Origin of the sequence: Comamonas sp. wu1-DMT (assembly GCF_040187805.1) — a bacterium.
Taxonomy (GTDB): Bacteria; Pseudomonadota; Gammaproteobacteria; order Burkholderiales; family Burkholderiaceae_C; genus Comamonas; species Comamonas thiooxydans.
Genome location: NZ_JBANEM010000005.1, coordinates 1 through 57,102, shown reverse-complemented (window position 1 = coordinate 57,102; position 57,102 = coordinate 1). Strand labels below are relative to the sequence as shown.

The 57,102-nt window shown below is 62.5% G+C and carries 47 protein-coding genes and 3 pseudogenes (1 of these 50 only partly in view); 28 read left to right on the top strand and 22 right to left on the bottom strand.

Annotated elements, in window-relative coordinates; all coding sequences use genetic code 11:
• The 3 genes from V8Z78_RS09450 to V8Z78_RS09440 all read left to right on the top strand — a co-directional run.
• Positions 1-1,661, top strand: partial view of a DUF3300 domain-containing protein gene (locus V8Z78_RS09450; RefSeq protein ID WP_349731277.1) — the 3' portion only. 463 nt of this gene lie to the left of the window's left edge; 1,661 of the gene's 2,124 nt are visible here — the last part of the coding sequence; its start codon lies off the left edge, out of view; it ends in the stop codon at positions 1,659-1,661.
• Positions 1,662-1,787: 126 nt separating this feature from the next.
• A complete protein-coding gene (locus V8Z78_RS09445; protein WP_003063873.1) occupies positions 1,788-2,414 on the top strand; it encodes an FMN-binding negative transcriptional regulator in 627 nt (208 codons plus the stop codon).
• 113 nt (positions 2,415-2,527) lie between these two features.
• Positions 2,528-3,409, top strand: coding sequence for a peptidoglycan DD-metalloendopeptidase family protein (locus tag V8Z78_RS09440; protein WP_349731276.1), 882 nt, complete (start codon positions 2,528-2,530; stop codon positions 3,407-3,409).
• 112 nt (positions 3,410-3,521) lie between these two features.
• Here the strand turns inward: V8Z78_RS09440 and V8Z78_RS09435 are convergent, their stop codons facing one another.
• Positions 3,522-3,980 (bottom strand): DUF2242 domain-containing protein, encoded by a 459-nt coding sequence (locus V8Z78_RS09435; protein WP_003063876.1) that lies wholly within the window; start codon positions 3,978-3,980, stop codon positions 3,522-3,524.
• Between the two features lie 437 nt (positions 3,981-4,417).
• Here V8Z78_RS09435 and V8Z78_RS09430 point away from each other — a divergent pair, with 437 nt between their 5' ends.
• The gene (locus V8Z78_RS09430) at positions 4,418-5,239 is read left to right on the top strand and encodes an META and DUF4377 domain-containing protein (protein ID WP_003063879.1); all 822 of its coding nucleotides are present in this window, start codon (positions 4,418-4,420) and stop codon (positions 5,237-5,239) included.
• A 437-nt stretch (positions 5,240-5,676) separates the two neighbouring features.
• Here the strand turns inward: V8Z78_RS09430 and V8Z78_RS09425 are convergent, their stop codons facing one another.
• Positions 5,677-6,024 carry a MoaF-related domain-containing protein gene (locus tag V8Z78_RS09425; protein ID WP_003053278.1) on the bottom strand — a complete coding sequence of 116 codons (348 nt, stop codon included), beginning with the start codon at positions 6,022-6,024 and terminating at the stop codon, positions 5,677-5,679.
• 434 nt (positions 6,025-6,458) lie between these two features.
• Between V8Z78_RS09425 and V8Z78_RS09420 the strand changes: the two genes are divergently transcribed.
• On the top strand, positions 6,459-7,664 hold the full coding sequence (locus tag V8Z78_RS09420) for an MFS transporter (RefSeq protein WP_370456503.1): 1,206 nt from the start codon (positions 6,459-6,461) through the stop codon (positions 7,662-7,664).
• Between the two features lie 104 nt (positions 7,665-7,768).
• Here V8Z78_RS09420 and V8Z78_RS09415 read toward each other — a convergent pair whose 3' ends face one another.
• Both V8Z78_RS09415 and rarD read right to left on the bottom strand, forming a co-directional pair.
• Positions 7,769-8,764: a diaminopimelate dehydrogenase gene (locus V8Z78_RS09415; protein ID WP_046461987.1), complete on the bottom strand. Its 996-nt coding sequence runs from the start codon at positions 8,762-8,764 to the stop codon at positions 7,769-7,771.
• Positions 8,765-8,845: 81 nt separating this feature from the next.
• Positions 8,846-9,736, bottom strand: a complete 891-nt coding sequence (gene rarD, locus V8Z78_RS09410) for an EamA family transporter RarD (RefSeq protein ID WP_003063886.1) — start codon at positions 9,734-9,736, stop codon at positions 8,846-8,848.
• A gap of 201 nt (positions 9,737-9,937) precedes the next feature.
• On the opposite strand from rarD, the gene V8Z78_RS09405 reads away from it, so the two are divergent.
• Entirely contained in the window at positions 9,938-10,705 is a 768-nt protein-coding gene (locus V8Z78_RS09405) for a pseudouridine synthase (protein ID WP_349731275.1), read from the top strand.
• A gap of 54 nt (positions 10,706-10,759) precedes the next feature.
• On the opposite strand, the gene V8Z78_RS09400 is transcribed toward V8Z78_RS09405, so the two are convergent.
• Entirely contained in the window at positions 10,760-11,779 is a 1,020-nt protein-coding gene (locus V8Z78_RS09400) for a DHH family phosphoesterase (RefSeq protein WP_003063891.1), read from the bottom strand.
• A gap of 335 nt (positions 11,780-12,114) precedes the next feature.
• Here V8Z78_RS09400 and V8Z78_RS09395 point away from each other — a divergent pair, with 335 nt between their 5' ends.
• Entirely contained in the window at positions 12,115-13,311 is a 1,197-nt protein-coding gene (locus tag V8Z78_RS09395) for a M20 aminoacylase family protein (RefSeq protein ID WP_003063893.1), read from the top strand.
• A 64-nt stretch (positions 13,312-13,375) separates the two neighbouring features.
• On the opposite strand, the gene V8Z78_RS09390 is transcribed toward V8Z78_RS09395, so the two are convergent.
• On the bottom strand, positions 13,376-15,661 hold the full coding sequence (locus V8Z78_RS09390; protein ID WP_349731274.1) for a putative bifunctional diguanylate cyclase/phosphodiesterase: 2,286 nt from the start codon (positions 15,659-15,661) through the stop codon (positions 13,376-13,378).
• Positions 15,662-15,816: 155 nt separating this feature from the next.
• On the bottom strand, positions 15,817-16,770 hold the full coding sequence (gene ylqF / locus V8Z78_RS09385; protein WP_034359425.1) for a ribosome biogenesis GTPase YlqF: 954 nt from the start codon (positions 16,768-16,770) through the stop codon (positions 15,817-15,819).
• A 123-nt stretch (positions 16,771-16,893) separates the two neighbouring features.
• Between ylqF and V8Z78_RS09380 the strand changes: the two genes are divergently transcribed.
• On the top strand, positions 16,894-17,118 hold the full coding sequence (locus V8Z78_RS09380; protein ID WP_003063898.1) for a hypothetical protein: 225 nt from the start codon (positions 16,894-16,896) through the stop codon (positions 17,116-17,118).
• Positions 17,115-17,333: an oxidoreductase-like domain-containing protein gene (locus tag V8Z78_RS09375; RefSeq protein WP_003063900.1), complete on the top strand. Its 219-nt coding sequence runs from the start codon at positions 17,115-17,117 to the stop codon at positions 17,331-17,333. The genes V8Z78_RS09380 and V8Z78_RS09375 overlap by 4 nt, the downstream gene beginning before the upstream one ends.
• Before the next feature lie 28 nt (positions 17,334-17,361).
• Here V8Z78_RS09375 and V8Z78_RS09370 read toward each other — a convergent pair whose 3' ends face one another.
• The 3 genes from V8Z78_RS09370 to V8Z78_RS09360 all read right to left on the bottom strand — a co-directional run bounded on the left by V8Z78_RS09370 (position 17,362) and on the right by V8Z78_RS09360 (position 21,929).
• A complete protein-coding gene (locus tag V8Z78_RS09370) occupies positions 17,362-19,017 on the bottom strand; it encodes a methyl-accepting chemotaxis protein (RefSeq protein ID WP_034361768.1) in 1,656 nt (551 codons plus the stop codon).
• 155 nt (positions 19,018-19,172) lie between these two features.
• Positions 19,173-20,699 carry a glutamate--cysteine ligase gene (gene gshA / locus V8Z78_RS09365; protein WP_349731273.1) on the bottom strand — a complete coding sequence of 509 codons (1,527 nt, stop codon included), beginning with the start codon at positions 20,697-20,699 and terminating at the stop codon, positions 19,173-19,175.
• A 318-nt stretch (positions 20,700-21,017) separates the two neighbouring features.
• Positions 21,018-21,929, bottom strand: a complete 912-nt coding sequence (locus V8Z78_RS09360; protein WP_349731272.1) for an SDR family NAD(P)-dependent oxidoreductase — start codon at positions 21,927-21,929, stop codon at positions 21,018-21,020.
• A 553-nt stretch (positions 21,930-22,482) separates the two neighbouring features.
• On the opposite strand from V8Z78_RS09360, the gene V8Z78_RS09355 reads away from it, so the two are divergent.
• The 11 genes and pseudogenes from V8Z78_RS09355 to prfH all read left to right on the top strand — a co-directional run bounded on the left by V8Z78_RS09355 (position 22,483) and on the right by prfH (position 31,757).
• Positions 22,483-22,788, top strand: a complete 306-nt coding sequence (locus tag V8Z78_RS09355; protein WP_012839207.1) for a 2Fe-2S iron-sulfur cluster-binding protein — start codon at positions 22,483-22,485, stop codon at positions 22,786-22,788.
• 306 nt (positions 22,789-23,094) lie between these two features.
• Positions 23,095-24,216: a bifunctional 3,4-dihydroxy-2-butanone-4-phosphate synthase/GTP cyclohydrolase II gene (gene ribBA, locus V8Z78_RS09350; protein ID WP_003063911.1), complete on the top strand. Its 1,122-nt coding sequence runs from the start codon at positions 23,095-23,097 to the stop codon at positions 24,214-24,216.
• A gap of 15 nt (positions 24,217-24,231) precedes the next feature.
• Positions 24,232-24,705 carry a 6,7-dimethyl-8-ribityllumazine synthase gene (gene ribH, locus V8Z78_RS09345; RefSeq protein WP_003063913.1) on the top strand — a complete coding sequence of 158 codons (474 nt, stop codon included), beginning with the start codon at positions 24,232-24,234 and terminating at the stop codon, positions 24,703-24,705.
• Positions 24,698-25,234 (top strand): transcription antitermination factor NusB, encoded by a 537-nt coding sequence (gene nusB, locus V8Z78_RS09340; protein ID WP_003063915.1) that lies wholly within the window; start codon positions 24,698-24,700, stop codon positions 25,232-25,234. The genes ribH and nusB overlap by 8 nt, the downstream gene beginning before the upstream one ends.
• A gap of 207 nt (positions 25,235-25,441) precedes the next feature.
• Positions 25,442-26,635, top strand: a complete 1,194-nt coding sequence (locus tag V8Z78_RS09335; protein ID WP_349731271.1) for a pyridoxal phosphate-dependent aminotransferase — start codon at positions 25,442-25,444, stop codon at positions 26,633-26,635.
• A 52-nt stretch (positions 26,636-26,687) separates the two neighbouring features.
• Positions 26,688-27,122: a tol-pal system-associated acyl-CoA thioesterase gene (ybgC, locus tag V8Z78_RS09330; RefSeq protein WP_034391941.1), complete on the top strand. Its 435-nt coding sequence runs from the start codon at positions 26,688-26,690 to the stop codon at positions 27,120-27,122.
• Positions 27,119-27,823: a protein TolQ gene (gene tolQ / locus V8Z78_RS09325; protein WP_003063920.1), complete on the top strand. Its 705-nt coding sequence runs from the start codon at positions 27,119-27,121 to the stop codon at positions 27,821-27,823. Before ybgC ends, tolQ begins: the two co-directional genes overlap by 4 nt.
• A 144-nt stretch (positions 27,824-27,967) precedes the next feature.
• Complete coding sequence (locus tag V8Z78_RS09320) at positions 27,968-28,399, top strand: biopolymer transporter ExbD (protein WP_012839211.1); 432 nt, start codon at positions 27,968-27,970, stop codon at positions 28,397-28,399.
• Between the two features lie 77 nt (positions 28,400-28,476).
• Positions 28,477-29,632, top strand: a pseudogene (gene tolA, locus V8Z78_RS09315) (cell envelope integrity protein TolA).
• A 392-nt stretch (positions 29,633-30,024) separates the two neighbouring features.
• Entirely contained in the window at positions 30,025-31,179 is a 1,155-nt protein-coding gene (locus V8Z78_RS09310; RefSeq protein WP_349731270.1) for an RNA ligase RtcB family protein, read from the top strand.
• Positions 31,170-31,757 carry a peptide chain release factor H gene (gene prfH / locus V8Z78_RS09305; protein ID WP_314352450.1) on the top strand — a complete coding sequence of 196 codons (588 nt, stop codon included), beginning with the start codon at positions 31,170-31,172 and terminating at the stop codon, positions 31,755-31,757. The genes V8Z78_RS09310 and prfH overlap by 10 nt, the downstream gene beginning before the upstream one ends.
• Positions 31,758-31,830: 73 nt before the next feature.
• Here the strand turns inward: prfH and V8Z78_RS09300 are convergent, their stop codons facing one another.
• Positions 31,831-32,589 carry a sulfite exporter TauE/SafE family protein gene (locus V8Z78_RS09300; protein ID WP_349731323.1) on the bottom strand — a complete coding sequence of 253 codons (759 nt, stop codon included), beginning with the start codon at positions 32,587-32,589 and terminating at the stop codon, positions 31,831-31,833.
• A gap of 146 nt (positions 32,590-32,735) precedes the next feature.
• On the opposite strand from V8Z78_RS09300, the gene V8Z78_RS09295 reads away from it, so the two are divergent.
• The 6 genes from V8Z78_RS09295 (at position 32,736) to V8Z78_RS09270 (ending at position 40,252) form a co-directional block, all read left to right on the top strand.
• Entirely contained in the window at positions 32,736-33,641 is a 906-nt protein-coding gene (locus V8Z78_RS09295; protein WP_279091272.1) for a LysR substrate-binding domain-containing protein, read from the top strand.
• Between the two features lie 27 nt (positions 33,642-33,668).
• Positions 33,669-35,057 carry a prephenate-dependent tRNA uridine(34) hydroxylase TrhP gene (trhP, locus tag V8Z78_RS09290; RefSeq protein ID WP_034407466.1) on the top strand — a complete coding sequence of 463 codons (1,389 nt, stop codon included), beginning with the start codon at positions 33,669-33,671 and terminating at the stop codon, positions 35,055-35,057.
• A 155-nt stretch (positions 35,058-35,212) separates the two neighbouring features.
• Entirely contained in the window at positions 35,213-36,073 is an 861-nt protein-coding gene (locus tag V8Z78_RS09285) for a ParB N-terminal domain-containing protein (protein WP_003063939.1), read from the top strand.
• A gap of 256 nt (positions 36,074-36,329) precedes the next feature.
• Entirely contained in the window at positions 36,330-38,546 is a 2,217-nt protein-coding gene (locus V8Z78_RS09280; protein ID WP_349731269.1) for a TonB-dependent receptor family protein, read from the top strand.
• 60 nt (positions 38,547-38,606) lie between these two features.
• Complete coding sequence (locus V8Z78_RS09275) at positions 38,607-39,713, top strand: PepSY-associated TM helix domain-containing protein (protein WP_349731268.1); 1,107 nt, start codon at positions 38,607-38,609, stop codon at positions 39,711-39,713.
• A 149-nt stretch (positions 39,714-39,862) separates the two neighbouring features.
• Positions 39,863-40,252, top strand: coding sequence for a VOC family protein (locus tag V8Z78_RS09270; protein WP_349731267.1), 390 nt, complete (start codon positions 39,863-39,865; stop codon positions 40,250-40,252).
• 72 nt (positions 40,253-40,324) lie between these two features.
• Here the strand turns inward: V8Z78_RS09270 and V8Z78_RS09265 are convergent, their stop codons facing one another.
• From V8Z78_RS09265 to V8Z78_RS09235, 7 genes and pseudogenes are all read right to left on the bottom strand, one after another.
• Positions 40,325-43,246: an aconitate hydratase gene (locus V8Z78_RS09265; protein WP_349731266.1), complete on the bottom strand. Its 2,922-nt coding sequence runs from the start codon at positions 43,244-43,246 to the stop codon at positions 40,325-40,327.
• A gap of 167 nt (positions 43,247-43,413) precedes the next feature.
• Entirely contained in the window at positions 43,414-44,553 is a 1,140-nt protein-coding gene (locus tag V8Z78_RS09260; protein ID WP_003063951.1) for a CaiB/BaiF CoA transferase family protein, read from the bottom strand.
• Positions 44,554-44,645: 92 nt separating this feature from the next.
• Positions 44,646-45,652, bottom strand: a pseudogene (locus V8Z78_RS09255) (tripartite tricarboxylate transporter substrate binding protein).
• A 29-nt stretch (positions 45,653-45,681) separates the two neighbouring features.
• A complete protein-coding gene (locus tag V8Z78_RS09250) occupies positions 45,682-46,860 on the bottom strand; it encodes a M20 aminoacylase family protein (protein WP_349731265.1) in 1,179 nt (392 codons plus the stop codon).
• 179 nt (positions 46,861-47,039) lie between these two features.
• Positions 47,040-48,023 (bottom strand): Bug family tripartite tricarboxylate transporter substrate binding protein, encoded by a 984-nt coding sequence (locus V8Z78_RS09245; protein ID WP_349731264.1) that lies wholly within the window; start codon positions 48,021-48,023, stop codon positions 47,040-47,042.
• A gap of 41 nt (positions 48,024-48,064) precedes the next feature.
• A complete protein-coding gene (locus V8Z78_RS09240) occupies positions 48,065-49,060 on the bottom strand; it encodes a tripartite tricarboxylate transporter substrate binding protein (protein WP_003063965.1) in 996 nt (331 codons plus the stop codon).
• Between the two features lie 94 nt (positions 49,061-49,154).
• Positions 49,155-50,864 carry an acyl-CoA dehydrogenase family protein gene (locus V8Z78_RS09235; RefSeq protein WP_046462004.1) on the bottom strand — a complete coding sequence of 570 codons (1,710 nt, stop codon included), beginning with the start codon at positions 50,862-50,864 and terminating at the stop codon, positions 49,155-49,157.
• Positions 50,865-51,114: 250 nt separating this feature from the next.
• Here V8Z78_RS09235 and V8Z78_RS09230 point away from each other — a divergent pair, with 250 nt between their 5' ends.
• Positions 51,115-52,002: a LysR family transcriptional regulator gene (locus V8Z78_RS09230; RefSeq protein WP_046462005.1), complete on the top strand. Its 888-nt coding sequence runs from the start codon at positions 51,115-51,117 to the stop codon at positions 52,000-52,002.
• Between the two features lie 157 nt (positions 52,003-52,159).
• Here V8Z78_RS09230 and V8Z78_RS09225 read toward each other — a convergent pair.
• The 4 genes and pseudogenes from V8Z78_RS09225 to V8Z78_RS09210 all read right to left on the bottom strand — a co-directional run bounded on the left by V8Z78_RS09225 (position 52,160) and on the right by V8Z78_RS09210 (position 56,283).
• Positions 52,160-52,895: pseudogene (locus V8Z78_RS09225) on the bottom strand (aspartate/glutamate racemase family protein).
• 18 nt (positions 52,896-52,913) lie between these two features.
• Positions 52,914-54,449 carry an NCS1 family nucleobase:cation symporter-1 gene (locus V8Z78_RS09220; protein WP_349731263.1) on the bottom strand — a complete coding sequence of 512 codons (1,536 nt, stop codon included), beginning with the start codon at positions 54,447-54,449 and terminating at the stop codon, positions 52,914-52,916.
• A gap of 540 nt (positions 54,450-54,989) precedes the next feature.
• Complete coding sequence (locus tag V8Z78_RS09215; protein ID WP_349731262.1) at positions 54,990-55,310, bottom strand: hypothetical protein; 321 nt, start codon at positions 55,308-55,310, stop codon at positions 54,990-54,992.
• Between the two features lie 271 nt (positions 55,311-55,581).
• Complete coding sequence (locus V8Z78_RS09210; protein WP_349731322.1) at positions 55,582-56,283, bottom strand: GntR family transcriptional regulator; 702 nt, start codon at positions 56,281-56,283, stop codon at positions 55,582-55,584.
• Between the two features lie 282 nt (positions 56,284-56,565).
• Between V8Z78_RS09210 and V8Z78_RS09205 the strand changes: the two genes are divergently transcribed.
• Positions 56,566-57,102: GntR family transcriptional regulator (locus tag V8Z78_RS09205; RefSeq protein ID WP_349731261.1), on the top strand; the 537-nt coding region annotated here is incomplete at its 3' end.

Here is a 57,102-nt window from a genome sequence, read left to right as displayed (position 1 = left end):
TGCCCTGGACCACGGCGCTCGGCAAAGCCTATTACAACGATCCCTCGGATGTGATGAACGCCATACAGGTCATGCGCAACCGGGCCTACAAGGCCGGCACGCTCAAGACCTCCAGCCAGCTCAAGGTCAACCTGGCGTCCGCGCCTGCCGCCGTGGCCTATACGCCTGGAGCCGTGGTCACACCGCTGCCCGACCCAGTCATAGAGCCACCGGAGCAGTTCATTGAAATCAGCCCTTCCCAGCTGGATACGGTCTACGTTCCCCAGTACAACCCCGCTGCGGTCTATGGTCAGCCGCTGCCCGTATATGGCGGCTACCGCTATGTGGAAGTGCCGCCTCCGACTCCCGTGGCCGGCGTGCCAGTGATGGCCGGCCTGCTGGGCTTTGGCACCGCCATCGTGCTGGCCGGGTCCATGGACAGGCATCCGTCCTGGGGCTGGAATGCTTGGAATATGCACTGGGGCGATCCCGAAAGGCCCTGGCGCCACGGCGAGCGCCCCCCGCCCCCGCAGGCCCGTCCGGCCGTGGTTTATAACAACACCACCTATATATCGCAGTCGCGAACCGTGGTGCAGAACATCCATCGCACGGACAACACCTACATCAACAACATCCATGCAAATGCCGCAGGCGAGCGCCAGGTACAAGCCGGACAGCCTCAGACTGCAGGCGTCTTCGCTGCACAGCATGGACTGCAGTCGGACGCGATTGCTGGCGGCGCAACAGCAGCGGCCGTCGGTGCCGCGGCACTGGCAGCCGGTGGCCATGCCCTGAGCCAGCGCCAGCCAGCACAGAGTCCTCTGGCTACACAGCTACAGGGCAGGCCGGGCTTTGCCCAGGGACCCAACCAGGTTCCAGGCGGGCCACGCGCGTCCAATGGCAATACTTTGATGCCGCCGCAAGACCCGCATGATCGCCATCCACCGCAGGCGCCGCAGATGCAGGCTGCCACGGCGGAGAAAGCCATGCAGCAACGCCCACAGGAGCCAACCCAGCGCCAGCAAGCAATGCAGCAGCAGACTCCTGTGCAGGTGCAACAGCAGCACGCCCAGGAGCAGGCCCAGCGTCAGCAGCCAATGCAGCAAGTCCGCGAGCAGCAGGAGCTCCAGCGGCAAGCCCAGATGCAGCAGCAACAGCAGCGTGCCCAGGAGAAGGCTCAACGCCAACAGCAAATGCAGCAAGCCCGTGATCAGCAAGAGCATCGGCAACAGGCACAGCTGCAGCAGATGCAACAGCAGCGCGCCCAGGAGCAGGCTCAGCGCCAGCAACAAATGCAGCAACAAGCCCTTGAACAGCAAGAGCGTCGGCAACAGGCACAGATGCAGCAGATGCAACAGCAGCGCGCCCAGGAACAGGCTCAGCGCCAGCAACAAATGCAGCAGCAACAAGCCCGTGAACAACAGCAGCGCCAGCAGCAGGCCCAGATGCAGCAGATGCAACAGCAGCACGCCCAGGAGCAAGCTCAGCGCCAGCAGCAAATGCAGCAACAACAGGCTCGTGAACAACAGCAGCGCCAGCAGCAGGCCCAGATGCAGCAACAACGGGCACAGGAACAGGCCCAACGCCAGCAGCAGGCTCAGCAGCACCAGGCCGAGCAACAGGCTCGCATGCAAGCGACGCGCTCAGAGGGCCGCTCGCGCGGGGATCGCGAGCACCGTTGAAACGCCACTCGCCTTCGTACCAAGCCGCCTGCCATGCAGGCGGCTTGTCAGCGCGCAACCTGCATGACGGTATAAACAAGCTCATAAAAGCTCATTCGTTTTGCTCCACTCATTGCCGCAGCCTTCATGTACAACCCCAGCCATTTCAAGATCGATGATCCGGCCTCCCTGCATGCCCTGATCCAGGCTCACCCGCTGGGTTGTCTGGTCACCCAGTCCGACGCGGGACTGGACGCCAATCACCTGCCGTTCGAGTTGCTGCAGGACGAGGATGGCATGCTGCGACTGATCGCCCATGTGGCGCGCGCCAATCCTGTGTGGCAGCAGATCCGGGACGACAGCCCCGTGCTGGTGATCTTCCGTGCCGAGCAGGCCTATATCTCTCCCAGCTGGTATCCCAGCAAGCACGAGACCCACGAGCAGGTGCCGACCTGGAACTACCGTGTGGTCCACGCGCACGGCCGCATCAGCGTGCGCGACGATGAAAAGTTCGTGCGCGGCGTGGTGGGCCGACTCACCCGCCGCCACGAGGCCAGCAACAATGCCGAGGCCCCATGGAAGATGAGCGACGCTCCGCCCGACTACCTGCAGCGCATGCTCGGCGCCATTGTGGGCCTGGAAATTACTGTCGACCGCCTGGAAGCCAAGTTCAAGCTGAGCCAGAACAAGCAGCAGCGCGACCGGCTTGGTGCAGTCCAGGCCCTGGAGCAGCGGGGACAGCTGGACCTGGCCCGGAGCATGCGCCAGCCCTGATCCCGCAGCCGGTCTTCAAGGCATGACCAGCGTAAAGCTCACATGTCTGTATCGCCTTTAGCTCCGCTATCGATAGCAATGCAGCACAATGCCTGCACAATCCGATAAGCACCATGCCGACCGAAAAACTTACCAGCCCCTCTTTCCCGCCCGCACGCCGTTACCTGCTGCAATGGATGGCGCAAACAGCGCTGTTTGCCGCAGCACCGGCCTGGGCGGCACGCAGCGCCAACTCGGACAGCGCGCTCTGGCCGCAGGACAGCAGGGTTCCCGGCGGCGTCGCACGCCTGTCGCTGGGCCCGGCTTCCGCACGCCCCCTGGTCACGGCAGCGAAGGCCGAGGTTCTGGTGGTGGGCGACATGATCGAATGGACCGCACTCGTGGGCATACCGCTTGCCAGCACACCGGGTGAGCAAAGCGTTGAAGTGAAGACCGACGGCCGTTTGCGCACCATGAGCTATACGGTGCACGACAAACAGTATGTGGAGCAGCGCCTCAAGGTCTCGCCCAAGACGGTGGACCTGTCTGCCGAAGACAATGCCCGCTACGAACGCGAGGCCGCCCACCTGAAGACCGTGATGGCCACCTTCACCGAGCCGCTGCCTTCCGGCAGCCTGCACATGCGCGTGCCGGTGCCGGGCCGTCGCTCCAGCAGCTTCGGCCTGCGCCGTGTCTTCAACGGCCAGTCGCGCAATCCGCACAGCGGCATGGACATTGCCGCCCCCACCGGAACGCCTGTGCGTGCACCGCTGCCCGGCAAGGTGATCGATGTGGGTGACTATTTCTTCAACGGCGGCACGGTCTGGCTGGACCATGGCGGCGGCCTGCTCACCATGTACTGCCACCTGAGCCAGGTGGACTGCAAGCCCGGCGACCAGTTGCAGACGGGCGATGCCTTTTGCAAGGTCGGAGCCACAGGCCGCGTGACCGGTCCCCACCTGCACTGGAGCGTGATGCTGAACCGCGCCATGGTGGACCCGGCGCTGTTCATCTGAACGGATCTCGCAGACTAAAAAGCGGCTCCGCGAGCCGCTTTTTAGTTCTTGCTACCAGATCAGAATCACAAGCTCCCGACCTACCAAGCGCTGCAGACCGGTTTGCTCGAAACTATGGCGCATCCTGATCCTGCTTCAGATAGTTCTCCACCAGTTCGAAAAAACTGTCGTAGAAGCTGCGTTTGGAAATGGTCTCGCTGCCCACCTTGACCAGCGAATCGTTGCTGGAAGAAAACGGCAGAGACAGCGAACCCAGAGCGCTCACGCCCACGCTGGCCGAGGTTGCACTTTTCTTGAGCGAATAGCGATCCTGCAACGCTGTCGCAAAACCCAGACTGACCAGGCCGTCGCTGGTCTGCGGCACGCAGACCACACGGAAATTGATTTCCAGATTGGTCTCCGTATTGGGCTGGAAGTTCTTGCGCCCTTCTATCAGCTCCTGCGTCCTGGCCGTGGCGATATAACCCTGGCTCAACAAGGCACGGCGCGCGGCCTCGCAAGTTTGTGCCGGTGTCGCATCAAAGCCGCGGGAAAACGTGGAACTGGAGTCGAAAGTCTCCTGTACCGGCATATGCTGAGGTGCGGTTGCCGAGCATGCCCCCAGCAAACCTGCCAATATGCCCACAGAACCCAGCCGCCCCCAATTCAGCCCAAACAAAGCAACACCACCTAAGCGCACAGAAACTCCTTGATGCCTGGGCCGTAGTTTCTTCATAGCCCGAACCTTTGAAGCGTAGCAGCTTGGCAAAGACTAATTTGACGAAGCGCTGTCTAGACGTACGGATTTTTTCGCTCTTTACAGGGGCTTCACGCCCGAGCGGCACATCTGATTTCTCCGCCCGTCAGCGTGCAGCATTTGTTGACACTCTGAGGTTGTCGAAGCGCAAAACAACAGCAACGTTGGGTTAAGGTCAGATAAAACCCGCAGGGAACTGATATGGTCAACAGAGACTCTGTTACTGCTGACACGGTTTGCCGTATTCCTCTATTCGACCTTAAGGAAACCCTATGAAATTTCGCTGGACCTGGTGCCTTCCCCTTGTTGCTTCCATGACGCTTGCCGCCTGCGGTACGACAGGCGGCGGCGGTGCAAGCAAGCCCGGCCCTACAGGCCCCGCAGGCGATGCCACGTCGCTGACTGCCTACCACTGGAAATTGCAAGAGGCCTTCACGCCGGCGGGCAATGAGGACCAGAGCTGGTTCCTGGGCTCCAGCCAGGCACCTATCGAGCTGGACTTCGTGGACCAGCGCGTCGTCGTCAAGAATCTGTGCAACGTCATCTCGTCGGCTTACACCGTTGAAGGCCAGCGCATCAATCTGCAGCGAGGCATGAGCACCCTGCGTGCCTGCAATGACAACCAACTGATGATGCTGGAGCAGAAGGTTGCGCGCATTCTGCCTACGGCCAAGCAGTGGAACGTGCAGCTCGGCGGCGCCACTACTGAACAGCCTCGCCTGACGCTGCAGTTCATTGATGGCACGCGCTGGCAGCTCAACGGCAAGCCCACCGCCCAGACCCAATACGGCAGCGCGCCCGAGCGCATATTTCTCGAGGTCGGTCCCGAGCGTAAGGCCTGCAGTGCAGGCGCAGGCCGCCATCAGTGTCTGCAGGTGCGCGAGATCCGCTACGGCGACAACGGCGTCAAGACCTATACCGGCCAGTGGGAAAACTTCTACAGCGAGATTGAAGGCTACAAGCACGAAGCCGGTGTGAGCAACGTGCTGCGCATCAACCGCTTCAAGCGCCAAAATGTTCCCGCCGATGCTTCAAGCTATGTCTATGTGCTGGACATGGTGGTGTCCTCGGCCATCGCCGACAAGCGCAAGTAAGCCACGTTCAGGCATTGAAAAAGCCGGCCCAGGTGCCGGCTTTTCTATTTTCATGCGTACATTCAACGCCGATGTTTCACGCACCACACTCCATCAATCGAAGCCGGTGTCAGAGGACGATTTTCTTTTGGCAATAACTACTTAGGGAATGTTTTCTGAACGTAGCAGTTCGGAAAACAGGATTGCAGGTTATGCCCAGCGTCTGTGGAGCCGCCTGTGGACAAGCCTCGGAAAAACAGGGCGAGGCCGCACAGGCATTGACTTCGGGCACTGCGATCAAAAAATACGCAGGGATGGTTGGGCCTGCGATGTTTCACGGAGAAAAAAGCCGACACCTTTCGGATGTCGGCAAGAGAGGAAAGTCACTGACCTCACACACACAAATCATTGAACTGGCTTCTGCCTCGGCTCCATGCCCCGGACAAGAGCCGACAGATTCAACGCAGACGGAAACGGCCTTCCACAAACATGGAGGAACGATGGCCGCTTTCGCACTGGTTGTCAGCGTAGGACCAGAAAGCCTGCACCGTGCCCTTGGCTGAGTCTATGACCTGGCTGACCGTGAAGCCGGTCTTCTCGATCCAGTTCAAAAAATGCAGGTGGTCGCTCAGTTGCAGATAGCTGAGGTTCTCGCAGCCCTCGGAAATATGCCCTTGCGAGTCCACCACGCGCCAGCGCATCTGACCGCTGGCGGTGTAGCGGACTTGGGCCTGGCTGTCCGGGAATTCAATGACTGCTTCGCGGCCCAGAAGAGTTCCTGCGTATTGCATCGAAAGCATGGACATGATGTGACTCCTTGAGAGAAAGCTTCGCTATTCATAACGCCAAACCATTTGTGTGAAGCTATGATGAATCGCCGCCGTTTCCTTGCGTGTGGGAAAGTGACTCATGCCTTCGTCGGTAAACATTTTTTGACAAACAAGGCTTCTCTCCTGCATGGCATGAAGGTCAATCCGCAGCCTGCTTGCCGGATATGAACCGCAGCAGAAGTGAATGCTCATAACGGCCACAGGCACTGCAGAGAACAAGGCGATCGCGCATACTCGGCCCTCTGACATTTCAGGTCGCCAAGGCAGGAAGTCGGCCCAGGCCCACTCCCGCCTCCCCAGCCGCACTCACGGATCTCACCTTGTCCACCCCCGTCACCTCTACAGCGCCTCAGGCCCCCTCCATCCCGCCATTGCGCGATCCCGCTTTTGTCAATTTCGTGCTGGCACGCATGCTTGCCATGTTTGCCCAGCAGATGCAGGCCGTGGTGGTGGCCTGGCAGGTATACGACATCACGCGCGAGCCTCTGTCTCTGGCCTATGTCGGGCTGGCGCAGTTCCTGCCCATGGCGGGTCTGCTGATTCCCGCTGGCGATCTCAGCGACCGCATGAGCCGCAAGCGCCTGCTTGGCATCAGCTGGCTGGTGGCCGCGGTCTGCTCGGGCCTGCTCTGGCTGCTGGCCGAGAGCGGTGCTCACAATGTGCACTGGATTTATGCAGTGCTGGTGCTGTTTGGCTGCAGTCGCGCCTTCAGCGGTCCGGCGCTGCAAAGCCTGTTGCCGCAGATCGTTGCCCGCGAGCAGCTGGCCCAGGCACTGGCCACCAACAGCATGCTGATGCGTATCTCGGCGATTGCCGCTCCCGTGCTGGGCGGCCTGCTGTACGCGCTCGGCGGCGGCGTGCTGACCTATGCAGTCTGTGGCGTCGCTCTGCTTCTGGGCGCAGGCCTGCTGAGCCAGGTCCCCGTGCACTTTGCCAGCCCCAGGATCGTCACTGACGTTCAAACCACCATGTGGCAACGCTTTGCCGAAGGCCTGCATTTCATGCGCACCCGCCCCATCATCCTTGGCACCATCTCGCTCGATCTGTTTGCTGTGCTGCTGGGCGGCGTTGTGGCCCTGCTGCCCGTCTATGCGCATGAGGTGCTGCAGGTCGGTCCGCAAGGCCTGGGCCTGCTGCGCTCCTCCATGGCCGCAGGCGAGGTCTGCATGGGCCTGTGGCTGGCCTCGCGCCCCATCAACCGCCGCGTGGGCAAGGTGATGTTTGCCGCCGTAGCAGTGTTCGGACTGGCCAATCTGGTGTTTGCGCTCTCGCACTGGTTTGTACTGTCCATGCTGGCACTGGCCGTGGCCGGTGCGGCCGATATGGTTAGCGTCTATATTCGCGGCGCATTGGTGCAGTTTTCAACGCCCGACCATATGCGCGGCCGCGTGAATGCGGTGAACATGCTGTTCATCGGCTCCTCCAACGAGCTGGGCGAGTTCCGCGCAGGCAGCAGCGCGTCCTGGTTTGGCGCAGTTCCCGCCGCCATTCTGGGCAGCCTGTGCACGCTGGGCGTGGTGGGTGGCTGGATGACACTGTTCAAGCCGCTGCGCGATGTGGACAGGCTCGAAGATGCGGCGCGCGTAAGCGGCCTCGAGCCCCCCGCAAGCACTTGAAAATCAATAGCTGCCAACCATCGAGCAATTGGCGCTGCAACCCGTTTCGACACAAAAAAGCCTCGCAGACCCTGCGAGGCTTTTTGCTGATCGCGGCGGCTGATTTACAGCAGCTCGGCACGCAGTTGTGCGGCGCTCTTGGGCGACAGCAGGCCAGGGGCCACGTCAAATACGGTCTTGCAGCCATGTTGGCCAGCCTGGGCCAGGCGATGCACGGCGCGGGCATAGGCCACAAGCACACTGGAGGTGAACTCGGGGTTGCTATCCAGTTGCAGGCGGTATTCGATGACCTGCTTGTTTTCGGCACTGGTGTTGCCGCTGCGGATCACAAAGCCGCCATGGGGCATGGAAGAGTGATCGCGAGCCAGCTCTTCGGCACTGATGAAGTGGACCGTGGTGTCGTACTGGTCGAAGTAGTGAGGCATTTCCACAATGGTCTTGCGCACGGCTTCGGCGTCGGCGCCATCCTTGAGCACCACATGGCATTCACGCTGGTGCTTCTCGCGGGTGGACAGCTCGGGGCGCACGCCGGAACGCACCTTGTTGACGGCCTCTTCCACAGGAATGGTGTACTGCACGCCGCCGGCCACGCCTTCCACGCGGCGGATGGCGTCGGAATGGCCCTGGCTCAGGCCCTTGCCCCAGAAGGTGTAGGTAGCGCCGTCAGGCAGCAGGGCTTCACCCAGCACGCGGTTGATGGAGAACATGCCGGGGTCCCAGCCGGCCGAGATCAGGGCCGTGCACTGCCCCCCCTGAGCGGCCTTGTCCACATTGGCAAAGTGTTCGGGGATGCGGGCATGGGTGTCAAAGCTGTCGACCAGATTGAAATGGGCCGCCAGCTCGGGCGCCTGCCTGGGCAAATCGTCCTTGGAGCCACCGCAGAGAATCAGCACATCGACCTGACCTTTGTGCGACAGCAAAACATCCATGGAATGCACAGGCGTACCTGCATTCAGGGGCTGGAGTTGGGAAGGGTCGCGACGGGTGTAAATCCCCTTGAGCTGCATATCGGGGTTCTTGGCGACAGCAGCTTCCACGCCGCGGCCCAGATTGCCGTAACCGACGATAGCAACGCGGATAGGGGATGGGGTCGATGCCATGACGAGCTATTCCTTCAAACAAAACAAAACTTCAATTATTGCCCTGTGATGCACCAACTTGGGGCTGGAACTGCTGCAATCTCAGTCCGATGTGTGTGAACGCCCACGCCATGAATGCCGCAAGCCATCGCCGATCAGCAGGCCCACGGCGGCGAAGATCAGCGCATAGCTCAGTTGCTGCTGCGGCTCCATGCTCTCGCCCAGCAGCCAGGCCACCACGACCAGCAGGGCCGGCTCCACGTAGGACAGCAGACCGAACAGACCCAGCGGCAGCCAGCGACTGGCAATCATGTACAGCGCCAGCGCCACTGCGCTGACGATGCCCAGCAAGGGCAGCAGGCCCCATAACGTCGGATGACCCGCGACCAGCGGCCAACTGTCGGGCGTGCGCAGCGTGAAGGCAATGGCCACCGGAACCAGCAGCGCCATGTCTATCCAGTGACCGGCCAGGGTATCGGTCTGCAGCCAGCGGCGCAGCGAGAAATACACCGTGTAGCCCAGCGCCACCACCCAGGTCTCCCAGGACATGCCGCCGGCCTGCCAGAACTCATGTGCCACGCCCGCAGCCGCCAGGAGCGTAGCCAGGCTCTGGCCCAGAGTCAGACGCTCGGCAAACAGTACACGCCCAGCCACGACCATCACCAGCGGCAGCAGAAAATAGCCCAGCGACACTGGCAACGCACGCCCGTTCATGGGTGCCCACATGAAAATCCATAGCTGCACGCCCAGCAGTGCCGCGCTCAGCACCAGCAGCATTCCAAACCGGGGCTGGGCCAGAGCTCGCGCCAGCAAGTCGCGTACCGCCGCCACCTCCTTGAGAGCGAACAGCAGGGCAGTGGTAAAGGGCAACGTCACCAGCACGCGCCAGCCAAAGATCTGCTCGCCATCGAGCGGGGCAAGAAAAGGCGAGAGGTAATACAGCGAGGCGAACAGCACGGACGCCAGGACCGAAACCACCACCCCCTTGAACATCACAGACACAAGATCAAGCCTCCAAATGGCGGCCAGCATTGATCCGTCAAGCGCTGGCAGCTACTTCAAAAAATGAGCCGACGTCGAGCAGCCCGCATCGATTCTCGGCCACGAAGCGGCCTGTCGGCAGGCAGACCCTGGTCAGCAAAGCTTTGCACTGTGCGCTAGAGTGCGGCTCGCCCTCTTCTGTCTGCCTTCCACATGCCCGATACCGCCCTGCCCGACGGCTCTGCCAATCCGCCTTTGCACATACTCTGGCAGGACGAGCATATGGTCGTGGTCTACAAACCCGCCGGCTGGCTGGTGCATCGCACGGGCCTGGATGCTCACGAGACCCGCTTTGTCATGCAGACGCTGCGCGACCAGCTGGGCCACCATGTCTGGCCCGTGCACCGGCTGGACAAGGGCACTTGCGGCGTGCTGCTCATGGCACTGCACAAGCAAGCGGCCCAGGCTCTGGCTGCCAGCTTTGCAGCCCATGAAACCCGCAAGGAATATCGGGCCCTGGTGCGCGGCTGGCTACCCGAAACGTTGGAAGTCGATCATCCCCTCAAGCCCGACGATGCACCCGAGGATGCCCCGGTGCAGGACGCGCACACGCACTTGCGCTGTCTGGCGCGCCTGTCCTGGCCCGAAAGCTATGACGGCCGACACCCCGAAACCCGCATCAGCCTGGTCGAAGCCCTGCCGACCACGGGCCGCAGACACCAGATACGCCGCCATCTCAAGCATGTGGCCCACCCCATCATCGGCGACGCCACCCATGGCAAGGGGCCGCTGAATCGCTGGTGGGCCGAGCGCCTGGGTCAACAGCGGCTATGGCTGCATGCCAGGGCACTGGAGATTGCCCACCCCGTGAACGGGCAGCTCATGCGCTTCGAGGCCGACTGGTCCAGCCTGACTCAGCTGCAGGAAGCGCGGGACTGGCAAAAGCTGCTGGCACTGCCGGGCTGGCAATCCATAGCATAAGAAACAGCTGTCAGCGCTTGTATCTCAAGCGTTGGCAGCTATGATTTTCTGCAACTACGCAGACTTGGGCGTTGCGCGAATCCACTTGCCCTCTTCGTCGAACTGCAGGCCTGGTGCGGCCGCAAACTCGTATTGTGCTTCGGGTTCGGCCTTGAGCTCACCCTGCAGCAACTCCACCAGACGCTCGTTGCCCATCTTGAAGCCACAGGCCTGGGCATGGCCGCCGCCGCCAAAGCTCTCCGCCAGAGGAATGCAGTTGAACTCCGAGCGCGAGCGCAGGCCCACCTTGGTGCCCTTGTGATTGGCATGCCACATCAGGGCAAAGCTGCCGCTCTGGCGCGCCAGCAAATCGCCCACCTGGCTGTGGAACATGCCCGGGCAGTTGACCATCAGGCCCTGCCTGCCGTTGAAGACCAGCACCTGGGCGCCGTCGGCAATATCGGCACAAAGCTTCTGGAATTTCTCGTCCATGGCGCCGCCACGCGCCATGTAGACGGTTTCCTGCTCGGGCGTGAAGGCCGCAATCTCGGCCCAGCGCTCAAAGCTGCGCACGGGCTCCATGTCCAGAGCCGCGAGAAACGCCGCACTTTCGGGGAATTCCCATTTCCAGATATCGCGGTCCTCGATGTAGCGAATCAGACCAGGCACTGGCTTGTCGGCCTGGAAAAACTCCCAGGCCAGACGCGCGCCGGACTTGCTCATATCGAAATGCACCACGCCGCATTGGCATTGGTAGCCGCTGAGTTTCTCGGCCGCACTCTTGTGATGGTCCAGCACCACGAGCTTGGCCACGCGCGACTCGATCTCGGCCATCAACGTGGGCTCGAAGGCAAAGTCCAGCACATAGACGGCGCGACCGGCCAGATCGCCCAGGTCGTCGGCCGTCTGAATCTCGCCGTGATCCAGACCGCGAAACTCGGCCTGGCCTTCATAGAACAGCCAGGCCGCCAGCGCCGCGCCAAAGCCGTCGGGGCAGCGACGGCCATGATAGAGGATGAGGGGCTTGGGATCGTTGCGATCGGGGCGTACCAGCAACTGCTGGAACAGGGAAATTTTGGCGTTCTGTGCGGTCATAACCGGGCATTTTCGCCGTTTGCGCCGGAACGAGGCGACGCACGGGCATTGCGGGTTCACAGCTGACTGCTTCGTCGGGTGCTTCGCCCTGCCAGACACGACCGGCAGGGCTCATCCGGCTACCCACAAGAGGCTTCACGCCTGGTAAGTCACCGCTTGCTTTTTCCTCGGTTAGCACAAGCGCTGAAATCCCTGATTTCGGTATCTACCTAAGCCCCCACTCTTCGCATACGCCTATGATGGGGGTCTTGCTATTGAAATGCTGCGGTCACCGGCAGGCCCGCAACGCTTGCCTGCCACGACAGTTACAGCGCTGGGTGCTCCGCGGCCCCTGTATGCGATCTACACCCGATATCACTCCTCACCTCGGTACGCTGCTCAGTTTTCGCCGCGACCTGCACGCCAATCCTGAGCTCAAATACGAAGAGCACCGCACCGGCGACAAGGTCGCCGCATACCTCACGGCCCTGGGCCTGACCGTGCATCGCGGCCTGGGCCAGACTGGCATCGTCGCCAGCATCTACGGCAAGGGCCGCAGCAAGGACAACCCCGGCCGCAGCATCGGCATCCGCGCCGACATGGATGCCCTGCCCGTCACGGAAATCAACACCTTCGGGCACATCAGCCAGAACAAGGGCCGCATGCATGCCTGCGGCCACGACGGCCACACCACCATGCTGCTGGGCGCTGCCACCACCCTGGCTCAGCAACCCGACTTTGACGGCACGGTGCACCTGATCTTCCAGCCAGCCGAAGAAGGAGGCGCTGGCGCCAAGGCCATGATGGATGACGGCCTGTTCGAGAAATTCCCCTGCGAAGCCGTGTTTGCGCTGCACAACTGGCCATCGCTGCCGGCCGGCCAGATGGCCGTGCGCGTTGGCCCCATCATGGCCTCCACCCTGCGCTTTCAGATCAGGGTCCACGGCAAGGGTGGCCATGCGGCCATGCCCCACACCACGCTGGACCCTATTCCCGTGGCCTGCGCCATCGTCAGCCAGTTGCAGACCCTGGTCTCGCGCAGCACCGATCCGCTGGACTCGGCCGTGCTCACCGTGGGCAAGATCACCAGCGGCACCGTGGAGAACATCATTCCCGATGACGCCATCATCGCCGGCACCGTGCGCACCCTGAAGAAGGAAACGCGCGAGATGTTTGTCGAAGGCCTCAAACGCATCAGCAGCCACGTGGCAGCCGCCCATCTGTGCACGGCCGAGTTCACGCTGCGCCCCGGCGCCTACCCCAACACCACCAACCACGCCCGCGAAGCCAAGTTCATGGCCGCCGTGATGCGTGAAGTGGTCGGTGACGACAACGCCTTTGACGATGTGCTGCCCGCCATGACCTCCGAAGACTTCGGCTTCATGCTGGAGGCCGTCCCCGGCGCCTATGGCTGGATTGGCAATGCCAAGGGCGACCAGCCCGGCGTGAGCCTGCACAATCCGGCCTACGACTTCAACGATGACAACATCGGTCGCGGCTCCAGATTCTGGGATCTGCTGGCACGTCGCTATTTTGAGCAGCCAGCCGCCTGACGACAGCCAAGAACTACGCTATTCATAGCTGATAGCCCTCAACCAACAACGGTTGTGGGCTTTTTTACATCTTGGCAGCGGCATCGGGCTCGCCCAACACCTCGACCAGCCAACGCTGCTGCGGCATGGGCATGCCGAGCAGCATGCCCTGAAGCACGATGTCCGGGTTCCACTGCGTCAACTGCAGCGCCTGCTCGGACAGTTCCACGCCTTCGGCCACCACGCGCAGTTGCAAGCGGCGCGCCACCAGCAACATCGCCTCCACCAGAGCTGCATCTTTTTCGGAGCGATGGCTGCCGCTGACAAAGCTTCTGTCGATCTTGAGCTCCTGAATCGGCAGGTGCTGCAGGCTGTACATACTGGAATAGCCGGTCCCGAAGTCATCGAGAGAAATCTCTATGCCCAGGCCACGCAGTGCCAGCATGCGCCGACGTGCCTGATCCAGATCCCGCAGCAAGGTGCCTTCGGTGATCTCCAGTGTCAGCTGGCGAGCATTGGCACCGGTTTCCCTCAAGACCTTGTCCAGCGTCGCCATGAAGTCGTCATGCGCAAATTGCTGAGCGCTGACGTTGACCGACAGACGCAGTCCACGCTCTGCCATGACCGGCCTGGCCAGCAGCATGCAAGCCTGACGCAGCACCCAGTCGCCCAGACGCACGATGAGCTCGGACTCCTCGGCCACCGGAATGAACTCTCCCGGGCTTACCAGCCCCCATTCGGGATGCTGCCAGCGTACCAGCGCCTCGGCACCCACGCAGCGACCGCGCGCATCGGTCTGGCTCTGCAGATACAGACGCAACTCCCCGTCGGAGATGCCGTGGTACAAATCCCGGGCAATGCGCACGCGCCGATATACATCCTGGGCCATGCGCGGCTCGAACAGCACCACGCTGCCCGGGCCGCCCAGCTTGGCCTCATGCAAGGCCACGCTGGCAAAGCGCAGCACGTCATGGCTGTTGCCGCCTTTGATGGCCGGCTCCAGCACGGCACCGCCAATGCAGCAGCTGACAAACTCGGTTTCCACCCAGCTGTTGAGAGAAAACGGCTTTTGCAAGGCCTTCTTCAAGGTCTGCGCATACAGCAGCAGTTGCTCCTCCACACCTTCGGCATGCTTGTGCAGGCCATCAAAAACAATAGCAAACTCCGCAGCCGCAACACGCGCAATCCAGGCATCGTCAGGCAGCACCTCGACCAGCCTGGCCCCCATGGCCTGCACCAGCTCGTCGCTGTGCTGCATGCCATGCACATCGTTGAAGACGGAAAAGCGATCTACGTCCAGCAGCAGCAAGCCATGGCTGGCATCCTGCCGAACCAGGGCCAGCTCGCGCAGATGCAAGGTCAGCGAATGGCGGTTGGGCAGCCCTGTGAGCGAGTCCAGGTAGACCAGGTCGTGGATACGGCGCTCGGCCAGAACGCGCTCGGAGAGATCGCGCTTGAGCTCCACATAATTGACGACCTCTCCCTGAGGCGTGCGAATCGGCGTCACCAGCACCGACTCCCGCAAGGCCTCACCCTTGCTCGTGCGATTGGTCATCTCGCCACGCCATAGCGTGCCCTTGGCCAGTTGCTTGAGCGCGCGCTGACGGTGACTGCGATCCATGCCCATGGTAGATACCAGCTCGGTAGACTGGCCGATCACCTGCTCGCGCGCATAGCCCGAGCGCAGCAGAAAGGCCTCGTTGACATAGATGACCTTCAGCTCGGGATCGGTGATGACGATACTCTCGGGGTTCTGCTCGACCGCCCGATAGAACTTGCGCAGCTCGTTCTGGCTGACCTCCAGTGCGGCCAGCATCTCCTGGCTTTTCTGCACGCGCCGCCCCAGGCTGGCTCTTGCCTGCAAGCAAATGATGAGCACCAGCATCATCATCCCCAGCAAATGAACCATCGCCAGCAGATGCTCGGCTGCCGATAGAGCTGCAAATGGCGTGCCGATATGTGGCGCCAGCCACCATAGAGCGGCAACGACGATGGAGGACAGCCCCAGCATCGTCAGGGCAGCACGCGTGCCCTGCACCCAGAGCGCAACAGCCAGCCAGGCAGGAAATGCCATCACGGCCGGCCCATAAAGCCCTCCCATGTGCCAAACCCAGAGCAAGCTCAACAGCCAGTTGCCCCAGACAAAGCAGGACACGGCCCAGACCCACTGCCTGGCCTTGGCCAGGCCCATGCACAACAGCGACAGCAGCATGACGCCGCCGGACAGCGCCAGATCCATGTCGTCCATCGCCGGCATCAGCAACCAGACCAGACTCATTGCAGCGCCCAGGACCCACATCCAGAGACAGCCCAGCCACACCATGCGGCGCATGGGCAACCGGTATCTGGCCTCAACGAAGTGACGCTGCATGCAAGCCCTTTGGCATTCAGACTGAATGATGAATGCTAGGGGCAGTTGCCAATTAGTTCAATCGTCCGGCGAGCCAGGTCTTGAAGCCCAGACGCGCGGCCTGCCCGGCTTGAGTGCATGCAAGCCCTGGCCGCATCGGGCTTGTCGCCTGCAGCCTAACGCTGCTGCTGCTGCCGCCGCGCGCTTCGGCGTGCCTTGGTCTGCGCATCTTTCCTGGCCTGGCGCTCCGCATCTTTTTGCTGGCCCTCGGCAAGCCAGACCTCGAATTCGGCCGGAGTCTCCAGCGTGATGCGGCCAATGCTCACATCACGGAAGTCGGTCAGCACCAGCTCGGCCGCCTTTTGCAAGTTCACGCGGCCGCCGCTCATCACGGCGCCACGCTTTTTGCCGATCATTGTCAGCAACTCGTCGTCGTGCAACGCCGCAATTTCATCGGCCGAAATGCCCAGCTTGTAGCGCGCCTCCAGCATGGAGGCATAGTGCTTTTGCAGATACAAAAGCAACTCCAGCGCCACCAGGTCTTCGTCGTAGGCATTGCGTCCCACGGCGCCGCTGGCCGCCAGGTTGTAGCCGCTTTTCTCCACGATGATGCGCGGCCACAGCATGCCGGGCGTGTCCCAGAGGTAGAAGTCATCGGCCAGCACGATGCGCTGCTCCAGCTTGGTCACACCGGCCTCATTACCGGTCTTGGCCTGGGTCTTGCCGCTCATGGAGTTGATCAGCGTGGACTTGCCCACATTGGGCACGCCGCAGATCAGCACGCGCATGGGCTTGGCCAGACCGCCGCGCGAGGGCGCCAGCAGCTTGCACTGCTCGATCAGACGCTTGGTGGGAGCAGGTTCCGAGGCGTCCAGCGCAATGGCGCGCGTCTCGCTCTGGGCGTTGTACCAGTCCATCCATGCCTTGGTCTGGACCGGATCGGCCATATCCTGCTTGTTGAGTATCTTCAGGCGCGGCTTGTGGCCCGTCATCTCCTGCAGCAAGGGGTTGGCGCTGGAGCCGGGCAAGCGCGCATCCAGAACCTCGATGACCACATCGATTTCCTTGACGCGCTCCGTGATGGCCTGACGCGTCAGATGCATGTGACCGGGAAACCATTGGATGGCCATAAGCGGAGATCTTTCTTTTTTGCAGGGTGCGAGCACGCAATGGGCGCAAACACCCTTTTATGTCAGTGAATTCAGGCGCGCAAGGATAATCTCCCTCTGCTTTTCTGACCTGCCAGCTCGCTTATGCCCTTGCCCTCCGCCCCCCAAAAGTCCAAAGCCCGCAACGAAATTCTGATCAAGGGCCTGACGATTGCACTGATCGGCATCATCATCTTGCTGGCCCCTGTGTTCAAGCCTGAAAGCGGTATTGCCCAGCTGTTTGCCCAGTCCCATATCGTGGGCTGGTTTGCTCTGGTGCTGGGTCTGGCCTTCATCGCTCAGTTTCTCTGGGTTCGCTTCAAGAAATGAGCGACACAGCCCTGCTGCAGCCGCTGACACAGGCGCGCAGCCAGATTGCGCTATGGCAGCAGCGCGCCGCAGCAGCGGCGGTGACGCTGCGCCAGCCGCCGCCCGAGCCCACGAGTTGTTGCGGGCGCGGCTGCAACGGCTGCGTCTGGGAAGGTTATTACGATGCGCTGGCTTTCTGGCTGGAGGATGCGGCCCAAGCCATGACCGAGGCCTGACCGAGACCCGAAACCCGCTACTCGGGACTCATGCCATTTCGGCTTCCAGCGCAGCCAGGCGGGGCACATGGACTTCTCTTTCCATGACGTCCACCTCGATATCGGCGATCTCGTTATCCAGCGCTTGATAGTCGATACGGAAGCGCCCCGCCCCTGCCTCCAGCCTTTGCGCCTGATGAAATAGCTCGCGCGCTGCTGCACTGGATTCGGCCACCAGACCAGCGTTCTGGCTGGTCATATGGTCCAGTGCCTGCACCGCCTCGCTGATCTGGGCGATACCCTGGTTCTGCGCCTGGGCAGCCTCGGTGATCGAGGCGATCAGACCGCTGACCGTACGCACATCGCGCACGATATGTTCCATGCGCTGGCCGGCCTGCAGCGCCAATGTCTGTCCCGACTTCATCTGTTTGGTGGAGTGCTCCATGAGCTGGCGGATCTGCTTGGCCGCTTCGGCACTGCGCTGGGCCAGCTCGCGTACCTCGGCCGCCACCACGGCAAAGCCACGGCCCTGAGTGCCTGCCCGCGCCGCTTCCACGGCGGCATTCAGCGCCAGGATATTGGTCTGGAAGGCAATGCCGTCAATCACCCCCACAATGGCAGCCACCTGCTGGCTGCTTTGCGCCATGTGCTCCATATTGCGAACCACCTCCTGCACCACGCTGCCTCCGCTGGCCGCCGCCTCGGCGGCGCTGCGCGCGCTCTGGTCGGCATGGCGCGCACTGTCGGCCGAATGGGTGACCAGGGTGACCATGTTTTCTATGCTGCTGACCGTGGCCTTGAGTTGCTCTGCAGCATGGGCCGTGCGATCGGAGAGATCGCTGTTGTCCTGCGCCATCTGGCTGGATGCGGCAGCCACGGCCTCCACACCACCCTGCACCTCGCCTACCAGGCCGCGCAACTGCCTAGTCATCAGCGCCAGCGACTGCATGAGCCGACCCAGCTCGTCGCCGCGCTCCGCCGCCGGCGGTGCATAGCTGAGATCGCCCGCCGCAATGGTCTGCGCCAGCTGCACCGCCTCGCTCAAGGGCGTGGTGATGGAGCGAATCGTCGTCAACGACAGCAACGCCCCCACCAGGCCCATGAACAGGCCCACACCCATGGCCATGCGCTTGGCGATGGCGGTTTGCTCGCGCCCATGCTGCTCGGCGTCCAGACGCTGCTGCTGCTGAGCCTCGATAAAGGCATCCTGCGCCTGGACATAGCGCCTCGAGGCGGGAATCAGTTGTTCGTCCACCAGCTTCTGCGCCTCCCAGGCCTTGCCCAGATCACGCGCCTGATAGGCCTGCTCGTAGATATCGAGCACTGCCTTGCGTTCCTGCTCCACCCTGGCCAGGCCGCTTCGATCGACTTCGCTCTGAGCATCGGCCTGCACCTGTTGCTGCAGACCACCGGCCTGTTGCATCAGCCCGCGAGCTTTCTGCGAGAGCTGAGCAATCAGATGCTCTTCCGAAGAGAGCACGCTGGCCAGCGCAGCCTCCACGCTTTGCAGCGTCAGCGCCTGCCAGCGCAGCGCAAGATTGATGCGCTTGTCCGTGGCCTGAACGGCTGCGCTGACCCGCTGCTCCACATTTTGCAAATAGCTGAACAGGCCGCCTGCCACCAGCACATTGCACAGCAACAGCCCCAGGAACAAGGCCCACATCTTGCGAGCCACCGAAAGGTTCTGGAATTTCTTCAACAACATGAGCACACCGCCGATCAAGCGCGGAGCGCAGTGCCCCGCCAATCGTTACGATATGAAACACAGATGACGAGGCTGTGACATCGCAGCCTGCTCAAAAAGAAAAAGCGCTTGCAACCCAGAAGCCACAAGCGCTTTCAGCTATCGAATTCGGAGAATCAGCGCAGGCTGGCCGGGTCCATATAGCGCTGGCGCCATTCTTCGAACGTCATGGTATCGGCGGCCTCGATGGCCTGCTGCGCAATCACCGACTCCTGACTCATCTGCTCGTAGCGTGCCTGCTGCTCTGCCGTCCAGGGCATGGCCAGCAAGGCATCGCGCGCCTTGGCGGACTGCGTGGTCATGAAGTCGATGAAATGGTTGTCATAGGCGCCGGTGAGCTCCTTGAGCACATGGGCCGAGGGCGTGGACTGCGCGTCCTGCACGCGGGCCAGGGCCTGCTCCAGCGCGGCGCTGTAGTCGCCCGTGCCATGCGCGGCATCCAGCGCCTGGGCATAAGGACGGCATTGCTCCAGCACTTCCTGCGCCCATTCAGTCAGCAGCACCTGCTGGCCGTTGCGCACCAGCGTCAGTCCCGGCTCGCGGCCCTGCTCAGCAGCCAGATGCTGGTTGTGCTTGAGGTCGGCGATTTCCTGGGGCGTGTCATCGGGGCTGTCGCTGTGCAGGCAGTGCAGCAGGAAGACGTCGATCATGCGCATGGTGGCCGGGGCAATGCCCACGGTTTCATAGGGATCGATGTCCATGAGCCGCACTTCGACATACTCCACGCCGCGCTCGCGCAGTGCATGCAGCGGGCGCTCGCCGCTCTTGACAGTGCGCTTGGGGCGGATGGTGCCGTAGAACTCGTTCTCGATCTGCAGCAGACCAGTGCCCAGCTGGTTGTAGTCGCCACCGGGGTTTCTCACGCCCAGTTGCTCGTAGGCCGGGTAGGGACGGGTCAGCGCCTCATGCAGCGAGTCCGCATAGCCCTCGAGCCCGTTGTAGCTGACATTGATGCTGGACTGCGCATCGCTCTGATAGCCCAGTCGCCCCATGCGCAGCGACGTGGCATAGGGCAGATACAGTGCGTTCCTGCCGTCGCCCAGCGGCTGCAGACGATGCTCGCGCCCTTCCACAAAGCAGGGACACAGCGCTGGAGAGGCACCGTACAGGTACAGCAGCACAAAGGCGTTGCGGCGGAAGTTGCGGATCAGCGCGAAGTACTGGTCGCTGCTCACTCCGGGCAGCGACCAGTTGTAATGAATCCCCGAGATGGTCTGCATGCGGCGGCCATAGCGGTGCCCCAGCCCCATGCGGTACACACTTTTGGAGCGGCCAGAGTGCGAACCGCCATAGCGGCCCAGCGGAATCGTCTCGTCTGTGGGCAGCCGGCAGGGCATGCTGGAGTTCCACATCAACTCGCCGCTTTCGCTGAGGTTTCGCAGCACGAACTGGTGGACTTCAGTCAGCTCGTCCAGGCATTCCTCCACCCCAAGGCGCGCGCCGGTGATGAGTTCCAGCTGGGACTCGCTGTAATCGGTGGTGATGTGCGGGTGCGTGAGAGCCGAGCCCAGTTCAGCCGGATGCGGCGTCAGGGCCAGCGAGCCTGTCGCCAATGCCCGCAGCCCCTCTTTCTCGATGCCGCGACGAATGCCCAGCAGCCTTTCGGCGGTGGGCATATTCACGGCGGCCTGCGATGTCTTCATTGTTCTTACCTTCTTAGTGAAGACGCTGACGACAAACTTCGTCTGCCCAATCGCGCCCAGACGGCGAATGATAGAGAAACAAGACGCAACGCGATGGCGGCTGGCCGCTTAACCACGTTTTTCGGCCTGTTGAGCTACTAAGAGCCATGGCCTCTACCAGAAATTTGCCGGGTTAACAGCAACTCAAACATGAGCACATGCTCACTCCAGAACAGAAAAAGCCCTCGCGAGAGGGCTTTTTTCAGCTGTGCTAATCGCAACCGCTAGCCGCTCTTGCCGCTCGTGCGAGGCAAAAAAAAGCTGCGACTTTGGCCTTGATCAATGTCCGTGCGCTTTCATGGCCTTGCCCACTTCCACCTGTCCCTGGACGGCGCCGCTGGCCGGCACCTGCTGGCCCTCGCTGGCAGTGACTTCGGCCAGGCGCGCGGCCAGTTCCTCAGGGACGGCCTCGCCCATGCCCAGATAGATACCTTCGGTCATGGTGATGTGCGCGGCCTCAAAACCGCCGGCACCGGCGCAGACGATGGTGCGCGTGGGCGCGCTCTCGTGCGCCAGCACCAGCATGGCAGGCACCACGGCCTCCGGCTTCAGGGCCTCCAGCACCGGCTCGGGCAGCAGACCCGCCGTCATGCGTGTGGCCGCCGTGGGGGCCAGCGCATTGACCCGGATATTGTGTTTGGCCCCTTCGATGGCCAGCGTCTGCATCAAGCCCACCTGAGCCAGCTTTGCCGCGCCATAGTTGGCCTGGCCGAAATTGCCATAGAGGCCCGTGGACGAGGTCGTCATCACGATGCGGCCATAGTTCTGCTCCTGCATATAGGGCCAGACGGCCTTGCAGCAGTTGGCAGCGCCCATCAGGTGCACGTCGACGACCAGGCGGAAGTCCGCCATGTCCATCTTGGCAAAGCTCTTGTCGCGCAGAATGCCGGCGTTGTTGACCAGAATGTCCACGCGCCCCCAGGCCGTGATGGCCTGCCTGACCATGGCCTGCACGGCGTCGAAGTCGGTCACGGAGGCCGCGTTGGCAATCGCCTCGCCGCCCGCCGCACGGATTTCATCCACCACCTGCTGCGCCGCCGTGGCCGAACCGCCCGAGCCGTCCACCGCGCCGCCCAGATCGTTGACCACCACCTTGGCACCGCGCCTGGCCAGGGCCAGCGCATGCAGACGCCCCAGACCGCCGCCCGCTCCCGTCACGATGGCCACACGACCTTGAAAATCCATTGCCATGATGTCCTGCTCCTTGCTTGTGCATTGATGCAGCCACTTTAAGCGCCCATGCTGCAGCGCAGCGTAGCGTTTGCGACTGCCTGCGGGTAAGTCTGGAGAATGCTATCAATCCGGGAGCATTTACCGTAAAAAATCACTTGGTTTCAATATTAAAACTATTCAAATTTCAATATCTGTATTCGCTACAAGCTCTTCTTTCAATAGCAAAAATCAGTCATCCACAAGCGACGGGCTTTTCCCCAATTTTTCTCAACAAGCCTGTGGACAAGCCTGAATAGCTTTTGCAGCAATGGCTCAAGCACTTGATTTATATTGAATTTTTCAAACTGCCTGTTTTTTGATCAGATCCTATCCGACAACCAGCCACTTATCCCGTCCTACGCTGGACATCCTTGTGAACAACTGCACTCGCCCCATGAATAAGTCAGGCAAGTCATTGATTTCAAAAGGTTCATTTTTCAACGCTGAAAAAAACAGGCAATCCGCACCGGGCCCACGGCCTTGGCAAACCGGCTAAAACAACGGGTTTTGCAAAGAATCACTACAGCGCCTCATGTCCAACGACTCTGCTTTTGCCCCTCCCTTCTTCATCGCCAAGTGCGAGCCCAGCGGCCAGCAGGTCGACGCCTGGGCCGACCAGTCCCTGCTGGACTCGCTGGAGAGCGGCGGCGTGAACTGGCCCAGCTCCTGCCGCAACGGCACCTGCCGCACCTGCATGGGGCAACTGGTGTCGGGCAGCGTGCACTACGACATCGAGTGGCCGGGTGTGACTACCGAAGAGCAGGCCGAAGGCTATGTGCTGCCCTGCTGTGCCTATCCCGACAGCGATGTGGTGCTCAAGGATCATGAGTATTTGTAAGCCCCCTGAGCGGCGGGGCGGCTCTTGCCGGATGCCGTGCATTGGAACTGCATCCGGTTCTTGCACTGCATCATGGTTTCAGGGTCGGCTTGCGCGCTCAAAGCCCGCTCTGCAATAGAATGAGCACTTTCCGCAAGGCCTTGTCCTGCAGAAAGCGGCTCCGCCCAGGCGGCCTCCCGCCTCACACGTTCTTTGGAAGTCCTGCCTGCGCCCATGGCGGCGTCGGCAATGCCTCACTGGTGCGTGTCATGCGCCAGCCGCCGACTGCAGTGCATCGCATCCAGTTCACGTCCAAGAAGGCATTCCATGAACAGCTCCCTCCAACCTGTGCCCATCTCGCCCGTCGAAGAAATCGTGGCGGAAATGCGTGCCGGCCGCATGGTCGTTCTCGTTGACGAAGAAGACCGTGAGAACGAAGGCGATCTGGTTCTGGCATCCGACCATGTCACAGCGGAGGCCATCAACTTCATGGCCCGCTTCGGCCGTGGCCTGATCTGCCTGACGCTGACCCGCGAGCGCTGCGAATTCCTCAAGCTGCCGCCCATGGCCGCGCGCAACGGCACCGTGTACAGCACGGCCTTCACCATTTCCATCGAAGCCGCCGAAGGCGTGACCACCGGCATCTCGGCCGCCGACCGTGCACGCACCATCCAGGTGGCCGTGAACAAGAACAGCCAGCCCAGCGATCTGGTGCAGCCCGGCCATATCTTCCCGCTGCAGGCCGTGGACGGCGGCGTGCTCATGCGCGCCGGCCATACCGAGGCTGGTTGCGATCTGGCCGCGCTGGCAGGCTGCACGCCCTCGGCCGTGATCTGCGAGATCATGAAGGACGACGGCACCATGGCCCGCCTGCCCGATCTGCAGCTGTTCTGCGCCGAGCATGGCATCAAGATCGGCACGATTGCCGACCTCATCGAATACCGCAGCCGCAACGAATCCCTGCTGCAGAAAGTGGGCAGCCGCCCCATGCAGACGGCCCATGGCGAATTCATCGCCCATGCCTTCCGCGACGTGCCCAGCGGCTCCGTGCATCTGGCACTGGTCAAGGGCGAATGGCAGCCCGACACCACCGTGCCCGTGCGCGTGCACGAGCCGCTATCGGTGCTCGATGCGCTCGAAACCGGCCGCAACCAGCATTCCTGGTGCCTGGACGAAAGCCTCAAGTACATCAACGGCAATGGCCAGGGCGTGGCCGTGCTGCTCAACTGCAGCGAGTCCGGCGAGCAGTTGCTGACCCAGTTCGAAGGCAAGGCCCGTTCGGCCCAGGCGCCGGAGCGTGGCCGCATGGACCTGCGCACCTATGGCGTGGGCGCGCAAATCCTGCGCGAGTTGGGCGTGAGCAAGATGCACCTCATGGGCCAGCCCCGCCGCATGCCCAGCATGGCAGGCTACGGCCTGGAAATCACGGGTTACATCCCCAAAGAATAAGAGACGGAACACCAGATGCAAAACGCAGAAAAAGGCCAAGGCCAGAACCTCAACGGCGCCGAACTGAAGATCGGCATCGTGCAAGCACGCTTCAACGAAAGCATTACCAACACCCTGTTTGCCTCCTGCCGCGATGAGCTGCTGGCACTGGGTGTGAAGAGCGAGAACATCGACCATGTCACCGTCCCCGGCGCACTCGAAGTGCCCGTGGCGCTGCAGACACTGGCCGACACCGATCAGTACGACGCCCTGGTGGCGCTGGGCTGCATCATCCGTGGGGAGACATACCACTTCGAGCTGGTAGCCAACGAATCGGGCGCAGGCGTGACACGCCTGTCCCTGGACTACCGCCTGCCGATCGCCAACGCGATCATCACCACTGAAAACATGGAGCAAGCCATTGCCCGCCAGGTAGACAAGGGCCGCGACGCCGCCCAGGTCGCCGTGGAAATGGCCAATCTGCTCAACTCCTACGACGATCATGAGTGAAGAACAATCCAGCGAGTCCGGCTCGCGCCGCCCTCCCCAGAAGCGCACCGGCCTGACCAGCACCGGCGCACGCAAGGCGGGCTCCAAATCCAATCGCAGCCGCGCACGCGAGTTCGCACTGCAAGGCCTGTATCAGCACATCGTGGGCCGCAATGCGGTGCTCGACATCGACCGCTTCACGCGCGATCTGGCCGGCTTTCACAAGGCCGACGTGGTGCACTACGATGCACTGCTGCGCGGCTGCGTGGAAAACGAAGCTGCACTGGACGCACTGATCACGCCCAAGCTCGATCGCGGCCTGACCGAGATCTCGCCCATCGAACATGCCTGCATGTGGATTGGTGTGTACGAGTTCCAGAACTGCCCCGACGTGCCCTGGCGCGTGGTGCTCAACGAGTGCATCGAGCTGGCCAAGGAATTCGGCGGCACCGACGGTCACAAGTATGTCAACGCCGTGCTCAACGGACTGGCTCCCGAGCTGCGCGCCACCGAAGTGGCGCATGACCGCGCCAACAAGTCCGCCAGCTGAACCGCTTGAGCTGCAGCGCCGTGCCTGCGCGGCCCTGCTGGCGCCACATGCATAGTCAATGCAAATACTGCAACAGGGCCGCAGGTGCTATCGTGCACCGGCTGGCTGGTTGCAGTTTTTTTATGGGCGCAAGGCTGATGCACCGGCTGCATACTCCGGCACCAGACTGCACCCGAACGCTGATTGATTGAAAGAATAACGTCGTCCATGTCCGTCATCGAGCTTTCCCGCCGCGCCCAACGCATCGAGCCTTTCTACGTCATGGAAATGGCCAAGCACGCGCAGGAAGTGGCCCGCCAGTCCAGCGCCAGCGGCACGCCCATGATCTATCTGAACATCGGCGAGCCGGACTTCAGCGCCCCGCCTCTGGTGCAGCAAGCGGCAGAGCGCGCCATCCGCGACGGCCGCACGCAATATACCCAGGCACCGGGCCTGCCCGAGCTGCGCGAGCGCATCAGCGCCTGGTATGCCAGCCGCTTCGGCGTGGACGTGCCGGCGCGCCGCATCATCATCACGGCCGGCGCCTCGGCCGCGCTGCAGCTGGCCTGCCTGGCACTAATCGACGAAGGCGACGAGGTGCTGATGCCCGACCCCAGCTACCCCTGCAACCGCCACTTTGTCTCGGCGGCCGAGGGCAAGCCGGTGCTCATCCCCTCCTCGGCGGCGGAGCGCTTTCAGCTCAGCGCCGCCAAGGTCGAAGCAGCCTGGGGCAAGCGCACGCGCGGCGTGATGCTGGCCTCGCCGTCCAACCCCACGGGCACTTCGATTGCTCCCGATGAGCTGCGCCGCATCCACGACGTCGTGCGCGCCAAAGGCGGGTTGACCATCGTCGACGAAATCTACCTGGGCCTGTCCTACGACGAAGCCTTTGGCCAATCGGCCCTGAAGCTGGGCGATGACATCATCTCCATCAACAGCTTCAGCAAATATTTCAATATGACGGGCTGGCGCCTGGGCTGGATGGTCGTGCCCGAGTCGCTGGTCGCGCCCATCGAGATGCTGGCCCAGCATCTGTTCATCTGTGCCAGCACCGTATCGCAGTATGCGGCCCTCGCCTGCTTCGAGCCCGAGAGCATTGCCGAATACGAACGCCGCCGCGCCGAGTTCAAGGCCCGCCGCGACTACTTCATCCCGGCTCTCGAAGCGATAGGCCTGCCCGTGCCCGTCAAGCCCGACGGCGCTTTCTACGCCTGGGCCGACTGCCGCGCTGCCGCCGAGAAGCTCGGCGTCAAGGGCAGCTGGGATTTTGCCTATGCGCTGATGAACCAGGCTCACCTGGCCATCACCCCCGGCCGCGACTTCGGTCAGGCCGAGACGGCGAACTATGTGCGCTTTTCCACCGCCAACTCCATGGAGCAGCTGCAGGAAGCCATTGCTCGCATGAAAAAGCTCTTCTGCTGAATCCGTGATGATGCAGAGCCAACCAGCGCCTTTGCCTGACGGGGCCGATGCCATGCAAGCCGCCGCAGCCGGGGTGTTCACATTCCCGATACGCGTTTACTGGGAAGACACCGATGCCGGCGGCGCCGTGTTCTATGCCAACTACCTCAAGTTCTTCGAGCGTGCCCGTACCGAGTGGTTGCGCTCGCTGGGCATCGCCCAGCAAAAGCTGCGGGAACAAACCGGCGGCATCTTTGTCGTAACGTCTGCGCAGCTTGAATATCTGCACCCGGCGCGACTCGATGACCAACTCTTTGTTACCGCTAGCTTGAAAAGTGCCGGCCGCGCTTCGCTCACAATCGAGCAGCAGGCGCTGCTGGTCCATTCCGACAGTCACGCCCAAGAGCCCACGCCGCTGTGCACGGGCTCCATCCGAATTGGGTGGGTGGATGGCAAGACCATGCGCCCCGCGAGAATTCCGAACCATATCCTGGAGCAACTTTCATGAACTCCCAAGACATGTCCATCCTCAGCCTCATCATGCAGGCCAGTTGGGTGGTACAACTGGTCATGCTGATCCTGGTGATCGCATCCATAGCGAGCTGGGCCACCATTTTTCGCAAGGCCCAGACCTTGAAGCGAGTGCGCTCGCTCAACGACAACTTCGAGCAGGACTTCTGGTCGGGCACCAGCCTCAACGACCTCTATGCCTCTGCCGCGCAGAACGCCAAGACCGGCGGCCCCATGGAGCGCATCTTTGCCAGCGGCATGCGTGAGTACCAGAAGCTGCGCGAGCGCCGCATCGGCGATGTCGCCACCCTGATGGACGGCACGCGCCGTGCCATGCGCGCCAGCTTCCAGCGCGAACTCGACGAGATCGAATCCGGCCTGTCCTTCCTGGGCACGGTGGCCTCGGTCTCGCCCTATGTCGGCCTGTTCGGCACCGTTTGGGGCGTGATGCACGCCTTCACCGGCTTTGCCAATATGGAGCAGATCACGCTGGCCACCGTGGCCCCCGGCATTGCCGAAGCCCTGGTCGCCACCGCCATGGGTCTGTTTGCAGCCATCCCCGCCGTAACGGCCTACAACCGCTACGCCCACCACATCGACCGCATCGCCAGCCAGGAAGAGACCTTCATCGAGGAGTTCTCCAATATCCTGCAGCGCAATGTCGGTGCCACCGCCAGCGGCTCCGCCTCCGGCCATTGAGATGAAACGGTTCCCGAGTCGCTTCAGGCATCTGGCCTTGACAGGACACAAGGCCCGCGGGCCTTTGCACTGCGCCTCTGGATTGAGCCTCGCGCAAGCAGGACGGCTGCGCGCCAAGCAGCCTATTTGTAAGGAGTGTGATCCATGCCAGCCATGAGTTCACGCGGTCGCAATCGCCGCACCGTCAACGAAATCAATATGGTGCCCTTCATCGACGTGATGCTGGTGCTGCTCATCATCTTCATGGTGACGGCGCCCATGCTCACGCCGGGCTCCATCAACGTCCCCAGCGCGGGCAAGTCCTCACGCCCGCCGACCAAGAACATTGCCTATGTGCTGCTCGACAAGGATGGCAGCATCCAGTTCAAGAACGGCAGCAACACCCAGACCATCAAGCTCGACGACCTCAAGGGTCTGGCCCAGTCCTGGCAGCAAGGCCAGGGCGAGGACAGCGCCATCCAGATCATCGCCGACAAGGGTCTGCCTTTTGACGACGTCATGAAGGCGCACACCACGCTGTCCAAGGCCGGCGTCAAGCGCATTGCCTTCGGCGTCGTTTCCTCTTCCAGCAATTGATCCCCTACAGGAAGCTCTGCCGCCAGCCGCGACTTTGATGCCTTGAAGCCGCAGCCCGCGCAGACCACCAATTCACCATGCCTAACCAGCAAGATCGCGATCAGTTTGCCCCGCCCCGCCCCAAAGGCCGGGCGCGCTCATGGTCGCTCGCCCTGGCCGCGCACGGGTTGCTGATCGCGGCCCTGCTGTGGACGGTGCGCCCCCCCCAAAGAAGCCGACGAGGCCATGGTCGAAGCCGAGGTCTGGAGCAGTTCCGCCCCGGCTTCCGCAGCCGCCGTGACACCGCCGCCTCCCGCTCCGGAGCCCACGCCGGAGCCGGCTCCGGCTCCCGAGCCACCACCTCCTCCGCCGGAACCCGTGGTGGCACCGCTGCCTCCTCCTGCGCCTGCCCCCAAGGCTCAGGCCCATGACGACGATCATGAGGCCGAGATTGCCCTGGCCAAAAAGAAAAAGCAGGAGCAGCTGAAGAAGGAAAAGGCCGAGCAGGAAGCCCGCGAACAGCGCGAAAAAGAGCGCAAGGAAAAAGCCGAAAAGGACAAGGCCGAGAAGGAAAAGGCCGAAAAGGCGCAGCTGGAAAAACAAAAGGCCGAGAAGGCTGAAAAAGCGGAGAAGGAACGCAAGGAAAAGCTCGAGCACGAGAAAAAGGAAAAGGCCGAAAAGGCGGCCAAGGACAAGGCCGAGAAGGAAAAAGCGGAAAAGGCTGAGAAAGAGAAAGCCGAGAAAGCTGCCAAGGACAAGGCTGCCAGGGAAAAAGCCGAGAAGGACAAGGCCGACAAGGAAAAAGCCGCCAAGGAAGCCAAGGAGAAGGCGGCCAGGGACGCCAGGGATGCCAAGGCAGCCGATGACCGTCGCAAGGCCGAGCTGGCACGCCTGCAAGGGCTGGCCGGCGGGTCCGGCGGCAGCGATCAGGCCGGCAGCGGCGGCAGCCGCACGGGCGGCGCGGGCAGCAGTGCCAGCGGCGGACCATCGGCCGGCTATGCCGCCAAGGTGGCCGCGCGCGTCAAGCCCAACATCGTCTACCCCGATGCGGTCAGCGGCAATCCGCGTGCCGAGGTCCGCGTGCGCACGGCACCGGACGGCACCATCACCAGTGCCACGATCTCCAAGTCCAGCGGCAACGCGGCCTGGGATGAAGCCGTGGTGCGCGCCCTGCACAAGACCGACAAGCTGCCGCGCGATATCGACGGCAAGGTGCCGTCGGACTTGGTCATAGGCTTCAGACCCCAGGACTGACGCGGGACTGCTCCCCGCGCTGTCCCCCAAGCCCCGCAGGCACGGCCTGCGGGGCTTTTCTCTATCTGTGGCCAATCCGCAACGCACCGAGCTGCATGGCTTGCGCCGCCGCTCGCCAGTCCATAGCATGCCTTTCTTTGCCGCACTCCATGCAGGATTGCGCGCTTCACCCACTCACGCAAAGGAAAGAGCCATGTCCCAGACGACAAATCCCTTTGCAGTCGTGCCCGCCTAAAGCCTTCTAGCGCTTCCCGCCACGCTGCAGACCTCGCCCGGCCCATGGAACGACATGGAGCCAGGCCTTGTGCTGCGCGTGAATTCCCGGATGCCCTCGGCCGAGCATGTCGCGACTGCCCCATCGCTGATTTCATGCATTCGACCAAGGGCCATTCATGGGCAATTCTTTTTCGGACACCTATATCAAGGTGTTCGCCAACCGCAGCGTCTGGATCGAGGACGCTGCCATCCAGCAACTTCACACCACCGCCGCCAACCTGGACGGCATCCGCGCTGCCGTGGGTCTTCCCGACCTGCATCCGGGCCAGGGCTATCCCGTGGGCGCGGCATTTTTCTCGACAGAACGCTTCTACCCGGCCCTGGTCGGAGGCGACATAGGCTGCGGCATGTCCCTGTACGCAACCGACCTGGCCGTGCACAAGACCTCGGGCGCCAGGCTTGAAAAAGCCGTGGGCAATATCGACGGCCCTCTGCCTCAGGAGCTGCTGGAGACCATGGACATGGGGCAGCTGCAGCAGATTGCGCAGACCAGCGGCGTCGCCGATCCGGCCTATCTGCTTCAGAGTCTGGGCACCATAGGCGGCGGCAACCACTTTGCCGAACTGCAGCAGGTCGAGACCCTCTACGAGGAAGGCGCACTCGACAAAAAGCGCGTGCACCTCATGGTGCACAGCGGCTCGCGCGGCCTGGGCAGCGCCATACTGCGCGAGCATGTGCAGCGCTTCAGCCACGACGGCCTGGCCGCCGGCACCGAAGCCGCAAGGCAATACCTGCTGCAGCACGATGCCGCCATTGACTATGCGCGGCTCAACCGCAGCAGCATCGCCCAGCGCCTGCTGCGCGCGATCCGCAGCCAGGGCGAGGCCGTGCTCGACATCACGCACAACCATGTGCTTGCCCACCGCTGGCAGGGCCAGGACGGCTTTCTGCACCGCAAGGGCGCCACACCGGCAGACCGGGGTCTGGTCGTCATTCCGGGCTCGCGCGGCGACTACAGCTATCTGGTGCGGCCCGTCACCGGGCGGCACGAGGCCCTGGATTCGCTGGCCCACGGCGCCGGCCGCAAATGGGCGCGCACGGACTGCGCAGGCCGGCTGCGGCCCCGCTTCACGCTGGACGAGCTGCTGCGCACGCGCTTCGGCAGCGCCGTGGTCTGCGCCGACCGCGAGCTGGTCTACGAGGAGGCCCCCCAGGCCTACAAGGATGTGGACTCCGTGGTCGCCAGCCTGCAGCAAGCCGGCCTGGTGGAGCTGGTCGCGCGTCTCAGGCCCCTGCTGACCTACAAGAAGGGAGCCATGCAATGCTGCTGATGCAACTGAGCTCGGCCCACGGCCCCGCCGAGTGCGAATACGCGCTGCAGCTGACGCTGCGCAAGCTGCTGCAGGCCTGCGCAGCCGAGGATTTGGCCGTCGAGGTGCTGGAGGAGTCCCGCACCCCTGCTGGCTGCATGTCGGTGCTGCTGCGCTGCGAGCGCGAGACGCCCGCGCTGCGCGAATGGCTGGGCACCATCCAGTGGATCTTCGCCAGCCCCTTCCGGCCCCGGCATCCGCGCAAGAACTGGTTCGTCGCCGTGCAGCGCTGCGAGTCGCCGCGCCAGCTGGCCATGGACGGCGAGATCCAGTTCCAGTCCTGCAAGGCTTCGGGCAAGGGCGGTCAGCATGTCAACACCACGGACTCGGCCGTCCATGCCCTGCACGTGCCCAGCGGGATTGCCGTCAAGGTCATGAGCGAACGCAGCCAGCATGCCAACAAACGGCTGGCGCGCGAGCTGCTGGCCATCAAGCTGGCGCAGCACAATGCGCGCAGCGAGGGGCAGGCCCAGCGCCTGCGCAGCCAGCAGCACTGGGAGGTCGAGCGGGGTCAGGCCGTCAAGGTCTTCCGCCTGTAAGCGCCCCGAGACGACATTGCCGCCCGCCTCCCGAACGCAGAGGCGGCGGCAATGTCGCTGCGGCCCCGGCCACTTAGAAGCACAGGTAGACACCCAGGGCCAGCAGACTGAGCATCAGCAGCTTCCGGAAAAGCTCGGGCGAGAGTTTCTCGCGCAGCAACTCGCCCCAGTGCATGCCGGCCAGAGCCGGAATCAGCATCAGGGCCGAAGTCAGCAGTCCCAGTCCCATCTCCTGCGCCTGAGCACCCAGGCCTTGCCCCTTCCAGAACAAACCGGCCCCCAGGGCCAGCGTGGAAGTGGTAAAGCACAGGCCCATGGCCTGCATGAGTGCGGGACGGGCCAGGCCCAGCGACTGCAAAAAGGCCACGGCTGGCACGACAAAGACACCGGCAACCGCCGTGATGGCGCCCGTCAACAGGCCGCATGCCGCGCCCAGCCAGGCCTGGTGCGGCACCGGCGTCTGCCAGCGCAGGCCCGACAGCCCCCACAGGGCGTACATCACCAGCGCCAGGCCCAGAGCCGGCCTGGCTGCTGACAGGCTGCCGACTCCGCCCCAGAGGGCCACACCTCCCAGCGTGCCCAGCACAATGCCCAGCTGCATCCAGCCCAGACGCTGCAACAAGGCCCGCAAACCCGCCACAGGCCGCATCTGCACCAGATTCGTCACCAGCGAAGGCAAAAGCAGCAAGGCCGCCGCCTGCGCAGGCGGCATGAACACCGCCAGCAAGGCCATGGAAACCGTGGGCAGACCCAGACCCACCACGCCTTTGACACAACCCGCCAGGCCAAACACGGCAATGGCTGCCGCAGCCATCCAGCCTTCGTTCCACATCATCAATCCTTCGTATTATCCGAATCTTTAAACACCGGCAAGATCTATCTTTCTCTTGCTTAGCGCTGATAATCCCTCGACACAAGACTCTTTACCAACGGGATTATTCAAATCCAGACTTCGTATAAACCTTAGGCTTGAATCCCATGCGCTTTGACCTGACCGACCTCCAGCTGTTTGTGCACATCCTCGACAGCGGCACGCTGACGGCAGCGGCACAGCGCAGCCATCTCACGCTGGCCTCGGCCAGCGAGCGCGTGCGCGGCATGGAGGCGCTTCTGGGCACGGCGCTGCTCATTCGCCAGGCACGCGGCGTGCAGCCCACGGCTGCGGGTCACACCCTGGGCCAGCATGCGCGCCAGGTGCTCAGCCAGATGCAACTCCTGCGCGGGGCCATGGGCGAGTTCGGCGCCGGCCTGGCCGGGCAGATACGTTTGCGCGGCAATACCTCGGCCGTGCGCGAGCACCTGCCGCTGGCCGTCAGCGGCTTTCTGCGCCAGCACCCGCAGATTGCGCTGGAGCTTCAGGAATGCCCCAGCAGCGAAGTGCTGGCCGGACTGCGCCAGGGCCTGTGCGATATCGGCGTGGCGGCCTGGGATGCCGAAGACGCGGCGGCGCTGGCAGGCCTGCACTGCCAGCCCTGGAGACAGGACCCGCTGGCCGCCGCCTTGCCGCTGGGCCATGCGCTGGCCGGACGCTCGCAACTGAAACTGGCCGAGCTGCTGCACGAGAACTGGGTCGGCCTGCCACGCGAATCCGCCCTGCAGCAGCTGCTGCAGAAACAGGCCTTGCAGATCAATGACCGGCTTCTGCGCATCCAGGTCCAGCTGCAGCATTTCGAAGGTCTGTGCCAGCTCGTTGGCCAGGGCGTCGGCATTGCCGTGCTGCCGCTGGCTGCCGTGCAGCGTCACGGCGCCGCCACCGGCGTGGCGGCCGTGCCGCTGTCCGACGCCTGGGCGCAGCGCCAGCTGCTGCTGTGCACGCCGGCTGGGTCGGCATCGCTGTCCTTACCCGCGCGGCAGCTGCACGCACAGCTGCTACAGACTGCGTAGCCTTAGCAAGCCACGGTGAAAAGCGCTATGCGGGACAATAGCGCCATCATGACCCTCAAAGCCCCCGAACTGCTGCTGCCTGCCGGCTCGCTCGACAAGATGCGCGCCGCCTACGACTTTGGTGCCGACGCCGTCTACGCCGGCCAGCCGCGCTACAGCTTGCGCGCGCGCAACAACGAATTCCGCCTGGAGCAGATCGGCCAGGGCATTGCCGAGGCGCATGCACGCGGCAAGAAGTTCTTCCTGACCAGCAATCTGATTGCGCACAACGACAAGGTCCGCACCTATCTGCGCGACATCGAACCCATCATCGCCATGAAGCCCGACGCCATGATCATGGCCGACCCCGGGCTCATCATGATGGTCAAGGAAAAGTGGCCCGAGCAGGAAATCCATCTGTCCGTGCAGGCCAACACCACCAACCACGCCACCGTGAAGTTCTGGCAGAAGATGGGCGTCTCGCGCATCATCCTGTCGCGCGAGCTGAGCCTGGACGAGATCGAGAAGATCCGCCAGGAATGCCCTGACATGGAGCTGGAAGTGTTTGTGCACGGCGCGCTGTGCATTGCCTACTCGGGCCGCTGCCTGCTGTCGGGCTACTTCAACCGCCGCGACCCCAACCAGGGCACCTGCACCAACGCCTGCCGCTGGGACTACAAGACGCATGACGCGGCCGTGGACCCCAACACCGGCGAGGCGCTGGGCCAGACCATGGAAAACGGCTTCAACTTCGAAGAAGCCAAGAACGATCTGGACAACCAGTTCACCAGCACCTGCGGTGACCAGCAGCGCCATCCCAAGGCAGATGCCATCTATCTGCTCGAGGAAAAAGGCCGCCCCGGCGAGATGATGCCCATCATGGAAGATGAGCATGGCACCTACATCATGAACTCCAAGGACCTGCGCGCCGTGGAGCATGTGGAGCGCCTGACCAAGATCGGCGTGGACTCGCTCAAGATCGAAGGCCGCACCAAGAGCCTGTACTACGTGGCCCGCACAGCCCAGACCTACCGCCGCGCCATCGACGACGCCGTGGCCGGCCGTCCGTTCAACCCGCATCTGATCACCGAACTCGAAGGTCTGGCCAACCGCGGCTATACCGGCGGCCTGCTGGAGCGCCGCCCTGCCAACGACTACCAGAACTACGAAACCGGCCACAGCGTGCTGCAGCGCAGCCACTTCGTGGGCGCGGTGCGCGGCTATGCCGACGGCATGGCCGAGATTGAAACCATGAACCGTTTCGCCGTGGGCGACACCATCGAAGTGATTCATCCCCAGGGCAACCGCCAAGTCAAGCTGGAGAAGATGTTCAACCTCGAAGGCCAGCCCGTGGAAGTCGCACAAGGCAACCCCGTGCGCGTGCGCATTCCGCTGGAAGGCCCTGTGGAAGGTGCGCTGATTTCGCGTCTGCTGTAAGCTCGACCGGCTTTGCTTTTCCAACGCCCCATACGCTGGGGCGTTGCTCTTTTCTCTATAGCTGCTTTCGCTCGTCCTCTCTTGGATTCAAATTGAATTCATGTTGATAACCAACGACAACAAGCGCAAGCAGCTCCTCAATTTGAAGAACACACATGGAACTGAAGATTGACGAAGGCCTGAAGGCCTATATCGACCCTCTGACCCCGGACGAGCACGAATCGCTGGAGCGCAGCATCCTTTCCGAAGGCTGCCGCGACTCCCTGGTGGTCTGGGGCGATCTGCTCATCGACGGCCACAACCGCTACGGCATCTGCCGCAAGCACGGCCTGCCCTACAACACCGTCCAGGCCACGCAGTTCAAGAACATGGACGATGTGCATCTGTGGATGATCGACCAGCATCTGGGCCGCCGCTCGGTCTCGGACTTCCAGCGCGGCGTGCTGGCGCTGCGCAAGCGCGAGATCATTGCCGAGCGACGCGCTGCCGCTGCCGCTGCCGTGAACGCCGCCAAGGCCGCCCAGCCGGCCAGCGAGGAAGCCCCCTGGGAAGGCGAGACCGACCCCGTGGTGGCCCAGGCTCTGGCCAGCGTGGCCAAGGTGCCCGACGAAGCGCTGGACACGCGTGAAGCCCTGGCACGCGCCGCCCGACTGTCGGCCGGTCAGGTCAAGATGATCGAGACCATCCAGGAAAAGGCAGCGCCCGAAGTCGTGGCCGCCGTCAAGGCTGGTGAGCTCTCGCTCAATGCCGCTGCCGTGGTCGCCACCCTGCCCGAGGAAGAGCAGCAAGCCGTGGCCGCCGAAGGTGCCGACGCCCTCAAGCAGGCCGCCAAGCGCGTGCGCGATGCCAAGAAAAAGCCCAAGGCCGCCAAGCCCGAAGCCGAAGAATCGGCAGAAGCCGTGCCAGCCGCCAGCCCCGAAGAGCTGCAGACCCGCGTCACCGAGCTGGAAGCCGAGAACGAGCGCCTGCGCCTGCAGGTCAAGACCTTGCAGGACCTGCTGGCCGAACAGGGTTAAGCCGCTCTCTTGCCCGGCTCCCGCACGCAGCCTCCCCGAACGGCCAGATTGCCGGGCAGGGAGGCTGTTTTTTTGTGTCTCAACATAACCACATACAGCCAAATGACAGCAATTCTCATTAATATCTGCGCCTGCCAATAAACGCCACATAGTCCCCTCCGGCCCCGACTGAAGACAAGAGATGCCGCCAGCGCAAGGCTGGGGCAGCGCGCTGTTCATGCCAGCCAGGTGCTGTGTGCACTCCCCTACAACACCCATGGCTAACCTCCATCTTTCCGACTCCCCCGCTTTTCGCCTGAGCAGCGCCGCCGCTGCCGTTGCCGCAGCCCTTGGCATGCTCGCCAGCCCCGTTCATGCACAGACGGCCAACGCCGCCACTGCCGAAGCCGCCCTGGACTCGGTCACCGTCACCGGCAACTGGCTGGATGGCGATATGTCCAGCGCCGAGAAGGTGCTGGAGCATCCAGGCGCCCGCACCATCGTCGAGCGCGAGCGCATCCAGGAAAGCGGCGCGGCCACCTTGCGCGAAGCGCTGCGCCTGGTGCCCGGTGTGCAGGTTCAGGACAGCAACGGCACGGGCGGCAGCGATATCTCTCTGAACCTGAGCGTGCGCGGTCTGACCGCACGCCTGTCGCCACGCTCCTATGTGCTGCAGGACGGCGTGCCCGTCTCCTACGCTCCCTACGGTCAGCCCCAGCTGTCGCTGGCGCCCGTGGCGCTGGGCAATCTGGACTCCATCGACGTGGTGCGCGGCGCAGGCTCGGTGCGCTACGGCCCGCAGAACGTGGGCGGCATCATCAACTTCACGACGCGCGCCATTCCCAAGACTTTTGCGGCCGAAGCCTCCATCGGCACCGAGATCTACAGCCACGGCGGCAACGTGAAGACCACGCCCAGCTTTTTTGTGGGCGGCACCAACGAGTCGGGCCTGGGCCTGGCCGTGCTGTATTCGGGCACGCACGGCAAGGGCTGGCGCAGCAGCAACGACAAGACCGACATCGACGATCTGCTGGTCAAGGGCAGCTACAAGCTCAGCAACAACAGCAGCATCTCCGCTTCGCTGCACCACTTCGAGGGCAAGGGCCAAATGCCCGGCGGCCTGACCACGGCCCAGTACGCCGCCGACCCGTTCCAGAGCACGCGCAACTATGACCAGTTCACGGGCCGCCGCACCGACGGCTCGCTCAAGTACAGCTACAAGGACGGTCGCAACAACTTCGAAGTGCTCAGCTACTACGTGGACTCCTTCCGCGGCAGCTATATCGAACGCGACGCCACCGGCGCCAATGCCGGCAAGCGCAGCCTCACGGCCGCACCGCGCGACTACAGCTACTACGGCGTGGAGCCGCGCTACTCGCGCATTTTCGAGACCGGCTCCGTGGTGCAGGAAGTCAGCGTTGGCTATCGCTACCTGAAGGAAAAGAGCTCAGAAACGGCGCTGGCCACTTCGGGCTTCTATGTGCCCGGCCAGGTCGATGCCATGGCCCTGCCGCTGAACACCACCCAGACCAGCCAGGGCGGCACCACGGCCAATGCCTTCTATATCGACAACCGCATCGATGTGGGCAACTGGACCATCACGCCCGGCGTGCGCTACGAGCGCATCCGCTCCTTCAACAATGTGGTGGACTACAAGGGCGCGACCGCAGCGGCCATCTACCCGACGGCTGCCGCCAACGAATGGCTGCCCACGCTGTCGGTGCTCTACCGCGTCGACAGCCACTGGTCGGTGTTCGCCAATGCCGGCAAGTCCTTCGGGCCCCAGCAGTACGCACAGCTGGCCCAGTCGTCCAACAACCAGCTCTATCCCGAATCGGCCAAGACCTACGAGCTGGGCACGCACTACAAGAGCGACACCTGGAATGGCGAGCTGACACTGTTCAACATCGACTTCAACAAGGAGCTTTTCCTGGACCGCCCGGGTGACGGCACCGGCAACGGCATCTGGACCGATCTGGGTGCCACGCGCCACCGTGGTCTGGAATCGGCGCTGCGCTATGACTTCGGCAAGAACTACCCGGCACTCAAGGGCCTGTCGCTGGGCATGAGCTATACCTTCACCCAGGCCACCAGCCAGGCCGGTCCTTTCGCAGGCCGCGACCTGCCGCTTTATTCGCGCCACACGGCCGGCCTGTCGGCACGTTATGCGATGGAGCGCTGGACCTTCAATGCCGATCTGAACGCCCAGTCCAAGCAACGCTCGCCCGGCACGCCCGGCACCAGCGCCAAGCCCAATCCCTACATCACGCAGGAAGACGCCAATGGCAATCTGGGCGATATCCCGGGCTTTGCCATCCTGGGCCTGCGCACCAGCTACCAGGCCGGCAAGGAGCTGAACAATCTGCGCCTGACCGTGGGCATGAAGAACGTGTTTGACCGCCGCTACTTCACCCGCTCCACCGACAACAACGGCGGCGGCAAATACGTGGGCATGCCACGCACCCTGTACGTCCAGGCCACCCTGCCGTTCTAAGCGGCGGCCCCGCGAGTCCACCTCAGGACCGGTCACGCGGGGCATCACAACACACGCGCAATGACTTCGCTACGTTCTCTGTGGCTGCGGCTGCATCGCTGGTTTGCCCTGGGCCTGGGCTGGATTCTGATTCTGGCCGGGCTCACCGGCACCCTGCTCATCATCGGCCAGCCACTGGACCGCATGGCGCACCCCGAGCTGTTCCAGGCCCGCACGACGCATGCGCAGCAGGCCGCAGCACTGACGCCGATACTGGCAAGAGCCCATGAGGAGTTCGGCAGCAAGGCCACTCTGCGCTTCCGGCTGCCTCAGGAGACGCAGGACAGCCTGTGGCTGCGCGTTCAGGCTGCGGACTGGCGCGGCACCATTTACCTGGACCCCGTCACCGGAGCGGAGCAGGGCCGCCGCGGCGAGACCGAGGGCTTTGTCAACACACTGTTCAAGCTGCACAGCACCTTGCTGCTCGACGCCAATGGCAAGGCCATACTGGCCTGGACCACCCTGGCCTACGTGCTTCTGCTGCTGACGGGCGTCATTCTCTGGTGGCCCAAGCGCTGGCCGGGCAACTGGCACATAGAACTCAACAAAAGCCTGGTGCGCGCCCTGTTCGACATGCACCGCATCGGCGGCGTGATCATGGGCCTGCTGATCGCGGTGTCGGTCATCACCGGTGCCTATATGGCATGGCGACCGCTGGGCGACTGGCTCAATGTGCTCAGCAGCAGCACGGCAGTCAAGCCACCCAAGCTGCCCGCACTGGCTGAGGAAGGCCCCCTGCCCGCCGATGTGGACGCCATGCTGGCCTCGGCCCGCGCGGCCATGCCCGATGCCCAGGCCAGCTTCGTGCAGCTGCCGCCCAATGCCAAGCAGGCCGTACGCATCCGCTTTCGCGCCCCGGGCGAGCCGCACCCCAACGGCATCAGCTCGGTATGGCTGGACCCGCGCAACGGTGCCGTGCTGGACGTCAGGCGCTGGAATGAACTCGACCCCGGCGCTGCGGCGGTGGCCGTGGCCTATCCGCTGCACACGGGCGAGCTGGGTGGCGTGCTGATGGAAATCCTGGCCGGCCTCAACGGTCTGGTGCTGAGCGGCTTGGGCATCAGCGGAATCTGGCTCTGGTGGCACCGCCGCAAGGCCAGAAAGCTTGCCGCCCAGAGAAAGCCCTGAGAGCGCGGGCCAGCGCCCTGCAACCTGCGCCCGGCCCTTGCCCCATGTTCCAGGTTCGAAGCCCCTGTTAAGGGCCGGGTCTGCTTGCATCACAGCCTCTGCGGCCTCAGCATCTGTACTTCCACCGATGAGCAGACAAGGAGCTGAAGATGGCTATGAATCCCGTTGGCTGGTTCGAGATCTACGTGCAGGACATGTCGCGCGCCAGGAGCTTCTACGAAGCCGTGCTGGGCTGTCAGCTGCAAGCGCTGACCATGCCGGAAGGCGGCGAGCACCCCGATATGGAGATGTGGGCCTTCCCAGGGCAGCCGGATAACGCTGGTGCCACCGGAGCGCTGGTCCGCATGCCGGAATGCCCCTCTGGCGGCGGCGGCACGCTGGTCTATTTCGTCTGTGAAGACTGCGCCGAGCAGGCCGCCCGCGTTGCACGCAACGGCGGCAGCCTGCACCGCGACAAAGTCTCCATAGGCCCCTATGGATTTATTGCCCTGGCCATCGATACCGAAGGCAATATGTTTGGCCTGCACTCGATGAAATAGGGCTCGCGCCAGCCCACGAAAAAGGCCTGCCTCTGAGGAGGACAGGCCTTTTTACCTGGCAAGCGGGCACCATCAGGCCAGCAACTGCCTCAGCACATAGGGCAGGATGCCGCCATGGCGGTAGTAGTCCACCTCGATGGGGGTATCGATGCGCAGCTTCACGGTCACGGTTTTCTTGCTGCCATCGGGCCTGGTGATCACCAGCTGGGCATCGCTTTGCGGCGCGAGGTCGGCGGCCGGGATCACATCGATGAACTCCTCGCCCGTCAGACCCAAGGTTTGCCAGCTGTCATTGCCCTTGAACTGCAGCGGCAACACGCCCATGCCCACCAGATTGGAGCGGTGAATGCGCTCGAAGCTGCGCGCCACCACGGCCTTGATGCCCAGCAGTTGCGTGCCCTTGGCCGCCCAGTCGCGGCTGGAGCCCGTGCCGTACTCCTCGCCGGCCAGCACCACCGTGGCACGGCCCGCGGCCTGGTATTTCATGGCCGCGTCGTAAATGGCCATCTTCTCGGCCCGGCCATGGTCGTCGCGGAACAGGGTGACACCGCCCTCCTCGCGCGAGCCGTCGCCTGCGGCGGGGATCATCAGGTTCTTGATACGCACATTGGCAAAAGTGCCGCGCATCATCACCTCGTGGTTGCCCCGGCGCGAGCCATAGCTGTTGAAGTCGGCCTTTTGCACGCCATGCTCGAGCAACCACTTGCCTGCGGGCGAAGACTCCTTGATGGAGCCTGCGGGCGAAATATGGTCGGTGGTGATGGAATCACCGAACAAGGCCATGATGCGAGCACCGTGCACCGCGCTGGAGTTGGAGCCTTTCTGACCTGCAGCGCTGCCCCCGTCTTCGGGTGGTGCTTTCAAATCCAGAGCAAAGTCGGCAAAGAACGGCGGCTCGGCGATATAGGTGCTCTCGGGCCAGGTATAGGTGGCGCCCGTCACACCCCGAATCTTTTCCCAGAGCTTGCCCGGCTCGCTGGCCACCTGCTCGTAATTGCTGCGGAAGGCCTTGCCATTCATGGCGAACTTGAGCAGCTCCTGAATCTCCTCGCTGCTGGGCCAGATGTCGCCCAGATACACATCCTTGCCGCCCTTGCCCTTGCCCACGGGCTCGGTCATCAGGTCTTTGCGCACCGTGCCGGCAATCGCGTAAGCCACCACCAGCGGAGGGCTGGCCAGGAAGTTGGCCTTGATATTGGGGTGAATGCGGGCCTCGAAATTGCGGTTGCCCGAGAGCACGGCCGAGCAGACCAGATTGTTCTGCGTGATGACGGCATTGATCTCGGGGGTGAGATCACCGGCATTGCCGATGCAGGTGGTGCAGCCGTAGCCAGCCAGCGCAAAGCCCAGTTTTTCCAGGTAGGGCAGCAAGCCCGCCTCGGTCAGATAGCGGGTGACCAGGCGAGAGCCCGGGGCCAGCGAGGTCTTGATATGCGGCTTGACCTTGAGGCCTGCCTGCACCGCCTTCTTGGCCAGCAGGCCCGCCGCCAGCATGACGCTGGGGTTGGAGGTATTGGTGCAGCTGGTGATGGCTGCAATCAGCACATCGCCGCTGCCGATATCGAAGCTCTTTTCCGGCGCTGCAACCGCATGACTGGCATCAACAGCAATCGCACTGGCCTCGACCTTGCCGGTCTCGGGCGTGTTGCTCACCATCTCGGCCTTGTTGCGCTCCGCACCGGCCGACAGGGGTTTGCTCTCGGGCTGCAAGGCCTCGGGACCATCGGGGCTCACCACGTGGCGACGCGCCAGCTGATCGGCAGGGAGATTGAAGCCATTCTGGGCCACGGGAGCGCTGAACAGCTCGTCGAACTGCCCGGCCACATGGCCGATCTCGATGCGGTCCTGCGGGCGCTTGGGCCCGGCCAGGCTCGGGGCCACCTTGCCCAGATCCAGCTTGACCACATGCGAGTAGTCGATTTCGCCGGCCTTGGGCACGCCAAACAGCTGCTGGGCCTTGAAGTAGGCTTCGAAGGCCTGAATCTCGCTCTTGGTACGTCCCGTTCCCTTGAAGTACTCGATGGTCTTTTCATCGACTGGGAAGAAACCCATGGTCGCCCCATACTCAGGAGCCATATTGCCGATGGTGGCGCGATCCGGCAGCGACAGGCTGCGCGTTCCTTCGCCAAAGAACTCGACGAACTTCCCGACCACTTTTTCCTTGCGCAGCAGCTCCGTGACGGTGAGCACCAGATCGGTGGCCGTCACGCCTTCGCGCAACTGGCCGGTCAGCTCGAAGCCCACCACATCGGGCGTGAGGAAGTACACGGGCTGGCCCAGCATGGCCGCCTCGGCCTCGATGCCGCCCACACCCCAGGCCACCACGCCTATGCCGTTGATCATGGTGGTATGGCTGTCGGTGCCGACCAGGGTGTCGGGGTAGTACACCGCATCACCCTTGCCACTCCTGGCCTTGTGCACGCCGCGCGCCAGGTATTCCAGATTGACTTGGTGCACGATGCCGAAGCCCGGCGGCACGACACCGAAGGTGTCGAAGGCCTGCATGCCCCATTTCATGAACTGGTAGCGCTCCTGGTTGCGCTGGAACTCCAGCTTCATGTTCAGGTCCAGCGCCTTCTTGGTGCCGAAGTAGTCCACCATGATGGAGTGGTCCACCACCAGGTCCACGGGTACCAGCGGCTCGATGGACTTGGGCTTCTTGCCCAGCTTGGCAGCGGTGCTGCGCATGGCGGCCAGGTCGGCCAGCAAGGGCACGCCGGTGAAGTCCTGCAGCACCACGCGTGCGACGACAAACGGAATCTCGTCGACCCGCTCGGCCTTGGGTTGCCAGCGCGCCAGCTGCGCCACATGCTCCTCGGTGATCTTGTTGCCGTCGCAGTTGCGCAGCACCGACTCCAGCACGATGCGGATCGAGACCGGCAGTCGCTTGATTTCGGGAAACTGCTTGGCAAGTGCAGGCAGCGAATAAAACTTGGCTTTCTTGCCCTCGGCCAGTTCAAAGGACTTCAGGGTTTTGGCAAAAGCATGCGACATCGTGAGACTCTCCATGGACAGAACACAGGGAAAACGCTTTTGCATTCCATTGTGCACACAATGCCCATGAAAAGGGTGGGACAGGGCGCCGGCAACGCAAACCGGCTCACATGGGCGCAAGAAAAGAAAGCCCGCGCGGGGCGGGCTGGAGTCGCGCCGAAGCAATCTCAGGCGCCGGCGTCCGGCAGAAACTCCTCTCCTTCGCTCAAGGGCGCAAAGCGGTAGCTGGCCGGCGTGCGGCTGAGCTTGACCGGAGCGCCCAGCCCCTGGTATTGGCCCATCGTCACCACCATCTCGCGGTGTACGGTATGCGGATGCTCAAGCGCCTGGGCGACGTCCAGCACCGGCGCGGCAGGCACGCCGATGGCCATCAGCTCGTCGGCAAGCTTCAGGCCATCTAAGGGCGCAAACGCCTGCTCCAGCAAGGGCTTGAGCTCGGCTCTATGGACGGAGCGCTGGCCTGCGCTGGCAAAGCGCTCGTCCTGCGCCAGTCTCTCCTGCCCGACATGCTGGCACAGCAACCGGAACTGCCTGTCGTTGCCCACGGCCAGAAAAATGGGAGCACCGCCTGTGCTGAGAACGTCATAGGGATAGATATTGGGATGTGCATTGCCCGAGCGCTGCGGCAGCTTGCGCCCCATGAACCAGTTGGCCGCATGGGGATGGAGCAGCGACAGCCCGGAGTCGTAGAGCGAGGCATCCACCAGTTGCCCCTGTCCGCTGCGCCCCCGCTCGTGCAGGGCCAGCAGCACGCCTATGGTGGCATTCAACCCCGTCACCATGTCCACCACCGGCAGTCCCACGCGCAGCGGGTCGCCGTCGGCTTCGCCATTGATGCTCATGATGCCGGCCATGGCCTGGATGGCGGCGTCGTAGCCGGGCAGGCTTCCCAAAGGGCCGTCGGCGCCGAAGCCCGTGACGCGGCACCAGATCAGATGCGGCAGCTCTTCGCGCATCTGCTCATAGCCTATGCCCCATTTCTCCATGGTGCCGACCTTGAAGTTCTCCACCACCACATCGGCCTCGGCCATCAAGGCGCGCACGCGCTGCTGGCCTTCGGGCGCGGACAGGTCGAGAAACTGGAGGCGCTTGTTGCGGTTCAAGCCGAAGTAGTAGGAGGCCACGCCGTCGCGAAACGGAGGCCCCCAGGTGCGGGTGTCATCGCCCTGCGGCGGCTCCACCTTGAGCACATCGGCGCCATGGTCGCCCAGTATCTGGCCGCAGAACGGCCCGCCGAGAATGCGTGACAGATCAAGCACCTTGACGCCCTGCAGGGCTCCGGCACCAATCGTGGCTGGATTGTGCATGTTTCACTTTCCGACAGAATGCGGGCCCATGGCCTGCGTGTTGATCAAAGATTGCTCGTGGGCTTGCACCGCCAGTCGCGGCAGCCCATGTCTCAGGCCAGAGGCTTTCGGCCCACGCTGCGCACCAGCGCGCTCAGGCGCTGATGGATGGCATGGAAGCTCTGGTCCGCCTCTAGCTGCGAGGCAACAGGCTGGCGCAGGTGCTTGCCCTCCAGTTCCAGCTTGGCGCCGATTTCCGGATTCACCAGCGCCTGCCCTATGGCACTGCGCAGCGCGGCCACGCGGTCGGCGGGTGTGCCCTTTTTCACGAAGTAGCCAGCGCTGACCGTGTATTCGAAATCAGGGCTGAGGCGGCTTTGCGATATCAGCGGCACATGGGTTAGCTCCTTGGGCAAGACCTTGGAAAAGCTGGTCAGAATCTTCAGTCGCCCCTGCTTGGCCATGCCTTCGAAGCTTGCCTGATAAGGCAGGATGGCGAAGTCCACCTGCCCTCCTGCCAGGTCCTGCAGGGCCGCGCGCCGCCCTTGTAGGGCACATGCAAAAACGGCAGCCTCAGTCTGGCTGCGAGAGCATCGCCCATGAGGTTGTACATGGAGTCCACTCCCACCGTGCCATAGGTCAGCGGGCCGTTCTTGCTGGCACGTGCATATTCGATGAACTCGTCATAGCTGTTGACCGGCAGCCCGCTCTTGACCATGAGCACTATGGGCGACTCCGTCGTGGGAGCGGCCAGCGTGAAGTCCCCCGGCTTGTAGCGCGCTGCCGTATTGAGCATGGGCGCCAGGAAGATCTCGTTGGCCGAACCATGGAAGAACATATAGCCGTCTGCAGGCGCGTTGAGCACCTTGGCTGCGGCAATCAGGCCCGTGCCGCCGCCCAGGTTCTCCACCACCATCTGCTGCCTGATGCTGCGGCCTATGGATTCGGCAAAGATGCGCGCCGCCACATCGCTGGCCCCGCCTGCGGGAAAAGGCACCATAAGGACCAGAGGCTTGGCCGGAAAGCTTTCCGCAGCCCGGACCCAGCTCGAACCTGCCGCCAGGGCAGCCGTCTGCCATAGCGTGTGCCGCATAAAGCCGCGGCGGTTCCATGTGTTCATCTCTTCTCTCCCGTTCAAGGTGCGACCGCTCAGGCCAGATAGCTTTGCACCAAGTGCGTCCAGAAGGCCGCACCTATGGGCAGGGCCTTGTCGTTGAAGTCGTACAGCGGGTTGTGCACCATGCAGCCTCCGTCCTCCCCCACGCCATTGCCCAGCCGGATATAGGCGCCGGGGCGCTTTTGCAGCATGTAGGCAAAGTCTTCGCTACCCATGGTCGGCGTGCGCTCGCCCACCTTGTCCTCGCCCAGCAGGCGTATGGCCACCTGCCGCGCGTATTCGGTCTGGGCTGCGCAATTCACGAGCACTGGGTACTTGTGCACGTAGTCGATGTCGCAGCTGAGCTGATAGCTCTCGGCCTGGGCCTGCACAAAGGCCTTGATGCGCTTTTCCACCCAGCTGCGCACGTCCGGGTGCAGGGCTCGCACGCCGATCTTGAGCACGGCGCTTTCAGGCACGATGTTGAAGACCTCGCCGGCCTGGATGGAGCCCACCGTGATCACGGCCGCCTGCTGGGCATCGATCTCGCGCGTGATGATGGACTGCAGCCCCAGCACGATGCTGGCCGCGCACTGCATGCTGTCTATGCCGTGGTGCGGCATGGCGCCATGGGCGCTGCGCCCGCGCAGCGTAACGGTCACGCGGTCGAACGAGGCCATGGCCGGTCCCTGGCTGATGGCCATCCGGCCCACGGGCAGGCCCGGTGCGTTGTGAAGCGCATAGATCTCGTCGCAGGGAAACAGCTCGAACAGGCCCTCGTCCACCATGCGCATGGCGCCGCCTTCGTTCTCCTCGGCCGGCTGGAAGATCAGGTTCAGCGTACCGTTGAAATCGAGCTTCTCGGCAACGTACTTTGCCGCGCACAGCAGGATGGCGGTATGTCCGTCATGACCGCAGGCGTGCATTTTCCCGGGCAGGCGGCTGGCGTAGTCCAGGCCTGTTCTTTCATGGATAGGCAAGGCATCCATGTCCGCGCGTATGCCCAGCGACTTGCCGCCCGTGCCCTTTTTGAGTACACCGACCACACCGGTGACACCCAGGCCGCGGTGCACGGCATAGCCCCAGCGAGCCAGGGATGCGGCCACCATGTCGCTGGTGCGCGTCTCTTCAAAGGCAAGTTCGGGATGAGCATGGATGCTGCGGCGGATCTCCACGAACTCGGCAGCAACGGACTGCAGTTGGGCGAGCAGAAGGGACGTTGAAGATGTCATGGCTATGGATGGTTGAAATACCCCGGCTCATGCCTTGCATGGGCTCTCGGGCAGTGGCAGGAAGTGGCAGGTAGTGCGAAACAGTGTCCTCCTCACGGCCAAGGCGAGGAGTTTCGAAAAGTTCTAACACGTCCAACCTTCGATGGCATGCCTGCGCTTGCGCCCAAGCGACAGCGCCATCAGTCAAGCTTCACGCCAGCCTTTCGCACCACCTCGCTCCATTTGTCGAGCTCGCTCTTCACGAAGCCGGCCAGATAGGCGGGCTGGGTATCCGCGCCACGCTCCAGGCCCTGGGCCGCAAAGGCTTTCTTCACATTCTCGGAATCCAGCGCCTTGGCATAGGCCTGATTGAGCAACTCCACCCGCTCCACCGGCATGCTCTTGGGGCCGACCACGCCGAAGAACACGCTCACGTCGTAGCCGGCCAGACCCTGCTCGGCGATCGTGGGGATCTGGGGCATGGCGCTGGAGCGTTTGGCCGTGGCCACGCCAAGGGCCTTGACCTTGCCGGCCTTGATATAGGGCATGGCCGTGAGGATGTCGGTGAAACTCATGTCCACCTGACCGGCCAGCAGGTCGTTAAGCGCCGGCCCGGTGCCCCTGTAGGGCACATGCTGCAGCTGGGTGCCGGCCAGGCCGTTGAACAGCACACCCGCCAGATGGGATGAAGCGCCATTGCCCGAAGACGCGAAATTGAGCTTGCCGGGCTTGCTCTTGTCCAGCGCGATCAGCTCCTTGACGTTGCCGACGCCCAAATCCGGCCGAACCACCAGCACATTGGGCAGATAGCCCACGTAGATGATGGGCGTGAAGCTGGTGCGCGGGTCGTAGCTGATGGACTTGTACAGCGGTTTGTTGATGGCCAGCGGACCCGAAGTACCAAACATCAGCGTATAGCCGTCAGGCTTGGCACGTGCCACGAAGTCCGCCCCGATATTGCCGCCGGCGCCGGCCTTGTTCTCCACGATCACGCTCTGGCCCAGCTCCTTGGTCAGCTCGGTAGCCAGAATGCGCGCCATGGCGTCGGTAGGGCCGCCAGGCGGAAACGGCACGATGAACGTGATGGGGCGTGTCGGGTATTTTTCCTGGGCAAGTGCGGGCAGTGCTGCCGACAGGGCGGCGGATGCCATCAGGCCCAGCGCTGCGCGTCTGGCTTTATGCATGTCTGTCTCCTTGGAAGGGGGTTGCCGATGAACTGGGAAAATCACTGCGGGGTGCCGCTGGCAACGGCCTTGAAGCGCTCCATGCGCGTCTTCTCGCGTGCGTAGGCGCTCCTCGCGTACTGCTCGAACTCTTGCGGACTGCGGTAGTTCAGCGGCTGATTGAGTTGTTCGAGGATCTTGCGCCCCTGCGCCGACTCCAGCCCCGCCTTGAAGGCGTCATGAATGATGCGCAGCCGCGCCGGTGCCAGGCCGGCAGGGGCGGCAATGCCATAGGGCGACTCGATCACCGTGTCCACGCCCAGCTCTCTCAAAGTGGGCACCTGAGGGAACTGCGGAACACGGCTGGACGTGAACATCGCCAGGTAGCGCAATCGGCCCGACTGGATATGCTGGGAGGCTACGCCGGAGAGCACGCCCGCATCGATGTGGCCGCCCAGCAGGTCGCTGGCCTGCTCCGAATCTCCCTTGTAGGGCACGCGATTGAGCTGCAGGCCCGTGGACTGCACCAGCTCGCTGAGTACGATGCTGGGCGTTTGCACCGGACCGGCCGCACCGACGGAGATCTGGCCGGGACGCCTGCTCGCATCTTCGGCAAACTCCTTCCAGCTCTTCCACGGTGCTTCCCGACGCACAGCCAGCCCGAAGGTGTAGTCGGTCATGCCGATCACGTAGCTCAACTTCAGGGGGTCGAAGCTCACCCGGTTCAGATACGGTTCGCGATAGACACTGGCAGGCAGCACTGCCAGGGTGTAGCCATCCGGCTGAGCCCGCGCCAGCTCCACCGCACCAAACGTGCCGTTGGCGCCTGGCTTGTTCTCTATGACCACCAGTTGCCCCAGCAACTGCGAGGCTTGCTGTGCCACCACCCGCAAATGCGCGTCCGTCGGTCCGCCGGCGCCATAGGGCACCACCAGGCGTATCGGCCGAGCCGGATAGGAGTCGCCCTGAGCCTGTGCGGCAGAATGGGCTGCCGCCAGCAGCACTGCTCCCGAGGCTGCAGCCAGCAGCCTTCGGCGCTCTCTTGCGTGATTGCGCATATTTGTCTCCTTGCAGAAATAATCCGAGAGCCGATAACGCCTTTTCACGAAGCGTTTCAGCGGTTTCTTCTACTTATTTCAAGGCCGCCGGCAATCACTCCAGCCACTGCGCCGGCACGGCAGCCACATCGTCCAGCGGATCGCGTGGCAGCACACGGTGCAGCAGCACCAGTTGCGACAGGCGCAGGCGCTCGTTTGATCCGGTCTGTGCTGCTTCCCAGGCCATGGCGATGGCCGTGGTGCAGTTGTAGAGCGCTGTGGCGGCCTGGCGGGCCAGCACTTCGCCGCCGTCCCGAGCGGCCCTGTCAGCCAGGATGCTGGCGCGGGCCAATGCATCTTCCAGCGCCTGGCGGTAACCGGGCACCAGGCGGGCATGATCGAGCAAGCCATGCAGATACTGCTGCAGCACAGGTAACGAGCCTTCGCGCTTGATGGCGCGGATCACGTCCAGCGCCACGATGTTGCTCGTGCCTTCCCAGATGGAGCCCAGGTGGGCATCGCGCACCAGGCGCGGATCGCTCCACTCCTCGATATAGCCGCAGCCGCCGCGCACTTCCATCGCATCGCCGGTGACCTTGCGTGCATCGCGGCAGGCGCGGAACTTGATCAGCGGCGTCAGAATGCGCAACAGCGCATAGGCATCCGGCTGGCCCGCATCGGAGCGCATCAGCGTCTGCGCGGTCTGGAACACCATGGTACGCGCCTGCTCGGCGGGAACGCGCAGCTTGTCCAGTTGGCGCTGCATCAGCGGCATCTGCTCCAGGCGCTTGCCAAAGGCAATGCGTTCATGGGCGATGAATTCGGCCTCGGCCACAGCGCGGCGCATCATGCCGGCGGAGCGCACACCGTTGGACAAACGCGAGTTGTTGACCATGTCGGCCATCTGCACAAAGCCTCGGCCCTGCTCGCCCACGAGATAGGCCACGGCGCCGTCCATGCGGATCTCGCCGCTGGCCATGGACTTGGTGCCCAGCTTGTCTTTGAGGCGGATGATGCGGTAGCGATTGGTGCTGCCATCGTCCAGGGAACGCGGCAGCAGAAACAGCGAGATGCCCTTCATGCCCGGCGCCCCGCCCTCCACACGAGCCAGCACCATGGCGAACTCGGCATCGGGGTTGGAACAGAACCACTTGTCGCCGGTGAGAAGCCAGGAGCCGTCGGCCTGAGGGGCGGCCATAGTCAGCGTGCCCGCGATGTCCGAGCCTGCGGCCTGCTCGGTCATGAACATCGCGCCCTGGGCCTGCTTCTCCCAATCCAGCGAGAGCAGCTGAGGCAAATACTTGCCCACCAGCTCGGGGGTACCGTACTTCTTGAGCGTGCGCGTCAGCGAATCGGTCATGGACAACGGGCAGCACAGGCCGAACTCGGACTGCACGAACAGAAAGGTCAGTGCGTACTTGACGATGGGCGGCATCTTGCCGCTCCAGCCCAGCATGTCTTCCCGGTGCGAAATGGCTTGCAGACCGAACTCACCGTAGGCGATGCGCTCAAGCTCTTCATAGGCTGGATGCTTGATGATGCGCTGGCTGTCCTGGCCCGCGCGGCTGCGATGCTCAAGCGTGGGCGGATTCCTGTCGGCAACGCCGGCCAGCTCGTCGATGCGCCCACCGGCCAGCTCACCCATGCGCTGCAGATAGGGCTGCAGATGGGCCAGCAGATCGGCTGGCAGATAAAGCGCCAGCAGCGACTGCAACTCAGGATCGGTGGCGTAGAAATTGGCACCGTGGCGATCAGGCACGGGATGGGCTGCAGCGCGGACAGCCTGGGCCATGGCATGCACCTGGCTCTTATCGTTGGCGGACATGAACGTCTCCTGCTGAATTCGAATATCCCTGAGGAGCTGAGCCCCCTCTCATCGGAAAGAGGACGACAACCTCGCTACAGGGCTTACCTTGCTTGCCGTCTCTGGGTTCGGCCATGACGAATTCAGGCGATATGTACCGCACACAAATCCGGCAATTGAGGCAAGGACTGCCACGAATTTCAGCACCCTCATATATTCACGTCAAATATTATTAAAATCTTTCTCAATACTTTTTAAATATCAATAAATCATGGAACTGAGGTTGCTGCACTACTTCGTCACCCTCGCCGAAGAACTTCATTTCAGCCGTGCGGCGCAGCGGCTGTCGATCTCCCAGCCCCCGCTGTCCGTGGCCATCAAGCAGCTGGAGCAGGAACTGCAGGCCCAGTTGTTCGAGCGCAGCAGCAAGGGCGTACGGCTGACTGCGGCCGGTGAACATTTGCTGGACAAGGCGCGCCAGCTATTGGCTCTGAGTCAGCAGGCCGCACAGGAAACGCGCGACGTGGCCCAGGGCACGCGCGGCCATCTGCGCCTGGGCTTCGTGGGGTCGAGCCTGTACCGCGGCTTGCCACAGGCGCTGGAGCGGTTCCAGCATGACCACCCCCTGGTGCGCGTGGACATGCTTGAGGCCAACAGCGCAGAGCAAATCCTGGACCTGCAGCAAATGCGGCTGGACATGGCCCTGGTCCACTCCATACAGCCGCCCGAAGGAATTGCCAGCCGGCTGCTGATGGAAGAGCCTTTCGTGGTCTGCCTGCCCGACCGCCACCCGCTGCAGGCCAGCGCCGCCATCGATCTGGCCGAACTCAAAAACGACCGTCTGATCCTGTTCTCCAGCCTGGTCTCGCCTACCTATCACCAGCGCATCTACGAGATGTGCCTGGCCCATGGCTTTGCACCCGAAGTACGCCACGAGGTACGGCACTGGCTGTCGGTGATCTCGCTGGTTTCGCTGGGTCAGGGCGTGGCACTGGTACCCCAGGCGCTGACACGCGTGGGCATGCCGCGCCTGATGTTCCGCCCGCTCAAAGGATCGCACCCATCATCAGAGATGCTCGCCATGTGGCGGCGTACACCGGCCAATCCGCTGGTGCAGGCATTGCTGGCCTGCCTGCAGCAGGCCGTGACGGAACTATGAGGCCAAGTCAGGACTCATCATCGCTGACCGGCAGGCCTGCCCGGATCTGTTTCAACGCTTCACCGCCGAATTCTTCGAGATAGCATTGGCTGCTCACAAGGAACGCTTATTTGCATGGAAATAAGGGGCCGGGACAATTTACACAACTCCGGGCAATTCATCCTGCCACTTGGCTAGTGAATGGGAAGCCAGTTACGCGCTTGGCTCGGGGGGGGAGCGTAGGTACGGACCTTGGAAGTGCTCAGGCCCAGGCGCACGAGCGACTCGGCAATGGTCACGGCTGCGGCTACTCCATCGACCACTGGTACACCTGTCAGTTCACGAATCCTGGCATCCAGTTCAGCCATGCCTCCACAGCCGAGGCAAATGACTTCAGCATGGTCTTCGCTGACGGCAAGGCTGGCTTGACGAACAATCGCTTCAACCGCGCGCTCGGGTTGGGTTTCCAACTCCAGCACAGCCACGCCGCTGGCGCGAACCGATGCACAGCGCTCGTCCAGGCCGGCAAGCTTGAGTCGATCCTCGATCAATGGCACAGCCCGATCCAGCGTCGTGACCACCGAGTATTTGTGGCCCAGGAACATGGCCGCGGCGGCCGCTGCCTCGGTGATGTCCACCACGGGAACGTCCAGCAACTCCTGCAGGCCCTCGCGGCCATGTTCACCGTAGCCGGCTTGAATGACTGCATCAAAGGGTTGTCCATAGCTCATCACGGCATCCATGACGCCGACCGCGGCAAGATAGCTCTCAAAATTCCCCTCGACCGATTCGGCGCCAAAGCGCGGGGTCAGCGCGACTATCTCTGTTCCAGGCGCAGCAACCTTCCGAGCTTGCATGCCAATGGCATGGGTCATCGACTCGGTGGTGTTCACGTTCACGATCAAAATGCGCATGATTTTCAACTTTCCTTCTCAGTGTTTGGCGGAGGCTACGGAAATGGCTTCGCCATCCTGGTCTTCGTAGGTGAGACCCTTCGGTGCAACCATCCAATAGAACAAGGCACCCAGTCCGGCTGCGATGAACCAGGAGAACTGGGACAGCGATTGCAGCGTCGGCAGGAATGCAAAGAGCAGCGAGATCAGGGATGAAGGAATCAGGGCCTGAATTGCCTTGGGGTTGATGCCATTGCGGTAGTGATAAGGGCCTGCAGGGTCGTGTGTATAGAGAGCCGGAACGTTCACGCGCTGTTTGCGGATCAGCCAGTAGTCAGCCATCACGATGCCGAACAACGGTCCCAGAAATGAACCCAGCCCTCCCAGGAAGTAGACGATGACCAGCGGAGAGTTGTAGAGATTCCAGGGCAGGATCACGAAACCGAGAACCGCACTGACAAGCGCTGCCCGGCGGAAGTTCAGATGCCGGGGCATGAGGTTTGCCAACGCCAGGGCAGGAGCCACGAAATTGGCCATCAGGTTCACGGCGATGGTCAAAATCAGCAGCGAAAGACTGGCCAACATCAACAGCGGCTTATTGGGAATGTTCTGGACGATGTCGGTCGGGCTTTGAATCAGCGTGCCATCGATGGCAAGCTGGCCGCCTGTCAGGATGACCACGATCAAGCCGAAGATCAGCATATTGATCGGAATACCCCAGAAATTGCCTTTCACCACGGCGCTGCTTGAGGTGGCTGCGCGTGTGAAATCACAGAAGTTCAGCACGAAGGTGCCGTAGATCGCCACCCATAGCGAAGCAGCGCCCAGGATCTGCAGCCACATGACTCCGCCACTGCTTGCAAATGGGGCAGACCAATGCAGAGTCCATTTGGCGCTGTAGAAGATCCATCCTGCCAGGGAAATGAAAGTCAACAGAATTACAGGTCCGGCAAAGGCTTCGTACTTTCGGATGCTCTCCATGCCCCAGCAGGCAATGAGAACCTGCACAACCCACAGGATGGAAAAGCTGATCCAGCCCAGCAATGGCAGGCCCAGCACGACTTGCTCTTTCAGCGACTGCAAGCCGGGAAACAGCGTGATCAGCATCACGTCGAGGACCATGGATGCCAGGTAGGTTTGAATGCCGAACCACGCAATGGCGACTCCGCCGCGGATCAATGCTGGAATCTGCGCACCGCGTGTACCAAAGCTGATGCGGCTCATCACCGGAAAGGGAATCCCTGTACGGGTCCCCATAAAGCCCGAGAGGGACAGCAGCACGAACAGAAATGCCGCACCCAGCAGAAGCGCCATCAGAATCTGGTGTCCTCCCAGCCCAAGCGTGAAAAGACCGATGGCAAACGCGTAGTTGCCGAGGCTGTGTACATCGTTGGCCCAAAGAGTGAACAGGCTGTAGCTCCCCCAGGTACGCCCCTCTTTCGAGGTAGGTGCCAGATCGTGGTTGTACAGCGCCGGAGAAACTCCGGCCGGCAAGCCTTTATCTCGCTTTGGGCTGGTGGTGTTGGCCCCCGAGGTTAATGACTCGCCATGGGTGTCCAGTACTAGGTTGTTCATATGCCGCCTTCCATCAGGGTGCTCCGTGGAGCCCCTTTGCCATGACCTCATTTCGGCTGAGCAGGTCATGCTTGTCTACCGTTATTAGCGGCTACGGGCGACGCAGGCCTGCAGCCATTTTTTCGCTGCTGAAGAGCTGTGATGCTTATGAAGCGAATCGAATCTGCCTCATGTCCACTGCTTCAGCAAGCTTGTCCAGAAATGCTTTAAACACATCGCTGACATGCATGCAATGTATACAAGACATGAATTCAAGATGCTAGTAGGAACCCTGGTTCTATCGGCCAGAGACATTGGTTCGATGGAGTCCTCAGATGGGAGGACGAACGGTCACTTGCAGGCGCAGCAAGCCCTGGCGTGCATTTCTTCCCTGGGCGAGGTGCTGAAACCTACACTTTGATCATGGCTGTTTTGCGTAGATACCCATCTATGAACCTCTCCATGATCCGCGCTGAGCAAAGCCAGGTTGCTGTGCGTATCAAGAGGCCATAGAAAATACTCTCGAAGTCACACACCGGAATGAGTACCAGTAGTCACTGCTCAGTTGTTGCAAAGCCGGCATTCAGCCCGCATCCATCGCAGCAATATCGCCCGCCAGTGAGCAATCGGCGCCGATGTTCCCATGGCTTCGAGATCAGTTGCGATGCCGGGCAGGACAGTGAGCGCTGCATTCACCAAGGACGGCTGCAGTCGAGATAGATGGATAGTCCATTCGGCGGGCAATGCGGAGACCAGCGCTTTGTTGCGATCGGTGGCATTGGCAATTCTTGCTGGAAGACCATTCCACGATGCGATGGCTATCCATGTGGTTTCATGGCCCTGATTGAAACCGTTCCGGCGTCTATCCGCAACGCGAGCCATTCCAAGTCCTGGTCGAGGAACTGGCATAGCGCCGGTGCCATGATCACCATGGGCCGAGGCGGCTCCTTGATGAATGCTGCCGGGCATGATCAGCGAACGCGTAAGTCATCACCGGCACAGATGGCGAGCTCAATCGCTCCCTGGTAGGGACAAGCGCTTCAAGCCTCAATATTGGCTCGCCGCAAAGTGTTGGGAGCTCGAGATCGGCAAAGCGGCCGAGCGGCTCAACCAGGCTGGATCCCGCCAAGGACTCCCATCGACTTTGAAACGCCTATTTGGCTGAAGACGAATCTTCAGGAGCCAGAATGGAGCGGAGTCGGTTGCGTGCTCCGCGACGACCGATCAGGCTTTCATCAAGGCGCGATGCCAATGCATCGATGTGAGCAATCATTAATTGTTCAGCCCGCAGATTGTCTCCAGTTGCCAGCGCCTCAACAATGGCGGCGTGATCGTCATTGAAGACTCTGGCCTCGGTCTTCGACTGGTATAGATCTGAAATCAGAGTTGTTCGTGCCGAGAGATCGACCATCATAGAAGTCAGGAACCGATTGCCCAGACACTCTGCCAAGCAAATATGAAAGTCGGCCAGCAGCCAGCTGCGGGCTTCTGCGTCCCCACAGGCAATGGCTTTGCGCTCTTCGGCGATGTGCTTGCGCAGGCGTTTCAGTGTTGCCTGCAAGGGTTGACCAGCATCACGCAGCATGCCCGGCTCAACGACGCGCCTCGCTGCATAGGTTTCCTGAGCCTCCTCAAACGAAGGCTCTGCAACATACCAGCCAACCCTGGAGCGGACCTCCACAAATCCCCGGGTCTGAAGGTGCATCAAGGCCTCGCGGACCAGGGTGCGGCTGACCTGAAACAAGTCCGCAATGTCTTGTTCACCCAGTTTCTCTCCCGGACGAAGCTTGGCTGTCAGGATCGACTCTATGAGACGCTCGGCGATCTTGGTTTTGGTGATGACTGGAGTACTCATTAAATTGATTTTATGCGACCGAGCTGTTACGAAGTTGAGGATAGGATGCGTCAATAAATTCGACCATGCCCGCAATGGCAGGTGATAAATCTTGCGCTCCAGAGAGCATGTTGCGGAGCTGGCTGAAGGAGGAGCGTAAGTTAAATATGCCTGGCGGGCTATTCGTCTTTCTTCTCCTGCGATTGCCTCAAGAAACGTCCGATATACCTTAAGGGAGAACACCTAGCTTTTCCTCAATCAATCTTGTATACAAGCGTTGAGTTCAAGATTTATGATGAAGCCATGGAAACCTCACTCACCTGGTCCATTGCAGAAAGTCTGACCAAAGCAATTGTGGAACATCGACTGATGCCCGGCACCAAGTTGTCGGAACAGAAGCTGGCCAATCATTTTGGTGTTTCCCGCACTCTGGTTCGCCAGGCTTTGTTTCAGGCATCACAGAACCGGCTGATCACGCTCGAGCCCACGCGCGGTGCCTTTGTGGCCACGCCCTCGGTTGAAGAAGCGCGCCAGGTCTTTGCTGTGCGTCGCATGCTCGAAGCCGAAATGGTGCGCAATTTCGCCGCGCAGCAGACACCCTCCCGCTTGTTGGAGCTCAAAGCGCATGTGGCGGCCGAAAGGAAGGCCATCGAAGCCAATGACGTGGGCCAGTGCACCGAGCTGCTGGGCGACTTCCATGTGCGCATGGCAGAGCTCATGGGCAACGAGGTGCTGGCTCAACTGCTGGGCGAGCTGATTTCCCGCTGCGCATTGATCACCCTGATGTACCAGTCTGCATCGGCGGCCGAGCATTCGCACGAAGAACATGCCGACATCGTG

Coding starts and splice junctions, on each gene's coding strand:
- V8Z78_RS09445 (WP_003063873.1), top strand. CDS start 1,788: ATGTACAACCCCAGCCATTTCAAGATCGATGATCCGGCCTCCCTGCAT.
- V8Z78_RS09440 (WP_349731276.1), top strand. CDS start 2,528: ATGCCGACCGAAAAACTTACCAGCCCCTCTTTCCCGCCCGCACGCCGT.
- V8Z78_RS09435 (WP_003063876.1), bottom strand. CDS start 3,980: ATGCCGGTACAGGAGACTTTCGACTCCAGTTCCACGTTTTCCCGCGGC.
- V8Z78_RS09430 (WP_003063879.1), top strand. CDS start 4,418: ATGAAATTTCGCTGGACCTGGTGCCTTCCCCTTGTTGCTTCCATGACG.
- V8Z78_RS09425 (WP_003053278.1), bottom strand. CDS start 6,024: ATGTCCATGCTTTCGATGCAATACGCAGGAACTCTTCTGGGCCGCGAA.
- V8Z78_RS09420 (WP_370456503.1), top strand. CDS start 6,459: ATGCTTGCCATGTTTGCCCAGCAGATGCAGGCCGTGGTGGTGGCCTGG.
- V8Z78_RS09415 (WP_046461987.1), bottom strand. CDS start 8,764: ATGGCATCGACCCCATCCCCTATCCGCGTTGCTATCGTCGGTTACGGC.
- rarD (WP_003063886.1), bottom strand. CDS start 9,736: ATGTTCAAGGGGGTGGTGGTTTCGGTCCTGGCGTCCGTGCTGTTCGCC.
- V8Z78_RS09405 (WP_349731275.1), top strand. CDS start 9,938: ATGCCCGATACCGCCCTGCCCGACGGCTCTGCCAATCCGCCTTTGCAC.
- V8Z78_RS09400 (WP_003063891.1), bottom strand. CDS start 11,779: ATGACCGCACAGAACGCCAAAATTTCCCTGTTCCAGCAGTTGCTGGTA.
- V8Z78_RS09395 (WP_003063893.1), top strand. CDS start 12,115: ATGCGATCTACACCCGATATCACTCCTCACCTCGGTACGCTGCTCAGT.
- V8Z78_RS09390 (WP_349731274.1), bottom strand. CDS start 15,661: ATGCAGCGTCACTTCGTTGAGGCCAGATACCGGTTGCCCATGCGCCGC.
- ylqF (WP_034359425.1), bottom strand. CDS start 16,770: ATGGCCATCCAATGGTTTCCCGGTCACATGCATCTGACGCGTCAGGCC.
- V8Z78_RS09380 (WP_003063898.1), top strand. CDS start 16,894: ATGCCCTTGCCCTCCGCCCCCCAAAAGTCCAAAGCCCGCAACGAAATT.
- V8Z78_RS09375 (WP_003063900.1), top strand. CDS start 17,115: ATGAGCGACACAGCCCTGCTGCAGCCGCTGACACAGGCGCGCAGCCAG.
- V8Z78_RS09370 (WP_034361768.1), bottom strand. CDS start 19,017: ATGTTGTTGAAGAAATTCCAGAACCTTTCGGTGGCTCGCAAGATGTGG.
- gshA (WP_349731273.1), bottom strand. CDS start 20,699: ATGAAGACATCGCAGGCCGCCGTGAATATGCCCACCGCCGAAAGGCTG.
- V8Z78_RS09360 (WP_349731272.1), bottom strand. CDS start 21,929: ATGGCAATGGATTTTCAAGGTCGTGTGGCCATCGTGACGGGAGCGGGC.
- V8Z78_RS09355 (WP_012839207.1), top strand. CDS start 22,483: ATGTCCAACGACTCTGCTTTTGCCCCTCCCTTCTTCATCGCCAAGTGC.
- ribBA (WP_003063911.1), top strand. CDS start 23,095: ATGAACAGCTCCCTCCAACCTGTGCCCATCTCGCCCGTCGAAGAAATC.
- ribH (WP_003063913.1), top strand. CDS start 24,232: ATGCAAAACGCAGAAAAAGGCCAAGGCCAGAACCTCAACGGCGCCGAA.
- nusB (WP_003063915.1), top strand. CDS start 24,698: ATGAGTGAAGAACAATCCAGCGAGTCCGGCTCGCGCCGCCCTCCCCAG.
- V8Z78_RS09335 (WP_349731271.1), top strand. CDS start 25,442: ATGTCCGTCATCGAGCTTTCCCGCCGCGCCCAACGCATCGAGCCTTTC.
- ybgC (WP_034391941.1), top strand. CDS start 26,688: ATGCAAGCCGCCGCAGCCGGGGTGTTCACATTCCCGATACGCGTTTAC.
- tolQ (WP_003063920.1), top strand. CDS start 27,119: ATGAACTCCCAAGACATGTCCATCCTCAGCCTCATCATGCAGGCCAGT.
- V8Z78_RS09320 (WP_012839211.1), top strand. CDS start 27,968: ATGCCAGCCATGAGTTCACGCGGTCGCAATCGCCGCACCGTCAACGAA.
- V8Z78_RS09310 (WP_349731270.1), top strand. CDS start 30,025: ATGGGCAATTCTTTTTCGGACACCTATATCAAGGTGTTCGCCAACCGC.
- prfH (WP_314352450.1), top strand. CDS start 31,170: ATGCTGCTGATGCAACTGAGCTCGGCCCACGGCCCCGCCGAGTGCGAA.
- V8Z78_RS09300 (WP_349731323.1), bottom strand. CDS start 32,589: ATGTGGAACGAAGGCTGGATGGCTGCGGCAGCCATTGCCGTGTTTGGC.
- V8Z78_RS09295 (WP_279091272.1), top strand. CDS start 32,736: ATGCGCTTTGACCTGACCGACCTCCAGCTGTTTGTGCACATCCTCGAC.
- trhP (WP_034407466.1), top strand. CDS start 33,669: ATGCGGGACAATAGCGCCATCATGACCCTCAAAGCCCCCGAACTGCTG.
- V8Z78_RS09285 (WP_003063939.1), top strand. CDS start 35,213: ATGGAACTGAAGATTGACGAAGGCCTGAAGGCCTATATCGACCCTCTG.
- V8Z78_RS09280 (WP_349731269.1), top strand. CDS start 36,330: ATGGCTAACCTCCATCTTTCCGACTCCCCCGCTTTTCGCCTGAGCAGC.
- V8Z78_RS09275 (WP_349731268.1), top strand. CDS start 38,607: ATGACTTCGCTACGTTCTCTGTGGCTGCGGCTGCATCGCTGGTTTGCC.
- V8Z78_RS09270 (WP_349731267.1), top strand. CDS start 39,863: ATGGCTATGAATCCCGTTGGCTGGTTCGAGATCTACGTGCAGGACATG.
- V8Z78_RS09265 (WP_349731266.1), bottom strand. CDS start 43,246: ATGTCGCATGCTTTTGCCAAAACCCTGAAGTCCTTTGAACTGGCCGAG.
- V8Z78_RS09260 (WP_003063951.1), bottom strand. CDS start 44,553: ATGCACAATCCAGCCACGATTGGTGCCGGAGCCCTGCAGGGCGTCAAG.
- V8Z78_RS09250 (WP_349731265.1), bottom strand. CDS start 46,860: ATGACATCTTCAACGTCCCTTCTGCTCGCCCAACTGCAGTCCGTTGCT.
- V8Z78_RS09245 (WP_349731264.1), bottom strand. CDS start 48,023: ATGCATAAAGCCAGACGCGCAGCGCTGGGCCTGATGGCATCCGCCGCC.
- V8Z78_RS09240 (WP_003063965.1), bottom strand. CDS start 49,060: ATGCGCAATCACGCAAGAGAGCGCCGAAGGCTGCTGGCTGCAGCCTCG.
- V8Z78_RS09235 (WP_046462004.1), bottom strand. CDS start 50,864: ATGTCCGCCAACGATAAGAGCCAGGTGCATGCCATGGCCCAGGCTGTC.
- V8Z78_RS09230 (WP_046462005.1), top strand. CDS start 51,115: ATGGAACTGAGGTTGCTGCACTACTTCGTCACCCTCGCCGAAGAACTT.
- V8Z78_RS09220 (WP_349731263.1), bottom strand. CDS start 54,449: ATGAACAACCTAGTACTGGACACCCATGGCGAGTCATTAACCTCGGGG.
- V8Z78_RS09215 (WP_349731262.1), bottom strand. CDS start 55,310: ATGGCTCGCGTTGCGGATAGACGCCGGAACGGTTTCAATCAGGGCCAT.
- V8Z78_RS09210 (WP_349731322.1), bottom strand. CDS start 56,283: ATGAGTACTCCAGTCATCACCAAAACCAAGATCGCCGAGCGTCTCATA.